Annotated in this window: 47 protein-coding genes and 2 pseudogenes (2 of these 49 running past the window's edge); 14 read left to right on the plus strand and 35 right to left on the minus strand. The window is 37.0% G+C overall.

Going from position 1 to position 57,671, the window contains the following annotated elements:
- Positions 1 to 1,955, plus strand: the end of a protein-coding gene (locus tag IPJ83_05085) for a T9SS type A sorting domain-containing protein (GenBank protein MBK7879916.1). 20,728 nt of this gene lie to the left of the window's left edge; the window shows 1,955 of its 22,683 coding nt (coding positions 20,729-22,683); its start codon lies beyond the left edge, outside the window; the stop codon is at positions 1,953 to 1,955.
- Positions 1,956 to 2,094: 139 nt separating this feature from the next.
- On the opposite strand, the gene IPJ83_05090 is transcribed toward IPJ83_05085, so the two are convergent.
- The gene (locus IPJ83_05090; GenBank protein ID MBK7879917.1) at positions 2,095 to 3,276 is read right to left on the minus strand and encodes an aspartate aminotransferase family protein; all 1,182 of its coding nucleotides are present in this window, start codon (positions 3,274 to 3,276) and stop codon (positions 2,095 to 2,097) included.
- A 112-nt stretch (positions 3,277 to 3,388) separates the two neighbouring features.
- Between IPJ83_05090 and IPJ83_05095 the strand changes: the two genes are divergently transcribed.
- From IPJ83_05095 to tmk, 3 genes are all read left to right on the plus strand, one after another.
- Positions 3,389 to 4,573, plus strand: a complete 1,185-nt coding sequence (locus IPJ83_05095; GenBank protein ID MBK7879918.1) for a DUF255 domain-containing protein — start codon at positions 3,389 to 3,391, stop codon at positions 4,571 to 4,573.
- A gap of 160 nt (positions 4,574 to 4,733) precedes the next feature.
- A complete protein-coding gene (locus IPJ83_05100; protein ID MBK7879919.1) occupies positions 4,734 to 6,314 on the plus strand; it encodes a peptide chain release factor 3 in 1,581 nt (526 codons plus the stop codon).
- Between the two features lie 73 nt (positions 6,315 to 6,387).
- Positions 6,388 to 7,008 carry a dTMP kinase gene (gene tmk / locus IPJ83_05105; GenBank protein MBK7879920.1) on the plus strand — a complete coding sequence of 207 codons (621 nt, stop codon included), beginning with the start codon at positions 6,388 to 6,390 and terminating at the stop codon, positions 7,006 to 7,008.
- 143 nt (positions 7,009 to 7,151) lie between these two features.
- Here the strand turns inward: tmk and IPJ83_05110 are convergent, their stop codons facing one another.
- The gene (locus IPJ83_05110) at positions 7,152 to 8,525 is read right to left on the minus strand and encodes an FAD-dependent oxidoreductase (protein MBK7879921.1); all 1,374 of its coding nucleotides are present in this window, start codon (positions 8,523 to 8,525) and stop codon (positions 7,152 to 7,154) included.
- A gap of 180 nt (positions 8,526 to 8,705) precedes the next feature.
- On the opposite strand from IPJ83_05110, the gene IPJ83_05115 reads away from it, so the two are divergent.
- The 4 genes from IPJ83_05115 (at position 8,706) to IPJ83_05130 (ending at position 12,965) form a co-directional block, all read left to right on the plus strand.
- Positions 8,706 to 9,218 carry a hypothetical protein gene (locus IPJ83_05115; GenBank protein MBK7879922.1) on the plus strand — a complete coding sequence of 171 codons (513 nt, stop codon included), beginning with the start codon at positions 8,706 to 8,708 and terminating at the stop codon, positions 9,216 to 9,218.
- Positions 9,219 to 9,259: 41 nt separating this feature from the next.
- Positions 9,260 to 10,816: a T9SS type A sorting domain-containing protein gene (locus IPJ83_05120; protein ID MBK7879923.1), complete on the plus strand. Its 1,557-nt coding sequence runs from the start codon at positions 9,260 to 9,262 to the stop codon at positions 10,814 to 10,816.
- Positions 10,817 to 10,915: 99 nt separating this feature from the next.
- A complete protein-coding gene (locus IPJ83_05125; GenBank protein ID MBK7879924.1) occupies positions 10,916 to 11,416 on the plus strand; it encodes a DUF1761 domain-containing protein in 501 nt (166 codons plus the stop codon).
- Between the two features lie 85 nt (positions 11,417 to 11,501).
- On the plus strand, positions 11,502 to 12,965 hold the full coding sequence (locus tag IPJ83_05130) for a T9SS type A sorting domain-containing protein (protein ID MBK7879925.1): 1,464 nt from the start codon (positions 11,502 to 11,504) through the stop codon (positions 12,963 to 12,965).
- 1 nt (position 12,966) lies between these two features.
- Here the strand turns inward: IPJ83_05130 and IPJ83_05135 are convergent, their stop codons facing one another.
- A complete protein-coding gene (locus tag IPJ83_05135; GenBank protein ID MBK7879926.1) occupies positions 12,967 to 14,196 on the minus strand; it encodes an MFS transporter in 1,230 nt (409 codons plus the stop codon).
- Between the two features lie 93 nt (positions 14,197 to 14,289).
- Between IPJ83_05135 and IPJ83_05140 the strand changes: the two genes are divergently transcribed.
- A complete protein-coding gene (locus IPJ83_05140) occupies positions 14,290 to 14,937 on the plus strand; it encodes a hypothetical protein (protein MBK7879927.1) in 648 nt (215 codons plus the stop codon).
- Positions 14,938 to 14,957: 20 nt separating this feature from the next.
- Positions 14,958 to 15,839 carry a hypothetical protein gene (locus IPJ83_05145; protein MBK7879928.1) on the plus strand — a complete coding sequence of 294 codons (882 nt, stop codon included), beginning with the start codon at positions 14,958 to 14,960 and terminating at the stop codon, positions 15,837 to 15,839.
- 41 nt (positions 15,840 to 15,880) lie between these two features.
- On the opposite strand, the gene IPJ83_05150 is transcribed toward IPJ83_05145, so the two are convergent.
- Positions 15,881 to 16,384, minus strand: coding sequence for a DUF1572 family protein (locus IPJ83_05150; GenBank protein MBK7879929.1), 504 nt, complete (start codon positions 16,382 to 16,384; stop codon positions 15,881 to 15,883).
- An 18-nt stretch (positions 16,385 to 16,402) separates the two neighbouring features.
- On the minus strand, positions 16,403 to 16,621 hold the full coding sequence (locus IPJ83_05155) for a hypothetical protein (protein ID MBK7879930.1): 219 nt from the start codon (positions 16,619 to 16,621) through the stop codon (positions 16,403 to 16,405).
- 83 nt (positions 16,622 to 16,704) lie between these two features.
- On the opposite strand from IPJ83_05155, the gene IPJ83_05160 reads away from it, so the two are divergent.
- On the plus strand, positions 16,705 to 20,133 hold the full coding sequence (locus IPJ83_05160) for a T9SS type A sorting domain-containing protein (protein ID MBK7879931.1): 3,429 nt from the start codon (positions 16,705 to 16,707) through the stop codon (positions 20,131 to 20,133).
- A gap of 142 nt (positions 20,134 to 20,275) precedes the next feature.
- Here the strand turns inward: IPJ83_05160 and IPJ83_05165 are convergent, their stop codons facing one another.
- The 3 genes from IPJ83_05165 to IPJ83_05175 all read right to left on the minus strand — a co-directional run bounded on the left by IPJ83_05165 (position 20,276) and on the right by IPJ83_05175 (position 23,731).
- The gene (locus tag IPJ83_05165; protein ID MBK7879932.1) at positions 20,276 to 20,590 is read right to left on the minus strand and encodes a hypothetical protein; all 315 of its coding nucleotides are present in this window, start codon (positions 20,588 to 20,590) and stop codon (positions 20,276 to 20,278) included.
- A gap of 2,218 nt (positions 20,591 to 22,808) precedes the next feature.
- Positions 22,809 to 22,967: a hypothetical protein gene (locus tag IPJ83_05170; protein MBK7879933.1), complete on the minus strand. Its 159-nt coding sequence runs from the start codon at positions 22,965 to 22,967 to the stop codon at positions 22,809 to 22,811.
- Between the two features lie 50 nt (positions 22,968 to 23,017).
- A complete protein-coding gene (locus IPJ83_05175) occupies positions 23,018 to 23,731 on the minus strand; it encodes a glycosyltransferase family 25 protein (protein MBK7879934.1) in 714 nt (237 codons plus the stop codon).
- Positions 23,732 to 24,137: 406 nt separating this feature from the next.
- Here IPJ83_05175 and IPJ83_05180 point away from each other — a divergent pair, with 406 nt between their 5' ends.
- Positions 24,138 to 27,893, plus strand: coding sequence for a gliding motility-associated C-terminal domain-containing protein (locus IPJ83_05180; GenBank protein MBK7879935.1), 3,756 nt, complete (start codon positions 24,138 to 24,140; stop codon positions 27,891 to 27,893).
- Positions 27,894 to 28,233: 340 nt separating this feature from the next.
- Entirely contained in the window at positions 28,234 to 28,824 is a 591-nt protein-coding gene (locus IPJ83_05185) for a 2OG-Fe(II) oxygenase (protein ID MBK7879936.1), read from the plus strand.
- Between the two features lie 22 nt (positions 28,825 to 28,846).
- On the opposite strand, the gene IPJ83_05190 is transcribed toward IPJ83_05185, so the two are convergent.
- The 3 genes from IPJ83_05190 to IPJ83_05200 form a co-directional block, all read right to left on the minus strand.
- A complete protein-coding gene (locus tag IPJ83_05190) occupies positions 28,847 to 29,977 on the minus strand; it encodes a DUF2911 domain-containing protein (protein ID MBK7879937.1) in 1,131 nt (376 codons plus the stop codon).
- A gap of 304 nt (positions 29,978 to 30,281) precedes the next feature.
- Entirely contained in the window at positions 30,282 to 32,018 is a 1,737-nt protein-coding gene (locus tag IPJ83_05195) for a T9SS type A sorting domain-containing protein (protein MBK7879938.1), read from the minus strand.
- Positions 32,019 to 32,340: 322 nt separating this feature from the next.
- Positions 32,341 to 33,306, minus strand: coding sequence for a D-2-hydroxyacid dehydrogenase family protein (locus IPJ83_05200; protein MBK7879939.1), 966 nt, complete (start codon positions 33,304 to 33,306; stop codon positions 32,341 to 32,343).
- 289 nt (positions 33,307 to 33,595) lie between these two features.
- Between IPJ83_05200 and IPJ83_05205 the strand changes: the two genes are divergently transcribed.
- Positions 33,596 to 34,828: an alpha/beta hydrolase gene (locus tag IPJ83_05205; GenBank protein ID MBK7879940.1), complete on the plus strand. Its 1,233-nt coding sequence runs from the start codon at positions 33,596 to 33,598 to the stop codon at positions 34,826 to 34,828.
- 33 nt (positions 34,829 to 34,861) lie between these two features.
- Here the strand turns inward: IPJ83_05205 and IPJ83_05210 are convergent, their stop codons facing one another.
- The 24 genes and pseudogenes from IPJ83_05210 to ggt form a co-directional block, all read right to left on the minus strand.
- Positions 34,862 to 35,473, minus strand: a complete 612-nt coding sequence (locus IPJ83_05210) for an acetolactate decarboxylase (GenBank protein ID MBK7879941.1) — start codon at positions 35,471 to 35,473, stop codon at positions 34,862 to 34,864.
- 133 nt (positions 35,474 to 35,606) lie between these two features.
- Positions 35,607 to 36,500: a cation transporter gene (locus tag IPJ83_05215; GenBank protein ID MBK7879942.1), complete on the minus strand. Its 894-nt coding sequence runs from the start codon at positions 36,498 to 36,500 to the stop codon at positions 35,607 to 35,609.
- A 142-nt stretch (positions 36,501 to 36,642) separates the two neighbouring features.
- Positions 36,643 to 36,957 carry a chaperone modulator CbpM gene (locus tag IPJ83_05220; protein ID MBK7879943.1) on the minus strand — a complete coding sequence of 105 codons (315 nt, stop codon included), beginning with the start codon at positions 36,955 to 36,957 and terminating at the stop codon, positions 36,643 to 36,645.
- Positions 36,947 to 37,843, minus strand: coding sequence for a DnaJ domain-containing protein (locus IPJ83_05225; GenBank protein ID MBK7879944.1), 897 nt, complete (start codon positions 37,841 to 37,843; stop codon positions 36,947 to 36,949). The genes IPJ83_05220 and IPJ83_05225 overlap by 11 nt, the downstream gene beginning before the upstream one ends.
- 57 nt (positions 37,844 to 37,900) lie before the next feature.
- On the minus strand, positions 37,901 to 39,124 hold the full coding sequence (locus tag IPJ83_05230; protein MBK7879945.1) for a DEAD/DEAH box helicase: 1,224 nt from the start codon (positions 39,122 to 39,124) through the stop codon (positions 37,901 to 37,903).
- Positions 39,125 to 39,599: 475 nt separating this feature from the next.
- The gene (locus IPJ83_05235) at positions 39,600 to 40,022 is read right to left on the minus strand and encodes a hypothetical protein (GenBank protein ID MBK7879946.1); all 423 of its coding nucleotides are present in this window, start codon (positions 40,020 to 40,022) and stop codon (positions 39,600 to 39,602) included.
- Positions 40,023 to 40,189: 167 nt separating this feature from the next.
- Positions 40,190 to 42,596: pseudogene (locus IPJ83_05240) on the minus strand (TonB-dependent receptor).
- An 80-nt stretch (positions 42,597 to 42,676) separates the two neighbouring features.
- On the minus strand, positions 42,677 to 43,030 hold the full coding sequence (locus IPJ83_05245) for a hypothetical protein (protein ID MBK7879947.1): 354 nt from the start codon (positions 43,028 to 43,030) through the stop codon (positions 42,677 to 42,679).
- Positions 43,031 to 43,297: 267 nt separating this feature from the next.
- The gene (locus IPJ83_05250) at positions 43,298 to 44,281 is read right to left on the minus strand and encodes an MBL fold metallo-hydrolase (protein MBK7879948.1); all 984 of its coding nucleotides are present in this window, start codon (positions 44,279 to 44,281) and stop codon (positions 43,298 to 43,300) included.
- Between the two features lie 114 nt (positions 44,282 to 44,395).
- Complete coding sequence (locus IPJ83_05255) at positions 44,396 to 45,202, minus strand: CHAD domain-containing protein (protein ID MBK7879949.1); 807 nt, start codon at positions 45,200 to 45,202, stop codon at positions 44,396 to 44,398.
- Between the two features lie 162 nt (positions 45,203 to 45,364).
- On the minus strand, positions 45,365 to 45,712 hold the full coding sequence (locus IPJ83_05260; GenBank protein ID MBK7879950.1) for a hypothetical protein: 348 nt from the start codon (positions 45,710 to 45,712) through the stop codon (positions 45,365 to 45,367).
- A gap of 283 nt (positions 45,713 to 45,995) precedes the next feature.
- A complete protein-coding gene (locus IPJ83_05265) occupies positions 45,996 to 46,559 on the minus strand; it encodes a hypothetical protein (GenBank protein MBK7879951.1) in 564 nt (187 codons plus the stop codon).
- A gap of 169 nt (positions 46,560 to 46,728) precedes the next feature.
- Positions 46,729 to 47,700: a peptidoglycan DD-metalloendopeptidase family protein gene (locus tag IPJ83_05270; GenBank protein MBK7879952.1), complete on the minus strand. Its 972-nt coding sequence runs from the start codon at positions 47,698 to 47,700 to the stop codon at positions 46,729 to 46,731.
- Positions 47,701 to 47,880: 180 nt separating this feature from the next.
- Positions 47,881 to 48,462 (minus strand): TIGR00730 family Rossman fold protein, encoded by a 582-nt coding sequence (locus IPJ83_05275; protein ID MBK7879953.1) that lies wholly within the window; start codon positions 48,460 to 48,462, stop codon positions 47,881 to 47,883.
- Between the two features lie 129 nt (positions 48,463 to 48,591).
- Positions 48,592 to 49,397 (minus strand): annotated as a pseudogene (locus IPJ83_05280) (ZIP family metal transporter).
- Positions 49,398 to 49,584: 187 nt separating this feature from the next.
- The gene (locus IPJ83_05285; GenBank protein ID MBK7879954.1) at positions 49,585 to 50,811 is read right to left on the minus strand and encodes a DUF2490 domain-containing protein; all 1,227 of its coding nucleotides are present in this window, start codon (positions 50,809 to 50,811) and stop codon (positions 49,585 to 49,587) included.
- 195 nt (positions 50,812 to 51,006) lie between these two features.
- Positions 51,007 to 51,672 (minus strand): DUF2238 domain-containing protein, encoded by a 666-nt coding sequence (locus IPJ83_05290; protein ID MBK7879955.1) that lies wholly within the window; start codon positions 51,670 to 51,672, stop codon positions 51,007 to 51,009.
- Between the two features lie 258 nt (positions 51,673 to 51,930).
- Entirely contained in the window at positions 51,931 to 52,479 is a 549-nt protein-coding gene (locus IPJ83_05295; GenBank protein ID MBK7879956.1) for a dihydrofolate reductase, read from the minus strand.
- Between the two features lie 79 nt (positions 52,480 to 52,558).
- Positions 52,559 to 52,735: a hypothetical protein gene (locus IPJ83_05300; GenBank protein ID MBK7879957.1), complete on the minus strand. Its 177-nt coding sequence runs from the start codon at positions 52,733 to 52,735 to the stop codon at positions 52,559 to 52,561.
- Positions 52,735 to 53,325, minus strand: coding sequence for a transposase (locus IPJ83_05305; protein ID MBK7879958.1), 591 nt, complete (start codon positions 53,323 to 53,325; stop codon positions 52,735 to 52,737). Before IPJ83_05305 ends, IPJ83_05300 begins: the two co-directional genes overlap by 1 nt.
- 140 nt (positions 53,326 to 53,465) lie before the next feature.
- On the minus strand, positions 53,466 to 53,936 hold the full coding sequence (locus IPJ83_05310) for a nuclear transport factor 2 family protein (GenBank protein MBK7879959.1): 471 nt from the start codon (positions 53,934 to 53,936) through the stop codon (positions 53,466 to 53,468).
- Between the two features lie 290 nt (positions 53,937 to 54,226).
- Positions 54,227 to 55,849: a T9SS type A sorting domain-containing protein gene (locus IPJ83_05315; GenBank protein MBK7879960.1), complete on the minus strand. Its 1,623-nt coding sequence runs from the start codon at positions 55,847 to 55,849 to the stop codon at positions 54,227 to 54,229.
- A 243-nt stretch (positions 55,850 to 56,092) separates the two neighbouring features.
- Positions 56,093 to 56,734, minus strand: a complete 642-nt coding sequence (locus IPJ83_05320; GenBank protein ID MBK7879961.1) for a hypothetical protein — start codon at positions 56,732 to 56,734, stop codon at positions 56,093 to 56,095.
- Between the two features lie 124 nt (positions 56,735 to 56,858).
- A protein-coding gene (gene ggt / locus IPJ83_05325) for a gamma-glutamyltransferase (GenBank protein ID MBK7879962.1) crosses the window boundary here: on the minus strand, positions 56,859 to 57,671 show its end. It continues 876 nt past the right edge of the window; 813 of the gene's 1,689 nt are visible here — the last part of the coding sequence; the start codon falls outside the window, past its right edge; the stop codon is at positions 56,859 to 56,861.

The following is a 57,671-nucleotide window of genomic DNA, read 5'->3' on the forward strand; positions in this document are numbered from 1 at the left end:
ATCTTGCGGGTAGATCTCTACCTTCCTGTACTAATTTTGAAGTATATGTTCAAGCTCAAAGGAAGAGTAATGGAAGTGCCACAACCTTGTTGATGGATTACAGCACCAATGGTACAACATGGAATAATTTCAGCTCAACACCATTGACCATTGGCAATTGGGTGGAATGTGTAGCAGGTATACCGGGAGTGGCCAATCCGAATAATCTATACATCAGAGTAAGGTATAGTGGTGGATCCAATAATGAGACGAAGGAATTATTTATCGATAACTTCCAGGTCAGGATCAGCAAGCAATATGAAGCGTGTGCATTTGATGATGGACCTGACAAGACCGGATATCCATCAAACATTAATCATCCATGTGATGCTGATCCATCCTTTACTTACAAGGATTCCCTCGAGGCAGGAGATTGTGTTTCAAAGGTATTCAGGACCTGGATTGTTACAGACAATTGCGGTAATTCTTCCAGTGGAACAGGAAAGCAGGTTATCACTGTCAAAGATTCTACCGGACCTGTGATCACTTGTCCATCTTCAAATGTTCAAGTGAGAAAGGCGGATTCAACAAAATGTTACTACACTGTGGTCAATTCAGAATTTGATGCTACAGCTTATGATTTGTGTCAGGATTCTGCGGTAACCATTACCAACGACCTCAATAATTCTTCTACTTTGAACGGCTATCAGTTTAAGGTTGGTAAGGATACCATAAAATGGACGGCTACGGATGCTTGTGGCAATACCTCTGTTTGTTTTGTAAAAGTAGATATTTACGAAATTGAACCACCGGAAGCGAGATGTAAGGAGAATACGATTGTTCTCGATTCCACGGGAATAAAAACCATAACGGTAGATACTATAGATAACAATTCAACAGATAATTGTGGCATCCAAACCAGGTTTTTGAACAGATACACCTACACTTGTGATGATATTCCATTCAGAATTGTGACCCTCACAGTGATAGATTCCAGTGGACTCAGTGATACCTGTACGGCAAAACTTTACATCATAGACAATGTGAAGCCAAAGATTGTGTGTAAAAATTTAAGTTTTGCACTTCCTCAATCAAAGACAAAAACCATAACCGCTTTGGATGTTTTGCTGAGCAATACAGACAACTGTGGAATTCTTACGAGGGTGGTGGTGCCAAACACTTTCAATTGCGACAGTCCGAAGAATACTACGGTTACCGTTACCGTTACCGATGTGAATGGAAATTCTTCAACTTGTACTTCAATAGTCACCATCACAAATGATTCCGATAACGATGGAATTTATGATCCTTGTGACAATTGTATCAACGATCCAAATCCTAATCAGATGGATAGTGATTGTGATAAGGTGGGAGACGCATGTGATGTTTGTCCAAACGGTGATGATTCTGTAGACAACAATGGCGATGGTTTACCGGATTGTAAATATCCTCCAACCTTTGCCAATATTCTAAGTTCATGGAAATGTGGTAATATTCCGCAAAGAGTATATGTTGCTTCTATAGGAACCAATGGACAGTGTACTAGAAAGTGTGTTTTGTATACAACTTACCTCAAGGATAAAGGACCAAAATTGCATTTGGGACCTTGTAAATCCTGTGGCGAAGGATTTACCGATAATGGCGGTGGCGACGAAGTGATCGAATATATCTACGAAGAACAGGAGGATCCACAGGTATCTGTCTCCAAACCTAATGGAGAATATGATTTTATTCTGGTGCCGAATCCAAATGAAGGAGAGTTCGAAATTCAATTTGACCAACCAATTGATCAGGGTACGGTAAAAGTGATCAATATGCTTGGCCAAGAAGTTTGGAATTTTGAAATAAAGGAACTAACCCATTTGATTAAAGTGAGTGAGCAGTCCTTTAAATTCCATACTTCTGGAATGTATCGGGTCATGTTATTGTCTAATAATGGAAAGAAAATTCACAATCTTATGATTATTTCTAAGTAGTGTTGTGAAAAAAAAGTGTTGAAATAAAATGGGTGCAAAAATTCTTTTGCACCCATTTTTATTTTGAGGTAATGTACTTATTTTTAGTTGGTGGCTTTTTCAATAAGGTATTCCACTGCAATAATGAGTTTGCACTCTTCTATATCATCTCAAGTATTTCGCATAGTTCTTTACATGCCTTGTGGAGAATTTCATCTGTGGTGTTTAAAGGCGGAGCGATTCGCACAGCATGAGGACAAAAAAGAAAACTTTCAACAAGAATATTCCTTTGGTAAGCCAATCTGATAAATTGCATCACTAATTTTTCGTTCTCCAACTCCACGGCAATTAAGAGTCCTGAAAATCTGATGGATTTAATTTTAGGATGTGTAAAATATTCCCGGATAAGATTTGATTTTCTTAGGACTTCCTGCTCTGTGTTATTTTTTAAAATAATTTTTAGAGCCTGCAATCCGGCAGCACAGGAAAGAGGATGGCCTCCAAAAGTGGTAAGATGTCCTAATGCAGGTTTTTGAGAGAATTCAAGCAGTAATTTTTGTGAAGAAATTACTGCAGAAAGTGGTAGTCCCCCTCCTAAAGCTTTTCCACAAATAAGTACGTCAGGAGTGATGCCATAATTTTGAAAGGCAAATAGTTTTCCTGTGCGGCACATCCCAGTTTGAATTTCATCAAAAACCAACAACACATTTTCTTCTGTGCATTTTTTTCTCAAGGACAGCAGATAATCAGGATCCAGGACCAAGACTCCTGCTTCAGCCTGAACGACTTCTGTGATTACCAAAGAGGTGTTTTGGTCGATGAGCTCTAAATCTTCTATGTAGTTAGGTCTGATAAATTTAATATTTGGAATAAGAGGTCTGAATGGCCTGCTATGAGTCTCGTCACTTCTAAGCGACTCTGCCCCAAGTGTGCTTCCATGGTATGCGTTTTTACTGGCAACGATGTCACTTCGGGAATTGAATTTTCTGCATAATTTGATCGCTGCATCCACTGCTTCAGAACCAGAATTCAAGAAATAGACAGCATTAAGTTCGCAAGGCAATAATTGACTCAATAGGTTTGCCAATCCCACCTGGGGTGTTTGGATATGTTCGCCATATACATTGCTGTGCAGGTACTTTTCGGATTGCTCTTGGATGGCGTGAACAATTTCTGGGTGGCTATGTCCAAGATTGCTTACGCTGAAACCGCTTACAAAATCAAGGTAAGGCTCTCCGTTTTTTGAATAAAGAAAAGAACCAAGCGCATGGTCGATTTCAAATGCCTGTGGAATTTCACTGGTCTGGGCAATCCTCTCAAAAAATTGGCGGCGTAAATACATTATCTTGGGTTGAAACCAAATTCCGCTTTTTGGGTTTTATTCATAACGGAAATGATAAATATTTCAATATTTGCGTAAAATTATCCGTTTTGAATCATTAAACAGCAGATAAATGTATAAATCATTAGTACTTAGCCTTAGTTTATTTTTCACTTTACAACAAGCAGCGCTTTTCGGACAGGAAAGTAAAGGGGGCATGGAATTCTTTCATGGAACTTTTAGCGAAGCATTGGAAAAAGCCAATGTTGAAGGTAAAATTATTTTTATGGATGCTTTTACAACCTGGTGTGGACCATGCAGAAGAATGGCATCCAGCACTTTTCCGGATAGTGAAGTAGGTGGTTTTTACAATGCAAATTTCATCAACCTTAAAGTGGATATGGAGAAGGGGGAAGGGCCTGATTTGGCCATTCGTTATTCGGTAAATTCATATCCAACATTGCTTTATATAGATGGATCAGGAAAGATCATACACAAGGGTGTTGGTATGAGAGGGCCTGAACAGTTTATTGAACTTGGGAGGGAAGCTTTGAAAAAGAATGACCGTTCCGGTGAATTTGCAAAGAAATACGAAGCCGGTGACCGGGACCCTAAGACTGTGCTGGAATACATCAAGTCTTTAAATATGGTTGGTAAATCAAGTTTAAAAATCACCAACGAATATTTGGCCACACAAAAAAATCTTAAATCAAAGGAAAACTTGGAAATAATTTTGGAAGGAACCACCGAAGCAGATTCAAGAATTTTTGATTTATTGATTCAAAATAAGGAAGACATCATTAAGCTTAAAAAGAAGGAAGTATTTGAAGCAAAAGTTTACCAGGCTTGTTTTAGGACCTATTCAAAGGCACTTGAATTTCGAAATGAAACATTACTTAAAGAAGCTCAGTCTAAGATTAAAAACAATCCCAATAAAGCCCAGGATTTTATATTCCAGACCAATATGGAGTATTACGGCAAGACAGGTGATGCCAAGCAATACCTGAGCTCCGCAAAATCGTATGTAAAGAAGTCGGTAAAAAATGATGCCCTAAAACTTGCAGCTACTGCACAAAATGCCATCAACTACTTCAGGACCGATAAAGATGTGGTTGATTTTGCTGAAGGACTTGCAAAAAAAGCCATGGAAAATGGTGGATTGACCAATCAATACTACCTCTATGGTAGTATCCTCAAAATGCAGGGAAAGCATCAGGAAGCCATCAAAACACTCAGGAAAGGTTTGGAACTCGCCAAAGAAAGAATGGAGGCACCATTTCAATTTGAACAGATGCTGCGGGAACTAGAAACAAAATAAGTGTACAAATATTTCGATTCAAGCGTTTTATGATTTAAATCGTAGACTTTCAAAATTTGTTACTTTAGACTGTACAGGCATCTCATTCTTGTAAATAAATCAATTAATTCTAGGCATTTGGAATTTCATTTCCGGATTAAAGTCTAATTTTGCGCCCCTTATGAGTGTCTTGGAAGAAATCAACAAACGCAGAACTTTTGGTATTGTATCCCACCCGGATGCCGGAAAAACCACTTTGACCGAAAAGCTACTTTTGTTTGGTGGAGCTATTCAAATTGCAGGTGCAGTTAAATCCAATAAAATAAAAAAACATGCCACTTCCGATTTTATGGAAATCGAGAGACAAAGAGGTATTTCTGTGGCAACTTCAGTGATGGCATTTCCTTATCGTGATCTGCAAATTAATATTTTGGATACCCCTGGTCACAAGGATTTCGCAGAAGATACTTTCAGAACCTTAACAGCTGTGGACAGTGTAATTGTGGTGATTGATGTAGCGAAAGGAGTGGAGGAGCAGACGGAGAAACTCGTTCAGGTATGTCGTATGCGTAAGACACCCATTATCGTGTTCATTAATAAACTCGATAGAGAAGGTAAGGATGCTTTTGATTTGTTGGATGAAGTGGAAACCAAATTAAATTTAAGGGTTACACCTCTTTCCTGGCCAATCGGTATGGGTCAGCGATTTCAAGGGGTCTATAGTTTATATGAGAAGAAAATTATTCATTTTAGACCACATGGAAAGCAGGAAGGAGAAGATGCTGTGGTGATAGAGGATATTCATGATCCAAAGTTGTCCTCCATCATTGGGGAAAGACCACACCAGCAACTTACGGAAGATCTTGAAACAGTTCTTGGGGTTTATCCGGAATTTAACCGTCAGGATTATCTGGACGGAAAGGTTTGTCCGGTATTTTATGGAAGCGCGGTGAATAATTTTGGGGTAAGAGAACTTCTGGATTGTTTCGTGGAAATTGCTCCAACACCTCTGCCTCGTGAAACGGAAGAGAGAATAGTGCATCCTGAAGAAGAATCCATGAGTGGTTTCGTGTTTAAAATTCATGCCAACATGGATCCCAAACATCGGGACAGGATCGCTTTTTTTAGAATTTGTTCCGGGGTTTTTAAAAGGAATACCAATTTTTATCATGTACGTCTTGGCAGATCCCTTAAATTTTCAAACCCTACATCTTTCATGGCTGCCCGCAAAGAGGTCGTGGATGAAGCCTATCCGGGTGATGTAGTTGGACTTTATGACAGCGGTAATTTTAAAATAGGAGATTCACTAACAGAAGGAGAGAAGTTACACTTTAAGGGAATACCGAGGTTTTCTCCGGAGATTTTTAGGTTTGTCAACAACGCCGATCCATCCAAATTCAAGCAGTTTGCAAAAGGACTGGAGCAACTCATGGACGAAGGTGTTGCACAGATGTTTACCAAGGAAGATTCGCAGCGCAAGATTATTGGTGTGGTGGGTGCTTTACAGTTTGATGTGATCCAGTATCGCCTGGAAAACGAATACAATGCTGCCTGCTCCTATGATCCGATCAATTTACACAAAGCCTGCTGGGTGCAGTGTGACGATCCAAAGAAAATGGAAGATTTTATCCAAAGGAGGAAAAAAGACATTGCAAAGGATAAGGAAGGGAAAGTTGTTTTTTTAGCGGAATCCGCCTGGACACTCAAACTTGTTCAGGATAATTTTCCGGATATTAAATTCCACATGACCAGCGAATTTTAAAATTTGTTCATTGTAGATATAATTTGATTTAATTTGCACGATGATAAGTTTAAATGGAATCTGATCAGATAAAATGGCAAAACCTGTTTTCATTGCATTTGAAGGAATTGATGGTAGTGGTAAAAGCACACAAGCAAAATTGTTGCGCGAAGCACTAGACAAATCCGGACAGAAGGTTTTGCTCACGGCAGAACCAACCAATCAAACAATAGGCTCCCTAATCCGTGCAGCGTTCAGTGGAAGAATGGAGGCCGATCATCGCACGATAGCCGGTTTATTTGTTGCAGACCGACTGGATCATATCCTGCATTCTGAGTATGGAATGCTTCCCATGCAACAGAATGGTTATCACATTATTTGTGATCGTTATTATTTTTCGTCTTATGCCTATCAGGGCGTTCATATGTCCATGGATTGGGTAATAAAGGCTAATGCGCTGAGTGCAGACTTGCTTCGGCCGGATCTAAATGTTTTTATAGATGTTTCTCCCGAGCTGGCAATGGAAAGAATTCATGCTTCGCGACCAGATAGAGAGATGTATGAAACGTTAGACAATCTGAGAAAAGTAAGAGATCAATATTTTAAAGCATTTGATTTACTTAAAGAAACGGAAACTGTTGTGGTGATCAATGGAGATGAGGAAATAGAAAAGATTCACTCAGAAGTGAAGAAAACGATTTTAAAATACTTTTAGAAGTAATAAGGTCATTTCCGAAGGACTATTTTTCATCGGCATTTATTTCAAACTCAAACTTGCTGTTGAATAATTGCACTATTCTGAAGTAGCATTTGTATCCATTTCTAAGTAGTAATCAGATCTGATAATTATACATATAATTATTTTCCCAATATTTTTTCAGCAGCATCTTTTCCACTTTGTAAAGCTCCTTCCATAAACCCCTGCCATTCTGCCAAATGTTCTCCGGCAAATAAAGTATTCTGGAAGGGTTCACTCAGTACAGGCATTACATCAAACCATTGCTTCACACCATACAAAGCATAAGCACCATAAGAAGAAGGCTCATTTCCCCAATAAAACTTTAAGTCTTCTTTTAGATATTTACCTACATCACCGAATGCAGGTTTAAGGGCATCTAGAATTATAGATTTGCGTTGTTCCGAACTTATCGAATTCAGGGATTCAGCTTTATCTCCTGTGGCATAACAAATCAAAGTTCCTCCAGGAACATTTTGGTTCTTTGTGGCGTGATAAAAATAGTGAGCGGGTGTGTCTGTTACCATGTCAAAATTTTCTTGCTTCCAAAACTTTTCAGAAAAGACCATGGGAAATTTTCCAATTCGGGCATATTGGAGCTCTGCTAAAGCATCCACCATAATTTCTGGCAATTGTGGGGCCCATTGGATTTTTCTTAAGGAGAAAGTGGGAACGGCACAAATCAGTTTGTCTGCCTCAAATGTGCTACCATTTTCACAATGTAATTGCACTCCATTCTTATTTTGAATGATGTTGTTAACTTTGTGACTTAGTAGAATATTTTCTATGCCGATGGATTTACTTAAGGCCTCTGTTAATTGAGAATTTCCACCTTTTATTTTCAAATCCATTTCATTCTTTTCACTACTTTCAGCATATTCGGCGTAGGCAGCATATGCGGACACATGTCTGATACTTTCACCAAAATCTGTACTGTCCATTAATTCTCTAAGCATTAAATCCCTGTCATCAAATTTTTTATCTGATAGGAATCTCCACCAATCTGTCCGATCCAGTTTCTTCTTTTGTTTTTCCGGCATATTCTTCCATATGGTCTTCTTGGCTGCCCAGAAAGTATTAAAGGCAGGACTAAGAGACCATTTTCCATCTTTAAAATATTGACCATTAAAAGTTAGATGGGTTTCAAATTGATTGTTTTCAAGAATCAGATTAAATTTTTTACAAAGTCCTATAATTAATTCATGAGATTGACCTACCCATTCTGCACCTAATTCAATGACCTGATCCGGCGCAGAGGATGGATGATGTGAAAAAACACGCCCCCCTATTCTGTTTTTTGCTTCCAGAATGGTAACTTTTGTGCCTCTTTCCTTAAGGGTATGTGCAGCCATCAAGCCAGCAAAGCCGGCACCAATAATGCACACTGACTTTACTTTTTTAGAGGAGTTAAAATTTGGAGCCGGGAGATTGCTTCCTATATCCTTCCAGGCTGCAGTTCCAATTGCCGATTGAATGATAAATGTTCTTCTTTTCATTTTATATGTTTGTTCACAGAAGTAAAGATAAAAAAAGTATTTCACCCTAAAACCTATATCATCATTGAACAAACAGAGCTTGACTAAGCTTTTTATTATTTAAATTCGCTCTTTCGATAAAATTTTGGGAATTATACAAAAGTTATTAAACCTTATACCTAAAACAGGGTCTTACCTGATATGAATTTATTCAAATTACTTATTTTGTTTTGGTCTGTGTTGTGGTTCAATGATATTTTGTCAGCACAGAGTCAATACAAGGTGTATTTTTTTCTCCTGGAGGAATGTAAAATTACTCAGGCTTATGTAAAGGAAATTAATCGTTTGAAAAAGGAGTATGAATGTGACAGCATTGAATTTAAAGCTTTCTTTCCAAGCCCTTCCTCTGAAATTGATTTAGTTGAAAAGTTCATGAAGGAATATCAGTTGGATTTAAAATATCAAATGGATGTATTACAGGTGACTTCATCTAAATACGATGTCACTGTAATGCCGGAAGTGGTCTTGTATGATGAGTTCAAGATGAAAGTCCTATACCAAGGACGTATCGACAATTTGTTTGCTAAAATTGGTAAACGAAGATCCAGGGCCACCACGCATGAATTGAATGATTGTCTGGAATCCATACGTCATGGAAAATTGATCCATCCATTTAGAACCGATGCGATTGGTTGTTTTTTAACACGGCTTTAATTCAAGGACAATAACATATCTTTGATCATTAATTTCAAACCATGAAATACAGGTACAGTTTTCTTTTTCTATTTGCCTTTTGTTATGTTGGTAATGCGCAGACTTTTTCCGAACAGGTAGCTGCAATTATCTATACCCATTGCAGCAATTGCCACAGACCTGGAGAAATAGGCCCATTCCCTTTGACAAATTATGAAGAAGTCAAGGACAGAGCATTTACCATTAAGCACGTTACAGAATCCAGATATATGCCACCCTGGAAGCCGGATCCAAAATATCGTAACTTCCAGCATGAGAATTACCTTACAGATGCGGAAATCAATATTTTGGGTAAATGGGTGGATGCAGGAATGCCACAGGGAGATCCTTCAAAGGAACCCCGGTTTCCAAACTTTCCATCAGGATCCCAAATAGGTACCCCTGATCTTGTAGTCTCCTTTGCTCAAAAATACGTGCACAAAGGAGATGGCCGAGACGAATACAAGTATTTCGTTTTGCCCACCAATCTTACAGAAGACAAAGAGCTGATAGCGCTTGAAATGAGACCTGGCAACAATAAAATTGTACACCACACCTTGTTTTGGGCAGATAACACAGGAGCTGCCAGGGCGGAAGATGCCAAGTCTCCTGAATACGGATATACCGGGGGATCTGCTAATGCTTTAAGGGGAGAGCAATTGCCGGGATATGTTCCAGGCCAAAAACCAAATCTATATACCAACGGGATGTCTCAGATGGTTCCAAAGGGATCAGATTTGGTTTTACAAATGCATTATGCACCAACCGCCGTTGATCAATCAGACAGTTCGGTAGTGAATCTTTTCTTTGCCAAGCAACCTAGCAAAAGAACAGTTTATAATAAAATCATGCTTCCTCCTGATCTGATCAACGGACCCTTCATCATTCCAGCCAATACTGTAAAACAGTTTCATGGTGTTTACAAAGTACCACTCAATGTAAGTTTGGTAGGAATCTGGCCGCATTGTCATATGTTGGGTAAGGATTGGGAAGTGTATGCCAAACTCCCAAATGGCAGTCAAATTCCTTTAATCAAAATCAGTGACTGGGATTTTAACTGGCAAGGTGGGTATTATTTTCAAAAGCTTATCGTGATTCCTGCAGGCAGTGAAATTCATGCATTTGCAACTTATGATAATACTTCTGACAACCCGGTAAATCCAAATTCGCCACCAAAATCAATCACTTGGGGTGAAGGAACATCCGATGAAATGTACTACCTCCCCATTAGTTTTGTATTGTTTCAGCCCGGAGATGAAAATGTAAGTCTCGGTAACGATGACCTAGCCGGAAAAGGGATTTTGAACAGAGATATACAAAATCAGTTAATGCCGATTTACCCTAATCCTTCCAAGGCGGAAATAAACATTCCATTTGTATTGAATGCAGACCAACCGGTTCAGTTGGACCTGATCGATCTGATGGGACAAAAAGTATCCAACCTTGTGGAAAAAAGAAATTATATGCAAGGTCAGCATGCACTGAAAGTTAAAATACCTGAAATTGGCAATGGTGTTTATTTTGTAATGTTAAGGACCAATTCAGGTACATTAAGTCAAAAATTGGTCATACAACGCTAATATTCTTTTGGGATGCTAGCCAAAAAATAACCGGGCATTTGTTTTTTTTGTTAGTTTTGGAGGTTAATTTTTTTCAAACAAAATAAAACAAAACAAATTATGAATTGGATTGCTATTCTCGTTGCAGCTTTGGTGCCCATGGCTGTAGGTTTCGTTTGGTATCATAAAAAAGTGATGGGCGATGCCTGGATGAGGGAAACAGGTCTCACTGAAGAGAAAATTAATGGCGCAAATATGCCTATGATCTATGGGCTTTCATTGCTTTTTGCCATAATGCTGGCGATGGCCACGCCTATTCTTTGTATTCATCAAATGGGTGTAGAAAGTGCATTGCTCAATGCAGTGAATGATCCTGCCCGTGCCGACGCCGCTAAAATGATCGTGGATAAGTTTAAAACTGGAGGAGAGTATGCCAATGAGTTCCGAACTTTCAAGCATGGTGCATTGCATGGTATTTTATCCGGAATCTTTTTAATTTTTCCGATCATTGCGACCAATGGTTTTTTTGAAAGAAAATCCTTTAAACTTACCATGATGAATACGGCTTATTGGACTATAGTTTTAGCCATTATGTGCGGGATTGTTAGTGGTTGGCAATAATTTTAATTAATCAAATCATATTACAGGAAGGAATTTATCTTTATTGGTAAATTCCTTCTTTTATTATTACAAAAATCATCCAAAAATGAGTTGTAAAATTTTGAAATGCTGTTTCTTCTTAGTCATCATGTTTTTGGAAATTTTTCAGGTAGAAGCACAAAAGTGGATAGAGACAAAATACAAGATTTCTACAACTCAGGATTTAGTTTATGCAGAAGTTTTGGATTTTGCAGGAAATAGAAGAAGCCTCAAACTTGACTTAAGTCTGCCAACAGACGATCAACCACCTGCTTGTGGTAGACCCTTACTTATCCTTATCCATGGCGGGGCATTCCTTGCAGGATCAAAAAGCGATGGGTTGTTGGCCAATGGAAGACAAGATTTTGCAAAAAGAGGTTATGTTACCGCCTCAATGGATTACAGATTGGGCATGTTTAATACGGATAAGCAGGTGCATTGTAATGTGACCCAATTGTTCAATGCTCCTTGGGATTGTTTGAATGTAACAGATACCTTGGAATGGTACCGGGCATTTTTCAGAGCAGTACAAGATGGAAATAAGGCAATAGATTTTTTACTTTCCCGTCCCGAATTAAATATTGACAAAAGGAATGTTTTTATTTTGGGCGAAAGTGCAGGTGCCATTACGGCATTGGGCGTTGGGTTTATGGATAGGCAGGAAGAAATACTTTCTCCGTATCATAAACAAAATGATGTTGCCGCACCTAATCTGATATATCAGGATTTATGCATCCGGCAAACTGGATATGATACAGGTATTGCGTTTATGAATCTTAGCAGACCGGACCTGGTTTCAGATTACAATCCTGCAAGAACAAGAAATTTTAAAATCAAAGGTGTTGCAGCATTTTATGGTGCAATGTTTTACGATATGTTTGAGCAAAGAAGTTCCGATGTAGATCTTCCGAGTTTATATCTTTTTCATCAACCCAATGATTTGGTGGTTTCCATAGGCTATAAAAAATTATTGCAAGATCTGGCTTCATGCTTTTCCAATCTTGGCGGCTGTCAGGACATTATCTCAAGACCGCTTGCCATGGGGTCTGACTTGTTGAATGACCGATACAAGCAGATTTTATCCGGTCTCCAGACAAAGGCTGACTTGGTTTATGATCGGACATCAAACAATGGAGATTGTTTGTATCAGGTATTGAATCCTAATTCAGGTGGCGGTCATACCGTGGACAATTATATTTTAAGAACCCAAACAGTTGCTGGTTTATTTGCAAAAAGAATCGATGAGTCGATTCCCTGTATAGTAGGTGTTGAGCAGCCTGGTCAAAAAAATACATTGATTCATATTTTTCCAAATCCAGTAAATGGAACACTTCATCTGTCTACCGAAAGTAACATCCAAAAGTGTGCCGTTTTTACTTTGGAGGGTAAGAAATTATTGTTCTTCAACAGTACGGAAATTAATCCCACGAAACAAATTAATCTTGCTGGTTTATCCCCGGGAGTTTACCTTTTGAATTTATGGTCGGAAGATCAAATGTTTATCCAAAAAATTATCGTGTCTTCCAGGTAAATTAGTTGGATGCCACATTTAGTCTGTCACGGTCCTTTATATAAAACATCAGACTCATAGCTAGAAAAGTAACCCCAGCAAGACTGTACCACATGACTTCAAAACTGTACCGATCAATCAGTTGAGTGCCTATGATTGGTGCAATAATCAACGCAACCGCCCAGGCCATGGAATACAGACCCATATAGCGCCCCATGGATTGAGGATTCGCACGACGCATGCAAAAACTTGCCATAAACGGCATGGCCAAAATTTCACTAAGGGTAATGAGTATAATAGACACAACGAGTACCCACATCCCTTTCCAAATATTCATCATGATAAAAGCTACAATCAATACTGCGCAACCGATTTTTATATAGGTAAAATTCCTCAATTTGTTTTCCAGTAAATAGATTACCGACATTTCGATTAAAGCAACACCCAGTCCATTCATTGCCATGAGCAAACCGATGGTTTTAGGACTAAGTCCATAGACATTTTTATAATACAAAGGAAGACTGGTGAAAAATTGAAAAAATGATGTTGCATACAGTAAACAAACCAAAAGAAACAACAAATAAAAATAATCTTTCCAAGGAGAAAGTACGGGTTCATCATTTCTGACATTGGTTTTCTTCGACAGACCATTCTTTCGTTCCACCCTTCTTGCCTTTCCAATAAAGACAATGATAAATATTCCTGCCGCAATACAAGTCAATCCATCCACCCAGAATATTGCTTTAAAGTTAACCACGGCCAACAATCCGCCAATAATTGGTGCGACTGAAAATCCAAGGTTCATGGCTAATCTATTTAGTCCGATGCTTCGGGTATAATTTGATTCATCCGTAAAGCTGCTCATGGCTGTAATGTTGGCCGGTCTGAAGGCATCACCTGTAGCAGTAAATAGAAATATAAGCAAACAAACTACGTAAAAGTTGGAGGTAAAACTTACCATAAAAAGCACTGCTCCGGATGTAATAATGGTACTGACCAAAACTTTATAATAACCAATTTTATCTACCAGGAATCCTCCTAATAATGAACCTGTAAGGCTTCCTATTCCAAGCATGGCCATGACAATTCCAGTCTGTTGGATAGAGAATTGCAATTCCTGGCTGAGGTAAACACTTAAAAACAACATGACGATACTGCCACACCGATTGATAAACATGGCAGTGGCTAAAATCCAGACATTTTTATGGATTCCAGAGTAAGAATTAAGGACAAATTCTTTGATTTTGACCATACTTAAATTAAGGAATTAGAATAATAAACCTTCTTTACAGTAATATGTTTTCATTTTATAATGTTTACATTTACGAATTATAGAGATATGTTCATGTTTTTAAGAAATTTTGCGTTATTAACTGGTCTTTTTCTGGTGGTTTCCTGCACAAATGAGGTGGAAGTGGAAGGACCTGAGATTTGCTATGAGCAGGAGGTTTTACCTATTCTTGTATCCAATTGCACACAAAGTGAATGCCACAATCCGATAGATCGGGAGAAAGATTTGGATTTGAGTAACTTTAATGACATAAAAAGTTTAGTTAAATCTGGAGATTACAATGCTAGTAAATTGTTCTCCGTGATGGTCATTCCTTTCGGATCTTCAAGAATGCCGCCCTCACCTTATGAAGCATTGTCGGATGAACAGTTACGGACAGTAGCCTTGTGGATCGAACAAGGGGCAAAGAACAATTCATGTATTCCTACAGTATGTGACACCACCAATGTATTTTATTCCGGAACCATCGCACCATTGTTGAAATTTTATTGTACGGGTTGTCACAGTGGCTCAAATCCTCAGGGAAATCTTGACTTGACCACATATACCCATGTCAAAGAAGTGGTAGATGACAATTCTTTACTTGGTACCATCGAATGGATGAATGGCTTCAACAAAATGCCTAAAAATGGAAGTAAATTAACCAATTGCAACATTCTTAAAATTAAGAAATGGATTGCAGTAGGAGCACCTAATAATTAATTTAAAGCGACCATCAGATCATGAAAAATCTACTACTGATATTTATACTATCTCTAAAAATTATGTCTGCTCAGGAAACTGATTTGTTGAGCGAATTGGGAGAAGACAACACAAGGACATATGTAACCAATGCGTTTAAGTCACCGAGAGTCATCAGTTCGCATAGTATGGAGATGTTGCCTGTTGGCGCATTAGACTTTAGAATTCTTCATCGGTTCGGCCAGGTAAATCAGGGTTTTGATGAATTTTTTGGTTTGGATAATGCGACCATGAGGATGAGTTTTGATTATGGGATAACCAAAAATTTTACCGCCGGTATTGGTCGATCTACATTCAAGAAAGAGTTGGATGGATTTCTTAAATACCGAATCGTTCAACAATCAAAAGGACATCGTTCTTTTCCAATTTCCATTCTTTGGGCAAGCGGGATGATGTATAATGGATTAAAAAATCCTTATCAGGAATCCACGACAGAAGATAAATTCTATAAGCGGGTTTCCTATTTTCACCAATTGATCATAGGTAGAAAATTCAGTGAATCATTTAGTTTACAAATCAGTCCAATGCTTATTCATCGGAATCTTGTAGATAATTTATTGGAGGAAAACAATACACCGGCAATTAATCTTGGCGGTCGTTATAAAGTAACTAAGCGTGTTGCAGTAGTGTGGGATTACACTTACGCTTTCGGCCAATTTTTAACCAATTATCACACCCAGCCATTGTCCATTGGCGTAGATATTGAAACTGGTGGTCACGTATTCCAACTCCATTTTTCCAATGCCACAGGAATGAATGAACGTGCTTATATCAGTGAAAAAAATGGGGATTGGTTTGCGGGGGATATACAATTTGGTTTTAACCTCTCCAGAGTTTTTCAGATTGCAAAACAAAAAATCTAAACTCATTAACTATTTAGCTAATTGACTCATTAGCTAATTAACTAATTCCCTAATTCCATCCCCTGGTAGAAACCAAGATCTTTGTTTTTTATGATTTTGCACAGCAGTGCAATTTGGCCGGTATGATAAGAGAAGTGTTCTATTACGTGACTGATGATTTCATAACCGGAAAGATCAAAACATTGAATGTGAAATATCTCAAACAAATTTTCCTCTTGTAAATTGTCTACAATCTCTGTTGCTTGTTGGGTAGTTTGTTCAAGGAGAGAATGGAGGTATTCATGAGTGAATGGTCCATTATTTGAGAATTCTTTACTCCGTTCCCTTATGTCATTTCCCTTACCCAATCCTGTAATGATGTATTGTCTCATGTTACCACTTAAATGTAAAATCAGATTTGCGCTGCTGTTGGTATTCGCATTTGGTCTCCATGTCAGTTCATGTGTATCCAATTCGTTTATACATTGAAGAATTCTTTTTTTCGATTCTGTATTTATTCTAAGATTAAATTCAGATTTAATTAAGGGGAGGATCTTTGACGCCATGAACATTTTTTTATAGGACTACTGATAACATTTACCTGATTTATAATGCATAATTCCCGCACACTCTGCACTACAAGCATTGGCATAAGTTTTTTGATTGCAACCACAAACCGGTTTGTAATCCATAGTACAAATACAATCCTGCTTTGGGGATTCGGTACAATTACTTTTAAATGACTGGTTGGAAAAACACCCTGTGCTGCAAACGAAAATTAAAAGCCCGTTATTCCATTTCATTTTTTTGGTATGTTTCAGTTTCATCTATTTGCAGGCAGTTGTAATAAATCAGCTAAATTTACACTTTAAAACAAATTTTACTTATGCGTTATTTTACAGCATTGATATTTTTGGTTATATTTTTTCAAAATGTGCTTGCTCAAGACAGTATAATCGTTCAGACGCTTACCCGGGACAGTGCCGGACGCCGTGGAGTTTATGAATTCCCGGATGATGCCAATCAATCTTTTCGAAAAATATGGATGGTCTATAATATGCGTTGCAAGGGCGCAAAGGTTGGAGTAAGCGGTGTTGGATGCGGTGAGTGGGATTACAGCTGCAATACTTTTATTACCGACAGCAGCAGGGTAGATAGTTCTTTGGCGACCAATCCGAGTTATGTTATATCCGGATTCAGCGGATCGCCTTTTGAATATAGAAATGAACCAGTATATACCTATTATCAGTATGTCCAAAAAGAAGCCCGTTATACCTCTTCTTCTAATGAAAAAAAATATCCAAGTGGGGCAGGGGGGCAGCGGGAAAGCTTCAATGCTGCGGGAGGTACCTTCAGAGGTCAATATCTATTCACTGCTCAGGAACTCATTGGTTTTGGACTAAAGGCAGGCAATATTTCTGCAATGGAACTTGCGGTGCTTGCCCAGGGTGCTAAGTTGCCAAATTTTAGAATCCGAATGAAAGCAACGGGAGACAATGAAATTTCTTCCACCAACCCTCATACTGAGGGCTGGTCAGAAGTCTATTACCGGGATGTTGAGACGAATACAACAGGAACCAAGCGTTTTCAATTTTACACCCCGATTAATTGGAATGGCACATCCAATGTAATGGTAGATGTAAGTTTTTCAAAATTCAATAAGGCAGCAGAACCTGAATTCAGTTTTAATGAATTGTCTGGAGACAAACAAGCTGTAATCGCTCAACAAGCAGAGCAAAGTCTGGTCTTTGATGGGGTAAGTGGTCAAGTTCAGGGGGGGAAATTAAGTCAAATAAAGAATGAAATTACCATCGGTTTCTGGTCTTATGGAACCGCTCATTACCAACCTGTCAACAACAGTATCCTTGAAGTCAACAATAAAAACGATGAAAGAGAAATAAATATTCATCTTCCTTGGAGCAATGGAGGTATTTATTTTGATTGTGGTAATGAAAATGGATCTTATGACCGTATTGAAAAAGCAGCCGGCGTAAATGATTACGAGCGACAATGGGTGCATTGGACTTTTACAAAGAATGCAACTACCGGGATAATGAATATCTATCGCAATGGAAGTTTGTGGTTAAGCGGAAGTGGGAAAACGAAACCCATCGATTGCGATATTATGAAATTGGGAGAAGCTGTGGCTTCAAACAATACCTACTTCGGTAGAATTCGTGAATTTAGTATTTGGAATAAAGAACTGGATTCATTGACCATTCAGTCATGGAAGAATAGATCTTTGAACGACAAACATCCATTCTACCACAATCTGTTGTTTTACTTTTCCATGCAAAATGGGGGGGGCAATCAAATCGTTGACCAGGCACCAATGCCTCAATCAGCTGATCTTTCGGTTGCATTGGACAGACATCAGGAAAGAGGAGATAAAATGGTAATGAATTTTGTAAATTCTAAATTAAGACCGAATTTTAGTTTTATTCAAGGTACTTATAATGGATTTGTTGTCGATGATTTTACTGTCCTGGATTCCATTATCAATGGACCAAAAAAAGTTCAGGATTATAAAGTGGTCAATAATAATCTGGTGCTGGATTCTACATATTATTTGAATCAGGCCGGTGATCTTTTCATCTATCGCGAAGATGGAGAAGTTGCGGATGCAATCTATCTGGATCCGGATGGGGCATTGGCCATTACGACACTAAAGTACTATAGAAAAAGACCTGCCAAATATGAGTTGCTCTCGCTGGTAACGCCTTATGGTAACAATCTTGATTTGGGCAAGGATGGCAAAACTTTTGTATTTGATGTTACAGACTTTACGCCTATACTCAGAGGACGAAAATATTTAAGTATGGAGTTGGGTGGAGAGTTTCAGGAAGAGATTGATCTAAAGTTTATTTTTATCAAGGGAACACCGGAAAGAAAAGTCCTTGATGTAGCCAATGTTTGGCCATTTGATCGAGGTTATTTTAATGAAATTTACGACAACACTAAATTTGAACCTAGGAAAACAAAATTAAGAAACGATGCAAAGTATTTTAATATTCGTTCTTCCGTTACTGGTCATGAACAAAATGGAGAGTTTACCTCAAAAAAACATTTTGTCAGCGTAAACGGATCTGCAACCAAGAAATTCCAGTTTGATGTGTGGAAGGAATGCGGCTCTAATCCTATTTATCCTCAAGGAGGAACATGGATATTTGATCGCGCTGGTTGGTGTCCAGGAGCGCCCACAGAATTGTTTAGATTTGATTTAACACCTTTTGCCACACCTGGAGCCGATATGACCTTAGATTATGGGATCGAATTGCCTGCATTGTCTCAGGCGAATTATCTGGTGTCTACTCAATTGGTAAGCTATGGTCCATATTCCTTTAAGAACGATGCATCATTGGAGGAGATCAAAAGACCAAATGCAGGAAGAGTTGAATTTGATCGGTTAAATCCTTCTTGTAATTCACCATTAATTAAAGTTAGAAATTCAGGAGAAAACACATTAAGTGCATTGACGATTAAATATGGTCGCAGAGGAGGTAGTCAACTGACTTATCGTTGGACTGGAAGCATCATGCCATCAGAAGAAAAAGACATTGAGCTTCCTCTTGATGTGGATGGCTTCTGGAATTCAGGGACGGATACAAGTCTGATTTTTGAAGTTTTGTTAAGTAATCCAAATGATCAAATGGATGATCATGTACTGAATAATTACCTCTCTGTTCCGTATAAAAATGTGGACAAGTATGGCAGCAATTTGCATTTGGAATTTAAGACCAACAATGTAGCGATTGACAACAGCTATCGCATTGTAAACAACAAAGGCCAAAATGTATTGACAAGAAATGGATTGGCTGCAAATGTTATATACAGAGATGAATTGGCACTGCCGGCAGGTTGTTACACTTTAATCGTAAATGATGTCGCAAATGATGGATTATCCTTTTGGTTTTATCCTAATAATGGTTCTGGTTTTGCCAGATTATCCAGAAAATTAACAAATAACTATGCGCCATTAAAAAATTTCAATCCAGATTTTGGTGCGGGATTTCAGTATGACTTTGTGGTAGATCCGGTGTTGTCCGTAAACAATGAATGGCAACCACAACTTCTAAGTATTACCCCGAATCCTACTTTGGATATTCTGAATGTGGAATATAAGGATGAAAATACTGAACCCGTTTATTTTCAATTGCTTAATTTCAATGGGCATACGCTGAAGAAAGAAATCAGGAATGGAGGGCCAGGCTTAGTTTCTGTTCGTTGGTCATTAAGTGAGTTGCCGGCCGGCATTTACTTTGTAAAAATTAATCAAAAGGAAAAAACAGTAACACGAAAAATTATAAAGCAATAATTATACATATCCTTCATTTTTGTGGGAGCAAATTCGATTTATATAAAAAGCTAGTGGAATAAATTCACCCTGCTTGTTTTCGGATTTATAGTATCAATGTAGTATGTTCCACTGGGTAATTGATCGTGTTATCCGGATGGAATTATTCTCTTGGCTCCGGACCATAGAATGTGATTACATTTTCTCCTATTATGAAAGAACCTCCGGAAGAAATTTTATCCAGCACAATTTGTTCTCCTATGAAATTCAAAACCTTTTTTCTTTGAGCCAATGGGAGGCCTGTGCGCGCAGTCCATTGATCCGGTGTAGGGATATCTAAAATAACGAGTGCTTTTCCGCCTGCAAACTCCCACCACATGTCAAACCTTGCATGACTGCTTTCGTAATAAATCGTACCACCGCGGCCCATTTCTACGTAACGAAGTTTAGGTTTTCCATCCGGAAAAATTCTTTCCATAATTGCATTATTGGATTTGAAATTTCGGTCAATAACTTTTTTTATTTCCGCAATAAATTCCTTTGACACATTCAGCCAATGGGCTATTTCATGGGCATTTTCTTTGTTCAGCAAATGTTTCCTCACCAGATCCCGCAGCAGTTCTGTTCGGGTGGCTTCCAATAATTGGGTTCTAGTTTTTTCAAAATACTCTTCAGCCATTTTTTGACCATCTTGTTCCGCCTGGTATCTAAAATCCTGTGCCGCCTGAAGTTCATCTACAGCTGATTTTCTGATTTTTTCGGCATCCGCATTTATGGTGTCAAGATGCTTGACTGCTTTTTTATAAGCCTTTTCCAATTCTTTTGAAAAATCATCCTGATTCATGTGTTCATGATTTTAAATTCTCCTTTGTCAATGAAAATATAGGCACAAAGGATTATAAATTTTCCAAAGTTCATCCAATTTTTGCAATTTGCGCGATTTGAAATATTCAAACAATTTTGCCCTTTCAAAAAAAAAAAAAAAATTTAATTGGTCATGATTTGGGGATTCATTATTTAATTTACATTGAATAAGCCAGTTAAAAAATATCATGCCATTATCATTAATATGGAAATTTTTATAGAACTGGAACGGCTGCCCTATTCCAACAAAAGGAGAGGCCAATTTGAATTAGGGGGGGAGTCGCCAGATTAAGCCTTGTAACTTACCAAGCCATCCTTTATTTCAGGATCATCCTCGAGCAGTAATGATCTTTGTTCAACGAAGGCTATTTTTGACCATCTTAAATAAGTCCCTGGTTCGTTTCCTCCATGATACCTGCGTTTGCCAATCTGAAAGACATTTAAAACCAGAAAAAAGGAGCAAAAACCCAAGTAATTTAACACCCCTGGGATGCAGTCATAGGAAAACCGCGCCTGCCATCTTTGCATTTAAAAAAGGAACAGCGGTGTTTAACAGCCAGCGGGTGCATTCAACAGAGGTCGTAAAAAAAGAGAAAAAGTTTGGAATCTGGGGGAAAAAAAACGCCGGTTGCTATAAGAGCAAGCTATTAGAATACAGGCCCTAAAGGGTATTTGCCAAATACCATGTCATGCTTAGTAAAGCAATTTTGGCATTAACATAATAAAGAAGGAATATGTGCAATGCCCAAATTCCAATTAATGTAATTAGAAGGCCCATAACCCAAGTGGAAAGCCACGGGTCGTCTTTAACTTTGTACACTTGATACAAAGCACTTGCCAGTTACCGCTTGTAAATTTACTTCCAATCTCGCGTCCTATCAAAAAGTTCTGGTAGGTAAAAACCAAACTGCAAATGCAAACGCCCTCTTGGTTGTGGAAGAAAATGATATTATATAAATAAATAATATTAAAAAGATCCCATATTTAAAGGTCATAAGATAATTTTCTGTTTTGTTTTAGCTAAGTTAAAAGTATTATTTAACATTTTAAGAAATACAATAATTTATTTTGTAGGCTTAATAATTAACTGTATCCACCGCTCAAAATCCCAATTGCTTAACCAAAAAAACACTCATCATAAGTATAGATCATTTGAGACAAAAGGGCAAATTATGTCAAACCGGTTCCTCCAATTTGAATTCTGCCAATGGCAACAAGAGGCTAAGTATTCCACTTCGAACCAGGCACCAACCCATCCACCGCGAAAACAGGAGATAATAGAAAAGATAGTGTAGGCCTCTTCGGCCTTGGATTTAATTATGGCAATTTGACATCCCACTAAAATCAAATAAATAGGAGTATAGAGAAGACCATTGTTTGGGGAAAACCAAATACAGATCATTTTTGGATGAAGCCATTGCCTCCTTTTGATAGAATAACTTAAAAGTTCACCAAATGCATCCCAATTAATTGAGGATAATCACAAAGGAAGAAGGAATCAACCCTTAAGCTTAACTAGCATCCCCAGTCCACCAGGTAGGGAAAGAAAAAGCACATTAGTTGGCCTTACTAAAACAATCAAGGCTGCTATGATACCAAAAATAATATATGAAAACACATTTGAACGCCTCATAAAATCAGTAGTAAAAATTAAATATAGAAAGGCAGCAAAAAGGCCAAAGGAATAAAAAGATAGCCATATAAAGATTGTACACCGCCAAATGACATCATGTGATGATCGTGATCTCGAAGGGCGAAGACCGGTTACAGAGCTTGTTTATAAGCATCCCCAATGGTGAACTGTCGTTATCAAGAAACCCACCGTTTTGGTATCAAGGCAGTGGCATACCATAGCCGGTAAAAAACGATCCGGCTCGCCCAGCGACTGTAGTAACGGTTTTGCTGTGTCTGTTAAAACTCAGAAATACAAATAAGCTTAATGCAGATATTGTTAATACAAAAAGTCCTATTTCTTTCCTGTTATTTAACATGGATTCGATTTAAGTGATCATAAAATTTAAATATTGTGCTTTTATGGATTCTATCTTATGGAATAAATTGCTTTTTTGTACCACTTTTGGATTTTAAAGGAAATAATTCTAAAGTAATTCGCTGGTTTGTCATCAATCAATGATTTTATGCTTCCGGATAAACTGCCCTGGCAAGCAATGGAAGGATGTGCCCACCAAATATTGAGGATATTTTTTTCAGAGCAAAGGTTATGAAACCAATCAATAGGTAAAGAACATTTGTGTTGATTAATTTCATTCAGCATATTCATTGCTGCTTTCAGATCAATTAGATAGGCACCCGCCATTCTACCCATTTTTTTGGGATATAAGAATTGATCACGGTTTCGCTCACTTCCTTTAACGTATTTCAAATTGGAATCTTCCAGTGAAATTAGATAATTTGAATTATTATTCCTTTCTATTTCAATATATATCTTTCCTAAGACGTCCTCAAAGTTAGCATCTAATTCTATATCATCTTCAAGTACCAGAGCATGTCTTATATTGTTTTCTATCATGGTCTCATAAGCCAGAATATGTTTGTAGGCACAAGAGGTACCATTGCTGATTTGTCTCATACCACCAGTAAAATATTTGTCCAATATTTTTTCATTAAGTTGGTCCTTGTCGCCATCCAGAATAAATTGATACGATAAATTTCTCCCTGAGATTTGTTGCAACATGTGCCGCTCCCGTTCAATGGCTGTACTTACATGGATGATAAATGTATTTGTATTCGACATTAATTGGTTTGCAGTTGATTTTAAAATTGGGTTCTAAAATACTTCAACTAAGATAAATTTTAGCAAGAATTTAATTTTGGGTTATCCTTTAAAAACCGCCCAGTCATTAAAGCGCGATTTTTCTAAATAGTTATTTTTAATATGACAAATATACATTTATTGCTTTATTAAATAAATATTTCGTGCATCAAAAGTGGAATTTAGAGTCAGCTGCTGAGAGAGGCTTGTATTCTCAAAGATGAATATTCGAATTTGGTATACTGAAAATGCAATCTAAATTCTGATCTTTTATATAAAAAATTTGTCATTGATTTAATTTAAATTGGGTAATTTTAATGTTTAATTCAGTCAATGTCCTCGTATTAAACCAGTGACTTGTGGGTAATAAATGGATTATAAGAGTTTAATGAGATATAGATTCTTTCTTTTTGCAATTGGTTTAGAATGCTTGCTGGGCCATGTTTTAGTCTTTGGCGGAGACCTGAAATTGGAAGCATCCAAATCTAGTTTTGGATTAAAGAGTTTAGTTAAGTGCCCCCATTTGCGATTGTCAAGTTCTGAATGTTTGAAATTCAATAGTTTTAGTCCCCAAAAGGATACTCACTTAATACTTTCAAATCATTTAAAATTTAATCACAATAGTTTTACCTCTTACTCATATGATACGAATTTTTTATTAAGTCCTAAATATTTGTTAGCGGTTGACAAAATTCAGTCCTTAAATGGCTTAACAAATGAATATCAAGTATTGTCACAGGAGCAAAGTTCACTGGACTGCAAAAAAATCAAATGGGTAAACTGGAGTAAAAAGTCAGATTACGAGTATAAAGGTACAGCTGGGTTTCAATCCGTTAGTCTTCAAATGGACCCAAAGACGGGTCTTCAAAATCCAATTCTAAATTCCTTAACACTCGCAAGTAATACCTTTACCCCTAAACAAATAAATGGGATTCCAACACCCTGGATGCCCGGTAATCTTAATACTCCTATTCTGAAGCACAGATTGCAAATTGATAATGTAGGTAAGCCAGAGGAACTTATTTTATTGTTGGGCTCTTTTCCAAATGCTAATTTTTTTACAGTTAAGGGGCCAGGAAAGTTAAAAATATTTGATATCAACAACATTCAACTTAATGTTTCAAATGTAGTTATACTTCTTCAGGATCCAATTCAAGGGAATATATTGGCGCCAACAACTATTACCAATTCTGGTATGGAAATATTATTTGAAGTTTTTCAACCTGGGACAACCCATGGAGATATTATATTATTGAGCAATTTTCCAAAGAATTCATATTATTTTGAAATTGAGCATTATAACGAACTTAGTCGTTCTGATGATGGGATATTTATACATCTGGGCTTTCCAGATTGTTGTACTTCGACATTTAATAGAATCGATACAACCGCTTGTGACAAACTATTCATAAATGGTAAAGAGTTTTCAAGTTCTGGATCATATTTTGATACCATTTCACTTGGCAATTGTGATAGTGTGGTGAATTATGTCATTAAAATTATTGAAAAACCTAAAATCTCATTAGGACCTGACACTTCGTTTTGTGAAGGAGATACATTAGTTTTAAACTCTGGTTCAAATATAAGTGTATGGAGTGATGGAACAATTGGTAAGAGTATATTAGTATCGAAAGCTGGCATATATTGGGCAGAAATTGTGAATTCGTGTGGTAAATTTAGAGATACAATAACAATAAGTATTCTTCCAAAACTTAATTTAGATTTAGGCCCTGACATTCATTTATGTCCTAATGAAACAGACACCGTCTGGTCGAATTCTCCTAAAACTATATGGCATGATGGTTCGTCTGGTTCATATTATGTGGCAAATAAGGAAGGCCCCATAATCGCAAAAATAATTGGTCCGTGTGATGTATTAATAGATAGTATTTTTGTAAGTGTTTCTTCTAAGCCTGAATTAATGTTGCCCAAAGACACTTTTCTTTGCGATGGAAGAGCAATCATTTTGAATTCACCTTATGATTCAACTGTTTGGAGTGATGGAACTTATGGGCGCGAAATTGTAGTCACTAAGCCGGGTATTTATTGGGCATCGTATAGTTCTCTTTGCGGTGTAATTTCTGATTCCACTCTGGTTAGTGCAATATCTTGTTTGGACAGTTGTACAATTCAGTGCAATAATATTGAATGGATGAGCTGGACAAGTAAATCATCTTTTGAGTATATTGGTAATTCGAGTAGAGGTTTTGTTACCTTGGAAACTGACCCCAATATGGGAAACATCCATCCTTTTTTCACAAATTATACATTAAGCAATGCTGGGTTCACACCAAAATTATTGATGTCAATACCTACTCCATGGATGCCTGGAAATATAAGTATTCCACATCTAACCCACAAGATAACTCTTGATGGAAATTATGAAAGGAAAGACATAGTGTTATTATTAGGAGAATTTCCAAATTCGAAACTATACTCAAAGCCACAATATGGTAGACTAAGAATTTATGACCGGTCAGGAAGACTATTAGATGTGGCAAATATTTGTATTTTATTTAAGGATAACGGTCTCCTCCACGAAGAAATAAATGTCGCTTATGGCGACCGAGAAATGTTGTTTTACGTTGGTAGCTCCGGAGTAAGTGATGGAGGTATTTTAGTTTTAGGAAATTTTCCGGATTCAACTTATACCATGCAGATAGAACATTATAATGAACGAAGCTCAATAGATGATGGAATCTTAATTAACCTCGGATTTCCTGATTGTTGCAAGAATGCGTACAGCATCATAGATACAACTGTTTGTGAAAATATTACGATTGGGGGAAAAACGTATAATGTTTCTGGTTCGTATTTGGACACAATCAGAATGGGAAACTGTTATAACATTACACAATTTGATGTAACTGTATTGAGTTTACCTCAATTGTCCTTAGGACCTGATACGGCCATTTGTGAAGGGGAAACTTTAGTACTCAGGTCAATGGAGACTTCAACAAAATGGAGTGATGGCTCTTCAGGTAAAGAACTGAATATAGATAAACCTGGTAATTATTGGGCTGAAATCAATTCTCCTTGTGGCATTGTAAGGGATACTATTGTGATATCATTTCTGAATTTGCCGACCTTGGAAATAGGCCCTGACATTAAATTATGCCCGAATCAGGTGGACACCATTTGGACAAATGAACCTTCTACGGTTTGGCAGGATGGATCTGTGGGGCCTTATTTTGTCATTAAAACAGATGGAGTGGTTAGGGCAGTACTTAAAGGTGTTTGTGGAGATGTTACGGATTCAATATTAGTGAATTATTATCCAAATTCTACAATTGATTTGGGTCCTGATACAACAATTTGTCAAGGCTCTACGATTATTTTGCATTCAAATTCTGCAAATACGGTATGGTTTGATAATTCCATTGGAAATACTAAGCAAGTCTCAAAAGGTGGTAATTATTGGGCGAGTATATTATCTCCTTGTGGAATTACTTCAGATTCAATAAAAGTTGAGGAACTGAAATTGTTTAATAAACCTTATTTGCCAAATGATACCTTTCTGTGTCAAGGATTTAAATTGAATTTAAGCTGGCCTGGTATAGATGAATTGTGGAATGGTGAATTTCTCAACAGTATCACAATAGATACTCCGGGTATTTATTGGTATGCCTTTAAAGATATCTGTAATGACTTAAGGGATACCATGGAAGTATTTTATGATTCAATACCAATTCAATTTCCGGGAGAAAATTTAGTTTTTTGTGGGCCTCAATCCTTTTATTTTTCTACAGGTAATCCAAAAACCATTTGGTCAGATGGACGTGTAGGTTCTGATATAAATATTGAAACAAGTGGGATCTATTATTATTTAATTGAGAACAGTTGTGGTATTTTTAGCGATTCAATACATCTGGAATTTATAGAAGACAAAAGTTTATTCATTCCTAATGTTTTTTCTCCAAATGGGGATCAGGTAAATGATGTATTTCCAGGTCTGCAATTTACTAATGATTTTGAAGTTGAAATTTATGATCGTTGGGGGTCACAAATATTTAAATCTAATAATATTCATTGGGATGGGACATGCAATAACAAACTTGTTTTGCCAGGAGTCTACGCTTACATTATTCGAAGTAAGGCTTGTGATAAGCAGCTTAAATATGGTACAGTAACCTTATTAAGATAGGTTATTTTATACTCCTAAATGTGGATTTGGTAGAACGGAGTTTACATAGGTATTAGTCAAAATTCATTCTTTACATAAATTACATCTATTTTTTTTGAAAATTATATATCTTCAATTTTTTCGAATCATTTTTATTATTGCAATTCATTTGATAGTGACAAACATTTTGGATTAAGTTTGGGAAATTTACAATTCTGGGTAAAAAGAAATTGATGTTTGACAATGACCCCTCCAAATTTATTTGGACTTAACTGACTTCTGAATCATTATGTAGTTTGTGCTCAATGTTGACTACCTTGAGCGTTGCAATGGTAATTCTTCCATTGAATTCCAATCTTTAATGGAGAATGAATTCGATGTCCTTATCAATAGTTTTTTGTCAGATCGCATTGGGATTGATGAACATTTTCTTAGCGTCCAATTAGCAGCTCAGCTAAAGGAAAATTTACGCACACTCGATATAGATAGACAATTTGTTCCAGCAGGAGTAGGGAACAAGGACATCTATATTAAGGATTCTTTAATTCGTGGAGATCGTATTAGCTGGCTTAATCCTGAAAATAATTTTCCTCATGAGCAGGATTTTTTCAAACTGATGGATCGCTTTGTATGTTATCTGAACTCCACCTGTTATGCGGGAATCAAAGCTTATGAATTTCATTATGCTATATATGATTCAGGCAGTTTTTATAAAAAGCATTTAGATCAATTCAAGTCTGACCAAAGCCGAAGTTTTTCTATGATAATGTATTTAAATTCTGATTGGGAGAAACGGGATGGAGGGGAATTGGTCATTTATCAGGTAGACAATATTCAGACGATCTCTCCCATGAATGGTAAATGTGTGTTTTTCAGAAGTTACCAATTAGAGCATGAAGTTTTAATTACCAACAAGACCCGAATCAGTGTAACCGGTTGGTTTAAAACTTAGTTCATCATTTCTTTACAAGGATTTATTTCAATGCTTGCCCGCTTTCCAGGGTTTTAATGGCATCTTCTAAAACCTTTTTGTTTTCTGCATTGGGTGCTTGCTTAAGGGCTGACTTAGCATGTTCCAGAGCTTTGGTTAATTCGCCCATAGCAGAATATCCGCGCATCATACCTACGTTAGTTGGCCAGGCGCCTTTATGTTTTTTATAATTTTTTTCAAAAGCAAACATGGCTTCGACGGTTTTATTCTCTCTAAGAAGTTGTCTGCCGTAAGCATGCAATTCCAAAGGACTTGCAAGGTCAATCGCTTCGGCAATTATTTTATCTGCCTCATTTTTCTGACCTAATTTGGAAAGAATTCCTGCTTTCGTCGATAAAGCCTTGAAGGAGTTGATGCCACCCAGATTTGGATCTACGGCAGTATTGATCCACTGTAGTGCTTGATCTAGATGGATATTGTTTTGGTAACACCAGAAAGCACCAGCTTCAAGACTTGGAGGGTCAAAACCCATGGCGCCACTCAACTGTGTTTGAATGGAATGAAGTGTTTGTTGAATGAGATCGATTTCTACCAAAAATGGAATTCGCCATTTTTCCCATTCCACTGCCATTTCAACACTGTGATCTGTTTGTTTGGAAAAAGTGTATTCAAGTCTTTCCTTACTTTCTTTTTGATTTTTTTGTTGAATCACAGTGACCCTCAACACATCAAGGTCTTTATTGTAAAAATAACTACCCCAACCGGCTGTGTTTTTATTGAAAATGAGGACACAGGAATCAGCGTAGAGAGCAATGAAAAATCCATAAGTACCTGCGGATAATTTTTTGCCATTTATGCTGACCTCATTCGAAAAGGAAATAGTGGTGCTTTCGTCAGCGCCCGCTCTCCAGGGAGATTCTACATTGGATCCAAATCCAAGCACACTATAACCGTAGTATGCTACAGAAGTTCCCCATATATTTCCTTCCCTACCCTTAACACCCGGCGCATTCCAGTTTACTTCTATTTCAGTATCGCCAATGGTTCTTCCTGCCTTGCATTTAAAATTAACCCCTGCATCTGGTAATTTAAGCATCTGGGCATGAGATGATGAAATGATAAAAAAAGCAAATACCAGAAAGTAACCAAAAGTGCAGTTAGGTTTAATAGACATATTGATGATTTAACACATTAAATAAAATGGTTTGTTGGATAAAGATATCCCTAATTCAATTTAGTTCTTAAAAAATTCGATGGGGACATGAATTTAACGGATTAATTAAAGAAATGCATGGATTAATTCTTAAAATAATATGTCCATATCCTGTTAAACTTTCATCTTTAAGATAGATTACTTTTAAAAATATTTCCTTTGTAATCTCACAATATCCCATAGCTTATAATTTTATTTGAATACTGAAAAAATTTAACTCTCATATTATTAATGAAGTGATCATTTCTGCACTTTCATGGGTGATTCAATAGACACAAATTAGGCCATTTTTAATAGAAGTTCCAAGGTTATTTTGAATTTGATAGGAATATATACCATTCGGCAATTTTTCTTTACATATAGAAAATTCAGGATTTTGAAATCTTTCCACATGCATAAGCTTCCCCAAATGGTCATAAATACTTAGCATAAAGATTTCATGATTCATATTTGTAACCTTAAAGTTGGTGCAATGGTTAAATGGGTTTGGGGATACGGAAACAAGAATTGATTTTCCAATGGAGTGCAAAGTATTGTTTATAATACTACCGGACTTTTGAATGATAAATACGCCAAATCCTGGAAATTGAGAAACCGGTTTCTTTATTGACCCAATTGCTTGTGCAGCTGAATGACCTATCATTGGGACGTCAATAAGGTCATTTCCATTGTATATGTAATTTAGGGTGTCTGAATATAAGTCAGTGACATTGATTACGGCAATTCGTTCACCAGATTTAAACCCGATATTCGAAATATCAATTTTTACCGATGGAGAATTTTTCCAATTATAAATCACTAAATGTGCTCTTCCAGTTTCGTATTTGTTCATTCTAATAAAATATTGTAATCCGGTAGTCGGCAAAGTTTCTGAATAATCATTTTCGGGGAAGTCATCAGTAGTAAAACCCCATAGGTAATAACCTTTGGTAGGATGAATTCCTCCTAATATTTTATTTCCTTTTACTGATGTAGTGCCCAGCAATTTAACACCGGTTCCACCAATTCTTGTCTGACAAGTCAGAATATTACTATCAAGGGTCATGTCCACAGTTCCATAATTTAGTCCAAATGCGTTTACAGGTGGCCGAGGCATGTTAGTGCCGGAAAAAGTAAAATTATGCTTGACCACAAGATTTTTGCAGGGCGCGTTTGGGTTATTAGGAACTATATAAAAATTGTGCGTTCGCGTATCACCATTTTTATTTTCCGAACAAGAACCCCCGTTGAATAATATGTTTCCCTGAATGTCATAATTATCGATGGTCCTCCCTGTTGACCAAGCTCTGACATTATAACCGAAACTGCTAAAAAAAATATTATCAAGCAATTTGATCGTACCCGATGTATCATTCTGGGTATAGATTCCATGTCCATGACCTGAACCTGCGATATCCCAACCGTTGTTGTAAATTACACAGCCATATAGTTCTGCATTTTTTGAACCAATCCAAATATCAATACCATCTGCACCATCATGCAATATCATATTTATAAATTTGATGCCGGGAGCAGAGCATGAAATATTTCCACGATTGGGATGTCCGGGATCATTGGTGTATTCTCTTGGAGCAGTACTGGAGCTCATAACTTCCAATCCCCAAAACCACGTATAGCTACAATTTGAGCCTAAATTTAAAATTATTCCATTTGACTTTCCATCCAGGGTAACCCTCTCATTTTGGTAATTTCTAAAAATGATAGGTTGTGATTCTGAACCATTAGTATGGCAGGTGTAGCATATACCATTAACGCCTCCGGTGGAATCTGGCCCTAGATATCTTCCTCCCATAATCCACACAGTGTCCCCTGGCTGTAATTGCGTTGGGTGATCTAAAGCTTTTTGCAATTCCCAGGGAGAAGCAAAACTGCCATCGCCATTTTTAGTTGCATTGTATGATACATAGAAACTTGCTCCTTCTAACTTGGATATAGAGATTAGGAAAACTGGAAATAAAAGAAGGAGGTTGAATGCAACATATGTATTTAATAATTTAATCATCTTTACCAGGTATCACCTTTTTGAATAAGGGTCAAATTTTTAATGAAATCACTATTTAATCAATGATTCATGTTCAAATGTAATGAATATTGGCTTACCTTAAAAAGATATTGGAAATAATTAATTGTAAGATCTATAAAAGGTTTGCAATGAATTTCATCATTCCGAATGAGTGATATTTTTAGTATTAAAATTTGCAGAAGATAGAAATAATTGTTAAGGTATGCTATGTTAATGATTTATTTTTGGAACTGTAAAAATATTTCATATTAATAGATTAAATTTATCTGTAAGATATTTGAGTTAACAAGCTATAATTATTTTATAGAAATACCTCCGGATTTAAAATATTAGAATTATTTCCAATGATAAACTCCAGCACATTTTCAAATGCTTGCGAAAAATACAATTCAAATGATTTCTTTTCTGCATAACCCAAATGAGGGGTGCAGAGCACGTTGGGGAAATGCAGCAATGGAAAATCAAGATCGTAGATAGGTTCATTTTCATAAACGTCTAATGCTACAGAACCGGGCCTTCCTGATTGTATAGCGGCTAGCAATGCACCCTTTTCAATTAATTCAGCCCGACTGGTATTGACTAAAAGTGAATCCGGTTTCATAAGGTCTAAATCTCTTCGGTGAACAATTCCCTCCGTGGATTCAGTGAGTCTCAAATGAAGTGAAAGGATATCAGATTGTGCAAAGAATTCTTCTTTACTTGCGGCTGCTGTGAATCCATCCTGAATGGCAGAATTTCGGGATTCCAAGCTGCCCCAAACAATCACGTTCATATCAAATGCACGTGCGTAAGCAGCGATTTTTTTACCAATTTTCCCATATCCCCAAATTCCAAGGGTCTGTCCATATAGTGTACGTCCCAAATTGGTTTGCCAAAGACCTTTGTTCATACCTTGCATTGCTTGAGGTATTTGTCTCCAGGCATTCATGATCAACGCCCAGCACAATTCAGCAGGCGCTGTTGGAGAACCTTTTCCTTCGACTACTGCAACTTTGTATTTTGTGCAGGCTTGAAGATCTATGTGTCGTGAAATTTTTCCCGTTTGACTGATAAGTTTTAGATTGGGCAGTTTGGAGAGCAGTGATTCGGCAATTTTTGTCCGCTCGCGGATCAATACGAGAACTTCAGCTTCCGCACATTGCTCTGCAAGGTCTGATGAGTTGCTGTAATGTGAAATTATATTCGAAAGATCGTGGTCCTTTAAGATTTTGCGACATTCTAGTTGATGAAGTACATTCTGATAGTCATCTGGAATAATAATTTTCATGGCTGGTTCTGGTTTCAAGATCTTTATAGTTCTTTCTAATGACGAAAATAACCAGACTTTTATTTTTAATCTTTGTTTACATGGATTTTTTAGGATAATTATAAAACAGTAGGCAAGGGATTTAATAAATTTAGGTCATAAAAGATTATATATGGCTGATGGCAATCGTTTTGTAAATGTTAAAAAATGATTTAATTATTTTGCGAATCTTTGAGTACAACATATAGGTTTTATACTTAATTACTGGAGTGTTAGAGGTTCAAATTTTGATGACGTATAAGTAAGCATCATGAAAATATTATCATTTTTTCTTTTATTATTTTTGATAGACATAGTGTCCGTACAACGAGGTATTTTGATGGCGCAAACGGACACCATCCCTGATTTTAGAAATGAGCATTACGGACCTGATGTGTTGCAAAATTTTAATCTGTGGTTAAGCCAAACCGGAAACGGTCCAAGGCCCTTGGTTATTTTTTTTCATGGAGGCGCATTCAGAGCGGGTGATAAGGGGATAGAAGGAAGACAGGTTGAAGTAATGCGATCATTTTTATCAAGGGGTATTTCTTTCGTGTCGTCCAATTACAGACTCTCACATACCACAAGACTGGATTCCATTCTCATGGATGGTGAGCGATTGATTCGATTTTTAAAACTAAATGCGCAGCAGTACAACATAGATCCTTCCAAAATTGGAGTGTATGGTAGTTCTGCTGGTGCCTGTATGGCACTATGGATTGCAGTAACCGGGAAAGATGGAGATTCGTTGGCAATTGATCCATTGTTTCGACAATCCACACATGTGCAGGTTGCGGCGCACATTAGCGCTCCTGCCACTTTGGACCTTGCACAATGGGCGAATATTGTCCATCTGGACAGCAACTGGTTTGATACCTTTGGATTTGTCGATGACCTTGCATTTTACAAGATCAGCAATCGGGACATGTATTGGCAACCAGAGATAATTGTATTGAGGCAGCATTTAGATTTACCAAGGTATATTGACAACGGGGATCCTCCGGTATTTTATTACAACCAAAATCCGAATCAAGTTCCAAGGGTAAGAGGAGATGTGACACACCATGTATTGCATGCCTATTATTTGGATTCTGTCTCAAAGGAAAGATCTCACCAAACTGTTTTCAACAAAAATCCAAATGCTGATTTTGCATATAGTGAAATGACTGATTTTTTCTGTACATACTTGAATTGTGCAGCATTAAATGCGAATGAAATGATCCCATCTGATGTCAGCATATATTCCTACACATCTATGCAAGAGGTGGTAATTGCAGTTCACGCATCGGTCCATACGGAAGCACTTCAGTTTTCAATAATTGATCTTTTGGGAAAGGAACTTAAGATTGGAAAAGAATCGCTGCAATTTAAATTCGAAGAAAAAACCAATTATGTTTTGCTTAATCTTAGTTCAATCAATCCTCTGAATCAAATTGCATTTATTCGCATTCAAGATGATGGAAATATTTTCAGTTTGCCTTTGCCTGTTTTCAGGAATAATTAAATGGGATATACATAATTTTATTTGGATATAAATTTATGGTTGTATAAAAAACTTTATTCGCTGAGGATTAAAAGAAACACTTTCCAAATGCCCCATCATTTTAAGATCGCAGGTTATTAAATGAAGGTGCATGTTTGTGTCATGGTGGGTAAAGATTGTTTGGTGATTTCGGGAATAAAATCCTATAATGTGGACTTCTGAGTTGCTTAGTCGGTAATGTACTATACCCTGATGTGCATCTTCGGGGGATCGGACCTTACTTCCTTCTGGTAGGTGCACAACATGCATTTGGGCAGAATCAATACTTCCTGATAATTTAAACAAAAAAGGCATTTTCCTATCAGAGCAAATAGAATCCAGATAATATTCTAAGTCAATTAAATTTCTAACTGGAGCTGGCAATTCAATAGAGTGCCAATTTGTAATATTAGCATAGGCAAAAAATGGCGCTGAAACAGAATGGACTCCTTCCACTTTTATCTCTTGTTTATCGTTCACTGTGGATAAGTAGCTTACACCATCCAGTATCAATACTTCTCCACGCAAATAAGCCAATGGGCCAAACCCAAACAGGTGATGTTTATTTCTAATAGTGTCTGTATTGATTTTACCAAATAATTCTCCTTTCCACATGACATCTTTCATCTGACCCACTATGTGGACCGGTGAATTCTCTTGTGCTAAAACAGGATGAATAACTACAAGCAATACAAGGCTTACAAATGACACTAAAAGACTGTTGGTCCTTTCTAAAACAACCATTTGTAGCATAACTTTTTTATATATCCGTTTCCTGACAATTTTCTTCCAAGACTTCAAACTCTAATGTGCTGTGCTGAATATAGTGCTCCTCCAATTCGGCTTTCAACGCTCTTTTGATTTCGGGAATATTGGTCATATCATTTATCTGGATATGAGCAGTTAAGGCATTTTCATTGGTGCTGATACCCCAGATATGTATATGATGAACATTTACTACGCCATCAACACCCATTAGATGCAATTTTATTTCATCGGTATCCAAAGAGGCAGGAACCCCGTCTAATATAGCAATTGCACTGTCTTTAAACAGACTCCATGTGCTGAACAATACAACTACTGAAATCCCCAGGGCTATAATACCATCCAGAGCATACCATTGTGTGTAATAAATAGTTATCCCACTTGCTACTACCCCCAATGACACTAAAGCGTCTACCATGAGGTGCCAGTATGCGGCTTTTATGTTGAGATCTTTTTTTTGATTTTTTCTAAAAAATAATGCGGATACGGTATTGATGAATACACCCACCAAAGCCACCCACATAATCACCTTGCCGCTCACCGGATTTGGATGCATAATCTTGTGGACTCCTTCCCATGCAATTACCCCAATTGCAAATGCAAGTAAAATGGAGTTGATGAAGGAGGTGATGATGGATCCTTTTTTATATCCATAGGAGAATAATTTAGTAGGCTTTATTTTTTGCAAACGAAAAGCAAGGAAAGCAAGCAATAATCCTGAAATGTCCCCCACATTGTGCGCTGCATCAGATAAAAGCGCTGTGGAGTCATTTTTTAGGCCATAAACTATTTCTATAACTACATATGCGGCATTCAACAGGATCCCGGTTGTGAAGGACTGATTTATATCATGAGGTGAGGGCGGGGTATGTGTGTGTTTATGCAGCATTTTTATTTATTCAAAGGAAAGTATTTTTTCCAAGATAGAAAAAATGAATTTTCAAGAGAATTATTTTTTAAATTGGAAAGGGAAGGATTATGGTGATCATAGATTTAAAAAGTCATTCCAAAAGACATATTCAAAATTTCGTTTAACTTTTGAGATCATATTCATCCTGTTCATAAATGCTAAGTTTTTTTTTCGCCAAAACCAATTCATTTTGCAAATTATCAATTTGGTGCAATAAATTATTGATGACATCAATTCCTTCCATATTGATTCCTAATTCATATTTCAGTCTGATCATTTTTTCAACATATTGCAAATCATCAGGGGATAAATACTTAGTATTGTCCATTACGACCAATTGGATAAGTCCATATTCTTCTAATGAATCAATAAAATTCAATTCAACTTCATAATGGACGCAAACCTGATCAATAAGTACCAATTGGTTATTTTCCATGGGATCTTATTTTTTTTAATTCATTAAATAGCTCTTTTTCTTTTTCAGAAAGTCCAGTAGGGAGTTTTACATTATAACTAATGTATAAATCTCCAAACTGATTCTCTGCCTTATAAACAGGAAACCCTTTTCCTTTCAGTTTGACTTTAGTACCGGATTGGGTTTCTGGAGCGACTTTAAGCTTTACTGTGCTGTCCAGAGTATCTACAAGGATTTCTCCACCCAGAAGTGCGGTATATAAATCCAGATCTACACTGGTATATAAATTGCTTCCTTCTCTTTTAAATTTAGTATTGTTCACAATTGTAAATCTTATATACAAATCACCATTTGGCCCACCGTTAATTCCGGGAGATCCATGACCACTTACTTTTATCACCTGTCCATCTTCGATACCCGCAGGAAAAGTCATACGGATATTTTTACCATTTACCGTAAAGGTTTGTTGCTGGGTGTGCAATACATCTCTAATATTCAGATTTAATTCTGCATTCACATCTTCTCCCCTGAATTTGACTTGCCTAGATCCTCCCGATCTTCCGCCAAACATCGATTCAAAAAACTCTGAAAAGTCTCCTGAATTTTCGCCACCTCCAAAACTATATCCTCCGGTGGAGCGCTGAGATCTTTGTTGTTGGTTCATTTTTTCGATCTCATCTGCATGCTGCCAGTCTTTTCCATACTTATCGTACTTCTTCCGGTTTTCAGGGTTGCTGAGTACTTCATTAGCCTCGTTGATCTCCTTAAATTTTTTCTCCGCCTCTTTATTGTTGGGATTAAGGTCCGGATGATATTTACGGGCCAACTTCCGATAGGATTTTTTGATTTCCGTCTCGGTAGCAGTTTTGGGAATTTCAAGAATTTTATAATAATCTATGAATTGCATATTTATGCAGGATTAAGTACCTGCAAAGATAGGACATTAGGATGAAGGAAGATGGTCTTAACGTCGGGTATCGTTTGTACTTTTCCCTCGTGGCTTAAACCTTCTGTTTGGTGGGCGGTTGGAAGAATCTTTAGGCTTGTATTCCGGTACAGCTCCTAGTTCTTCCGGAACCGGTTCTTTAGGGACAGAATTACCAAGCATACTTTCTATCCCTGCAAAAGCAGCCTGCTCTTTTTTGGACACAATGGTGATGGCGATCCCATCCGCTTCTGCACGGGCTGTTCTGCCAATCCGGTGAACATAGTCCTCTGCATCGTTTGGTACATCGTAGTTAATCACCAGATCAATGGTATCAATATCTATTCCGCGGCTTAAGATATCGGTAGCAACAAGAATGGAAATCTTTTCACTGGTAAAATCGGAGAGTGTTTGTTCTCTTTGTTTTTGATCCAGATCGCTGTGTATCTCTGCAACGTTGAATCTTGCTCTACCCAATTCTCTGGCCAACTCTTTAACACTGGATTTGCGGCTACAGAAAACCAAAATATGTTTGCACTTTGTATTTTTTATAAGGTGTTTTACCAATCTTAATTTTTGTTCTTCAAAAACAATATATGCTTTTTGTATAATCTTTTCTGGTGGTTTAGAAATGGCAATATTCACTTCTACAGGGTCAATCAAGATTTTCTTTGCCAATTGACGAATACGTTCGGGCATAGTTGCCGAGAACAAAAGAGTTTGTCTTTTTGTCGGCAGGAAATTAATGATTTTCGTCAGGTCATCTTGAAAACCCATGTCCAACATTCGGTCTGCTTCATCCAGCACCAGACATTGCACACCCTTAAGATCAAAGTAGTCCATGTTCATGTGTGCGATTAATCTCCCTGGGGTACAAACGACAATGTCCGCACCCATCTGAAGTGCTTTTTTTTCGGCAACAAAATTTTGTCCATCATTGCCCCCATAAATTGCGATAAAGCTTAACTCCGTAAAATAAGTAAACCCTTCAATGTGCTGCGAAATCTGCTTTGCCAATTCACGAGTTGGCACAATGATCAATGCGCTTACTTTGTGTTCATGTTTGTGGTCAATGTAGCGATTGATTAAAGGAAGTAAGAAGGCCGCCGTTTTTCCGGTACCCGTTTGTGCAGAAGCAATCAGATCTCTGTTGGCCAAAATGGAAGGAATAACCAATTCCTGAACAGGGGTCGCATTTTCATAACCTGAGGCTTCAATTCCCTGATATAAAAGTGGATGAAAATTAAATTCTTTAAATGTCAAAATGGTCAGTAATTAAATGTAATAATGGGGTAACTCATCGGAGTTGGTATACAAAAGTACATAATTTGGAGGATAGGCGTCTGAATTGTTTTTAAAATGACTCATTGGCTGTCCAAGTGAGCTATTCTTTTGAATATGATATTTTAATGGAAAAGCAATTATTTGAGGATTTTTTAATTCATATAAATCCTAATTGTCTTTGAAAATATTTCTACAGTGGTCTGCTGCTCTTAGAATGTTTGAAATTGATTTTAAAGGCTTATATCTAAACTAATTCCCTGTATATAATTCTCTGTTTTTTTATAAATATATAGCAGACTAAAATATTAAAATTTGCACACTTATTTGTGATACATAATATAGGTTTATACTTATGTAAAAATAATTTTACCAAAAATTTATTTCTCAAAAAATCTGAAAATTATGTTCATTTGAATCAAATTTCCTAGACCTCCGACAATGTCAATCTTGTATCTCAAATCAATGGACTTTTTTTAATGGCTAGTTTGCCACCTAAATAAGCCATTGGTAGGTAGGCTCCAATCAGGTCAAGCAAGGTGAACCATATTGGGGAAGGAAGCATAAATACCATGGAGATGCCACCAGCTAGAAAAAGCACCCCAATGGCAAGTGCCAAATTCATTTTATGACTAAGTGCAATTATTGCTGTAACAAATGCCCCGGCCAAAGTTCCCAATGCATGCGCCAAAAATGGCATGATAAAATGCTTTGGCTGCATCAGGTGCATGGAAGCTTTTAATCCAGCCTCTGTAGTAAGATCTGCTCCTTCAGGTGGAGGAATAATAGAACTGCTCAGCATAATAATTCCCATATTTACCATGCTTCCCAGGATGGCACCTGCAAGTACAGCTAAAATGTTTCTGATCATTGGATTCATCGTTGTGGTTTTAATAATTCAATTAAGAATAAAATATTTTGAAATTTCCAATCCATTCCGGAGAAGCAATTGGAATAAATTGAATCCGAAATTACTCTTTTTTGTAAAAAATTTGTTTCGGATTCAAAATTTATTTTGTGTTAAGTCAAAAACAGCAATGAATATCGTCAGAAACTGGCTTTAAGGGACAGTACCACATTACGGCCCGGCGCAACAATTCCCGAACTATATGGTCTGTACCTTTGGTCGGTAATATTTTCTACTCCTGCACTTACAGACAAGTTTTCATGGATTCGGCACATGGCTTTGAAATTAAGGGTGTACCATCCTGGAGACCAAGGCTTGCCATTATTGTCGATGGCATAAATTTCCGTTTTAGTCTGTTCCTCCAGTGGCAAATCTTCAAATTTCCTTTCTGCGCTATAGATGGTATATAATTGAACCATCAGATTTTGAGTGGAATAACTTATACGGGAGACGCCATAAGTTGGCGGTGCATGACGTATAGGACTTTTTGTTCCATTGTCTGTTTCTTCTTCCCCTTTTTGAAAGTTGATGTCTGTAAAAAAACGAAACCTAGGTGCAAGTTTAATTTCTAATCCTGCCTGAATTCCATAAACAGTTGCTATAGCCGCATTTTGAATAGATTCAACCTGACTTAACGTGCCGTCATACACAACACTGTCCTGACCATTTAAAGTGGAGTTTCGCCTTACCAATGCGTCCTGCAGGAAAGTATAGTATGCAGTGATATCAATTTTTAATATTTCCCCAAATACTTTGGCAACGCCAATTTCTCCATTATATGCATATTCTGCTTTTAGATCGGGATTTGGAATAATCACTCTGCCTGGAGAAGAGTCAAATACTTTTCCTGCATCATCCACATTTGGTGAACGAAATCCGGTGGAAGCATTTACACTGAACACCCATTTCTCTGTTGGTCGAAACACCATCCCAAGACTTCCGGTCAAGGCGCCCTGATCGATATTTGCTTTAGTAAAAGGAAAGGCATAAAAACTGGTGTCAAAATCAGCATTCAGTTGGTATTGGTTATACCGCAGTCCTCCCTGAATCAGAATTTTGTCCGTTATCTTGTATTGATCATTAAGGTAGGCGGCAAATGAATTCCACTTCGCTTGAGGATATCTAGAAGGACCGGTAATTTTAATTCCTGTGGAAATGTCTTCATCTATCCCGGAAGACATTACTTTGTTGTGCACAAATTCCAAACCATAGTATAATTTATTTTTCAGCCCAATGGATTTATTAAAATCTAAATTGACAGAATAAGCATTCACTTTTTCGATTCTCAGATGACGATTTTTATTGTTGATGTCGCGATCGATGCGACTTTCTTCAAAGTATTGATATGCTGTTCGCAGGGTCATTTGATCATATACCCGATTGCTCCTGTAATGCGCAACACTGGCATTATTCATCAACCATTTCTGCGGGCCGTAATACCACTCACCGTACCTCGGGAGTCCTTTTCGATAGCGAATATGGCGGTCATATCTGGAATATTCTGAGGTTTCTGAATAATGCAATCCATATTGAAAGTCCCAATGTTCATTTGGGTTGAATTGAATTTTTTGCATCATATTTATCTGTGAATAACCGGAAGGACGTTGAGTCCTGGGATCGTCGTTGGTGATTATTCTGTCTACACTGTCGATTCGCTGCACATAAAATGGCCTAAGGTATTCAGATGGCCCTTTGCTTCCCATCCGCAGATCACCAAAATTATTGCTTGTGAAACTGCTTACAGAGGCCCATTTTTTCCATCCAATTTTCAAATCGAAATGTCCGGGTTTTTTCTTGGTTGGCAGATGAATATCTGGTACTTAAATTACCACTTACCAGACCTTTTTCATCCAGTGCGAGTTGAGGTCTCAGGGTATGGAAACTCATTACGCCACCTATGGCATCACTTCCATAAATTACCGATCCGGGACCGAATAATACCTCTGTTTTTTCTGTTGCAAATGGATCCAAAGAGATGACATTCTGCAAGTTTCCACTTCGAAAAATTGCAGTATTCATGCGTACACCATCCACTACATAAAGCAATCTGTTGGTTGAAAATCCCCTGATCATGGGACTTCCACCACCTTGTTGGCTTTTTTGAATAAACACTTTTCCGGAAATGCCAAGGAGATCTGCAGCAGTTTGAGGATTTTGTAAACTGACTTCTTTGGCAGTGATAGCGGTTATTTTTTCCGGAGCATCTTTTGAGTTTTGATTCCATTTTGTTGCGGATACCACAATTTCATCCATGGATATGCTGGAATAAACTAAGCTTAAGATAAAACCCAAATTTTGTAGCTCGGCAAATGATCTGATTTCTTTTTTGTAGCCGGGCCCTCTGATTTCAATTTTCTCTGCACCTTTGAAGGAAGAAATATCCGCCTGTCCATGAATATTGCTTATCGCAAATGCTTTCGTCTTATCACTGTAGAGGGTTACAGCTTCTAAGGGCTGATTGGTTTCTAAATCTTTAATAAATATAGTTTGACTATATCCAAAACAATACAAACTATAAAATACACTTAAGAGAATTAATTTTTTCATATTAATATTTCAGATTAAACAAATAAGAATCATCTGACCTAAAGAAGGCAGATGGAATCATGAGTATATAAATTATTTGTCTAAAATACTTTAGGGGGAGGGGACGGAATGGAGCTAAAGAAATTTATCACATCGGATGGATATTTTGGAAAAATCAATTCCTGGTAAAATACATTTGCCAAAGGAATATGGATATTTTCTGGTAAGGATAGGGATTTGTAAAAATCAATTATTCGTTTGTGTTCCTTATTTTCTTTTAACGGATTTGCCATCACTGAAGCCAACAACTGATTTAATTTTTTATTCAATAATGTTTCCTCATGATCTACCCAGCAAAAATAATACAAACTGTCACCGTGTATCTCTGTTTCTATGACATCATACATTTGATGCATATATTCGAATTCATGGGCGTGTTCCCATTTCAATTTCAACTTGCTGTCTAATTTTGAAAAGACCAGAAGCTTGAGTTCGGTTTTGTGTAATCCGGAAATAATTCGCTGCTTTATTTCTTTTTGGCAATGGATTTCTGGTATGTCAACCAGCAGTAATAACCGGTAAATGGCAGTATGATGCTGGTCAATAGAATGAATACCAATGTTTTTTTCAAAGCCTGCAATTATCGCAACAAATGTAAGTTTTTTTAAAAATATAAAATGGGTTTACGTGAACTGGGAATCCAATTTGGTAGGGGAGGGAGATTAATAAGATACGGCTTCCCCAAGTCCGGCATACAAATAATCACGGCCAAAATAATCCTGTAAAATTTTAAACGCCAGGTGGCCGGTGCAATGAGCTGGGGCAACTTTGTGGACCTGCAAATCATTCTTGATAAGTGAAGCAAGCTTGATGGTTTGTTCTCTATTGAACGGAATCATGTGAAATCCACCATACACCAATTCAATTTTATCGCCGGTAAATTCTTTGGTTTGTTTGATAATGTTCTCGATGCCTGAATGAGAACATCCTGCTATCAGCACTTGGCCCTTTGAAGTCTTGATAGAAAGAGAGAGTTCTGGTAGATTCGTGTTTTTACATGCGTCCCCATGCTGATCAAACTGACCTTCCACAAAACTTTTGCCGGGATAACAAGAAAAATAACCCATGTAAGGGGAATTCGTGGCAATGATTTGAAGACCCGGGAGGATTTCTTTTGAACTTTTTATGAATTCAATATTCGCCTTCCAAAATCGGCCGGATTGGTTAATGGAGAATTTTGTAGGACCACCATTGAAATACCGTAAGTGTTCAGGAAGAGAATCCTTCACCATAGGCTCTTGTCCTGTTGCGTCAAATGGCACGGGCGCTCCCCAAAAGATATCATAAGGGAAATAGATTTTAACTTTCGGATTTATTTTTAATAAATAATCCAGCCCATTAAGGTGATCAAAGTGACCATGTGAAACAATTACGATGTCTACTTTTTTTAAATCGATGCCCAGTTGTTTGGTATTGTTCTTAAAAATATCCGCATTACTGCCTGCATCAAACAAAATGGTCTTTCCCTGATATTTTGTAATGCATGAAAACCCAAAATCCTTTGTCAATAATGCATTTTTTCCAAAGGCATCATACAGGTTTACAAGGATTCCTTCCCGGATCTTAAGTTGTTGAGAAAATAGCGGAATCTGAATACATACAAGCAGAATCGACAGAATCCAAAGTGGGTTACTAATTTGTTTCATACGCTTTTAATAAAGCTGGTACATTACAAAGTTAGACATTCAAAATGAAAAATGCAAGTGAATTTGTATCCTATTTTTTAGGACTCAATTAAATTGAAATGGTGGAATGAATATTTAATTTGGATCAGCCTCGGGTTGGGCTGGCTTCAATTTTTGAATAGATGACTTTATTTGTTCGTTAAGCTCTTTGCTTCTTGTAGAAATTTGGTCCATCACTTTATTCAACTGATTGAGTTCTCGTTTGGAAATTTGATAGACTTTAATTATTTTGTTAAGATGTTTAAGCATGGTTTGAGTATCGTGCCATTGGCCGATCAATTCCGGTAAGTTTGAGTAAAGAGGTAATATGCCTTCCTTGTCAGTTTGATCTATTAATTTTAAATTGTAGGAATAAGTTTTAATTAATTTTCTCAATTTGTGAAGGTCAGCTATGTCCTCCACCCCAAGAGCCGCTAATTTATTGATCTGTTGACTTTTCTTGCGCAGGTACTTTTCAACTTTTTGTTCATCAATTTTCTTAATGGACTTTTTTAATTCATTAATAGTTTTTTTCTGTTTTTCAATCAGGGAACCTTTAATCAATTCAGAAAATGCTGCATGGTGCTTTGCTTTTTGTTCCTTTAATATTAATTTGTAGGCTGTAAAATTGCTCGGTGAATAGTGTTTTTTCATCTGACTTTCCTCCAACTGTAGTTCTCTGATTTTACCTGCACTTTCAAATATTTTATGAAATGGTTTTAGTGCTTTGTTGGGTTTAAATTTCTTATCAAAATGACCAATGAGGTCTATGAGTGCGCGAAGTTTTTTGATCTCTATCCTGAGCTGGTGATAGTAGGTCTGGGTATTTGTTTTTTGAGCCTTTGAAAATAGAAGTCCAATGGCCGAGGAATGCTTGTCGAGGTATTTCTTGATCTTTTCCATGGAAACAAATATAAGAAATATTTATATCTCAGATTCAGTATCCTGTATTAATGGTAGAATGGAATGTCGGTTAAATTGGGCTTTCCCGGACTCATTGGGTTAAAAGGCGCTCTAAATTCTTAAAGGGACCAGCCTATTGGTCTGAAATTGCCTTAAACTTGCTTATTTGGCATATTGCATGGTCAACCCGGTGTCTCCGGTGATCTTTACCTTAGCTCTTGCGGTATCTCCGGAGGTGTTGCGGATGATAAGAGCACAATTTTTACGGCCGGACACTTTGACTGTTTGATTGGGATATACCTTGGTTATGGAAGGCTGTTCAACTTGTAAGGAGGTTTGTTGGACTTCCAGAGGATTTTTTGAATTGTTTGTCAGCTTTAATTTAAAAGGCGCATGTTCATTTTTTCCAAGAATGAAACTGTCTTCAGGATTGATGTAAAGATTGGATTTTATGTGTGCACACGATTTTAGGATCAACATCAGACATAGAACGTTTACTATTTTTAGCATAAGCTAATTTTAATTGGCATTAAATATTTGGATCCGAAAATATAGTAACCGATGTAGCAAACAATCATTTGGGTTTTTAGTTGCCAAGAAAGATAGCAATTATTTGCGTTTAATTGTAGAATAATGCAAAGTGGCTAAAAAATATTTAGCAGATAATTGAATTCCATAAAGCATTATTAATCGGGTTTACGTGAAAAATGAATCATTTAACAATTAAGGATTGTCTTTTGATTAGGTAATGGAATATTGTAGTTCAAAACACATTTTGTTCAAATAATCAGGATTACTTGATGGAGGATAAATGGAGTTCACTTTTTTTATGCACTAAGTCATCCCTTAATGATAAATATATTGAAGATCCATTGTATTGGTTTGCCTCAATACAAATTCTATCACCATATTCATTATACAAGATTAACATTTGGCAAGTTTTCGAATCTAGATGGAATGGATCTTCACATTTGGATATATATTTATTAAATATTTCACGTGCATACAAATAATCTAAGATCTCTTTTACCGGTTTCGAATATATTTCAATTTTTTTTATTTTAAAATTAATGGGAATTTCATTTGACATATCTTGACTACTTTTAATTATTCGAGAAACGCAAAGCTGTTGCGTTTCAAGTTCTGGCATAGTGTATAAGTGTATTATTTTAAATTGAACATAAGTGCCGTCATTTAAGAATAAGGTTATAGATGCAGGGCTAAAAATGTAAATTTCTCGATTGCCTTCTTTGCGTTCATTTTCATTAAATAAAAAGGATTCAATTTTACAATTTATTAATGATTGAAGCAATAATATTTCATTTGAGTCAAATTCCTGATGAATAGATATTTTCATATTTTAATTCTAATTTTGAATGAAATTCCATTGACTATAATTTCGATTGTAGGGCCACCAAACGACTTATCAATTGGATAGTACTTTAAAACAAGGCCAGGAATATCCCATACCACGTAAGTTTCATTTTTTTAAAGAATTTTTGACTATGCATGGTTAAGAAAAAAACTTACTTTGACCTTATTTTATCTTTTTGAATGGGGGAGTAGTCTTTCATGGTCTTTCCATTTACAATCAATTCTTCAAAATAACACTTTATACCGATCGCTCGAGTCATGTTCTCTTCATTCTGGATATGAAAATGCAAATGAGCCTCTGAGGAATTTCCTGAATTTCCGCATAACCCAAGCAGTTCACCTTTTTTTACAGTCTGACCTTCTTTTACCCGAATGGAATGCTGTTTGAAATGTGCAAAGAATAAAAATTCATTTTCTCCTGACTTTATGACCACCGTATTTCCGGGAATGTAAATGGGGTTTAATTCACCTGGAGTATTGTCTTTTATACCATCTACAACCATGACCACTTTGCCGGCACAAGGGGCAATCAATTCCTTCCCGAAGGCATAATAATCCTCGTTTTTTTCTCCATCATTTCTAAATGACTTTCCATCTTGATCAGTTATGACCATGTCGAATGCATTTTTTTGTGCAAGGTGTTCGACATGATAGTTTAATTCCTTGGTATCTCCTCCCCAAATTACGGTCCATTCTTCTTTGAATGGCAAACTTAATTTGGTGAAATTTCGTGTGTTGGAAATGGCTGGTTTAGCTTGGTATGGTTTTATGTAGAATCCATTAATTTTGGAATCTTCACTGAGCGTCACATTAAGAAGAAATACCCCCTTATCAAATTTTGTTTCATAGGAAGCGGTACCACCCTGATCAATGTCTATAAATTTACATTCCTGAATTTTTCCGGCCTGAGCATGCAATCCTGCAAAAAATGCTTTGGTTTTCTCTAATGGCAAGGCCTTTTGCATATCAGGAGCTAACATGCTAAAGATAGATTCGAATTGATCATTGTTGTAATTTTGTACAAATGCTTTGAGTACACTCTTGTAATGATCTGGTTCAACTTGCGCAGGGGTAAATGACATCATGAACGTAATTGTAATAAGGACATATAGGACTAACTTCATTGCAATATGATTTATTTATTGTTTTGATTTCCCGACAAACTTAATTCATTTTCCCTTGCTGGCGCAAGTTTTCAACTTGTGCCATGTCGATTACCCTTTGCTGGCGCAAGTTTCCAACTTATGCCATAACGTTTTCCCCTTTGCTGGCGCAAGTTTCCAACTTATGCCATACCAGAAAATTCAAGATCTACTTCTATTTAACCATTTCTCCACCTCTGGAGCAACGTATTCATTCATTTCTTTTAATAAAGCATCAAGATCTTCGTTGATCAATAACATTTTTTGATTCGATTCCTTCAAAAATCCACTGGAGACCATATGTTGGACTAAGTTAATCAAGGTATTGTAATATCCATGGATATTATACAATGCAACAGGTTTTTTATGAAGTCCAAGCTGTCCCCATGTCAGCATTTCGAATAATTCATCCAAGGTGCCATAGCCTCCCGGCAATGCAATTACCCCATCGCAGAGTTCATTCATTTTGTATTTTCTTTCATGCATACTTTTGACAAGAATAAGTTCGCTAAGTCCTTCATGTGCAAGTTCTTTATCAACCAGAAATTCCGGAATTACACCAACAACCTTTCCACCTTCGCTCAATGCTCCGTTGGCAACTGCACCCATGAGTCCGGCATTGGAACCGCCATAGATCATATCAATTTCCAGATGAGCCAATTTCTTGCCTAAATTAAATGCTTGTTCGTAATAATAATCTTTACTTACGCTACTTGATCCACAAAAAACGGCAATGCTTTTCATTTTCATAATTGAATGAATTTGTAAGAATGGTGGTGGATCCCAAATTTTTTAAAATTCTTCAAAGATTTATCCATTGTCGGTATTAAATTGTATGATCTATTGTCTGAGTTTGGGTGAGTTTTCAAAGTCTTACCCCAACGCTACATCCAGCCACATCATGATTGCAAATCCAATCATCGCACCAATGGTTGAAAGGTCTGTTTCGTTTCCTGTTTGTGACTCCGGGATTAATTCTTCTACCACCACAAAAATCATCGCACCGGCTGCAAATGACAAGGCGTATGGAAGCAGCGGAGTAACTGAAATTACCAGATAGGCACCAATAACTCCTGCGATGGGTTCTACTACACCGGACAGCTGGCCATAAAAAAATGATTTTCTTCTGGAGAAGCCCTCCCTCCTCAACGGAATGGATACCGCAGCGCCTTCAGGAAAATTCTGCAACCCAATTCCAATTGCCAACGCTACTGCTCCTGCGAGTACTTCTGCGTCGGGATGAATGGCGAGTGAGCCGAAAGCGACTCCTACAGCAAGTCCTTCGGGAATATTATGGAGCGTGATGGCAAGTATCAACAGCACGCTTCTTTGCCACGATGTTTTAATACCTTCTGCGGCTTCGATCGAATGTCTGTTGTGTAAGTGGGGAGAATGCGATCAATGATCCATATAAATGCTCCCCCTGCTAAAAATCCAACCACGGCAGGTATCCATGCCTGACCGGGATTCTTTGCTTCTTCCATTTCTATTGCAGGATTCAACAAAGACCAAAAACTTGCAGCGATCATTACACCGGCAGCAAAACCCAACATTAAGTTGAGTATATTTTTGTGAATGACTTTAAAGAAAAAAACCAATGAAGCCCCTGCAGCAGTTACCACCCATGTAAAAATAGTGGCAAAAACGCAAGCAGAACCGGGTTGTATCCAAGTAGCCATTCTATGTTCATCCTATGATTAATTTTTTGATGGTTGAGTCAAATTCCATAAAATATTATCCTTTGATGGTCTTGAAAAGATTTATAATTTACATGTAGCGCGGACCAAAATTAGTAAATAGTTCAACATGGCATCACTCAATGAAAACTAATTGCAGGTTGTTAAAATTATATATATTGCAATTCGGTTACCACTTTCCTGCATAACTCAAATGTTCATCCGACTGCTCCCTCAGAAAATCAAATTTTAATTTTATAATCTGACGAATGTGAAGATAATCATGGGCAAGCCAATTGGTCAACATCATTTTGGCAGTCATCTTACCTAATTTTGGATGATGATGTATGTTTTCCCAATTCGGTGACGGAAGTGATTGCAACCAATTAATTGAACTTTCACGTTCAAATACAAATTTATTGATCATGGTTTCATAATCCTGACTTATATAATCTCTCTCCTGAACCCAGGCAGGCGGATTGATGGAAGGTAAAATGGAAGCAGGATTTTCCAGTATATGCTTTGTGCGATATCTGAAATCTTCACGTTCCTCATCATAGAGGTGACAAATAATTTCAAGCAGGCACCATTTGTCTGAGTGCATCTTCCATAGATATAATTCCTTTGAAATTCCACTCAACAGATCTTTGAAAATGTCTTTGTTTTTCGAAAGCTCATATAAGATGTGTGAATTTTCCATTAGTTTGAATTTGGATTTGAATAAGTTGTTAATCGATATTTTTCCGGTATTAAATTTAATCGGCATACTGTTAAATAGTGCGATCTGAAATTGATTTCTATGAGTGTTTTCCAGTATTTGCGACATCATGCCGACCTCTACTCTGATAATCGGGTTAATTACATATCCAAGACCCAGATAAATCCGGTCTCTGTCAAAACTAGGTGAGTTGGTTTTAATAAATATTTCATTACTTGCTGAAAGATAAAGAGTATTTTTTATGAGCGTAGAGTGATTTAAAGGCAATTGAATGGAAAGTGCATAGCGTAAGCGAATGTGGAAATCTCCGGGTATAAATCGTTCTTCTATTCTGTATCGGTGTTGAATGGCGAAGGGTGTGAAGTTTTGTCTGGTTAGGAATTGTTGGTAGATTCGATGTTCCTCAGAACTCAATTTTACATCGGATTTGTCAAAATAGTTTTCTGAGTATACATAGGCATAACCCATTAAAACATTGTTATTGTTTTCTGACAGATTGTACCCAACGCCAGTGCGGATTAAAAACTGCTGAAGATCACCAACAAAATTATAATTTCTGTATTGCACTTCATTCCATACATTCCATTTATTGTTTAATGGCTGATTTCCAAAATAGATCAACCAATTTCCGGTTTTTGAACTTTGGGCAAAAGCCATTTTATTTGATAGAATAATTACAAATATTATAAAAAACCTCATGATTATTTTCATCCGCTTAAAGATTGATTCTTTAAAAAATGTTCAAAATAAAATTTGAGAAATAACAAACTAAATGAGCATTTGTTAAAAAAATCAATTCGAATATCCTGATTTTATTTGTACTTTATCATTTGGCTGAATAAAGGAGACCTATTACCTTTTTAAGGAAGGGATTAGATTTTTAGCTAGGTTTGGTCATGAAGTTAATATTTGTTTTGATTGCTGGGTAGTTTTAAAACGGTGAATCAAAGAGATCAGGCTTGAAGCGAGTATCGCACCTGTAAAGGCATAAAAGACATCTTTCTGTGCATCCCAGACATCACCCTGAGTCCCAAGATAGGCAGCCCCTTGTTCAGTAAAGAATATGTCTGCAACAGCCCATTCTATAAGTTCATAAATACCTCCGATGGAAAGTGAAATTTCAATCGGCGTGATCCAGGAGGCTGATTTGGGATATTTCAGCCATTGTATGAATAATTCTCGAATAGGGTAGGCCAACAAAAAACCAAAACTAAAATGCACAATCCGATCATATTGATTTCTGGAAGTGTGCAATAAATCTTGAAGATAAAACCCAAGAGGATTTTCAGCATAAGTGTATTTTGAACCATATACATGCATACAGAGATAAATGCAAATGAAGAGATATGTCAAGTCACTGAATTGATATTTTTTAAAAGTGCTCATTAAAAAGATGAGCGACAAAATTGTTAAGGTGTTTTCCAAAAACCAATTGTTTAGGTCAGTCGTACCTAGATAGGTGTTGATCCAAACAAGAGCAAAAACAATGATGAACAACCACAACCACTTGTTGGATGAAAATGGTATTCTTTCCTTTGAGGTATCAACAGTGAATTTCATATAAAATATTTAAGCAAATACTCAATAATGGGTTTGTTTTTTAGGATCGGTTGGTTCTTGAGGATGGTAAATATACATATTTTAAGCATATCATTTCATTGCTGGCGCAAGTTTTATCCTTTGCTGGCGCAAGTTTGCAACTTGTGCTATAATCTACCTTTGCTGGCGCAAGTTTTGAAATTGTGACATATAGTATTTTAATAGCAAAACAAAAGACTTAATTATTTAAAACTTAGTATGCTATCAGTTGTACATGATTTATATACTGGTTCGGGTATAATGCAGTTGGACCAATCCTGACTCAAAAGTGATGGACTTATTAAGTTTTAATTTTAGTCCCGTCCCGGAATCCTTAAATAAGCGTTTGCCGCTTCCAAGAAGTACCGGTATGATGGATATGTAGAATTCATCCACCTGATTAATTTGAAGCAATTCATGGATGATTTCGGCACCGCCATCACAATAGATATTTTTGCCCTCCTTCGACTTTAATTTTTCAATCAATGATTGTAAATCCTCATTGTAAAATATTATGTTGCCTTGATCGGGTCTTTTTGTTCTGGTAATAATATAGGATTCTTTATCCTGATGCGGAAAGTTATGTACCAAGGAAATAATTTTATCATAAGTTTTACGTCCGACAATTACAGTATCTACCGTCTTGATGAATTCATGGTAACCATAATCTTCTCCTTCTTTTTCAACCATGGATAGAAATTCGATGTCACCATTTTCTTTTGCAATAAATCCATCTAAACTCATCGCGATGTACACTATTACATTTCTGCCTGAATTATTTTGTTCCATAATATTTAAATTATTTTTCTTTTTTCCTCTGTTGCCGCTCTTACTGGCGCAAGTTTGCAACTTGTGTCATATCTTAACTCTAATTTCTAACTTGTGCCATATCATCATCTTCCCTTTGCTGGCGCAAGTTTGCAACTTGTGCCTCATCAAATAGCTTTTTCCCTTGCTGGCGCAAGTTTGCAACTTGTGCCACATCGCCCTTTGCTGGCGCAAGTTTGCAACTTGTGCCATATCGTTCCAACTTGTGCCATATCATTATCTTCCAATAAAAACATATCCAACTAAATTGGCAGGAACGTCTAGAATTTCAATTTCTATGAGTCCACTTTGACCACAATAGTTGGATGCGCTACTGTATAAATATTGTTCGGCTAGTGAAACAATTCCAGCTTCAACCGGATTGTTATGTAAATAGACAAGCTTTTGAGAAATTACTTTTGGACTAAATATTTCAATTGGATGATTGTCCTGTTGCCAGAATTGAAATTTTTTATTGTTAGAATTATTTCTACCTGCATTAGATAAAATATTTAGCATCCATTCTTTTCTACTTTCATGCGGATTGCTAATAATTGATTCCAATAACTTCTTAGAAGTATATTTTTTTAGGTCGCGTAGAATGTCAGAATGTTTTCCTTTTTCATTACTGGAAAAAATGAGATGAACGTGGTTGGTCATCAGGCACCAGGCATGAATAATCATTCCTTTATTTTTTTGGCAATATTTCAGGCTATCAATAAATATATCTTTGTATTCTTGTCTTGTGAATACATCGACCCAATCAACAGTAGCGAAACTCACAAAATATATTCCTTCAGGGTCTAAGAATTTATACTTCGTACTCATTTGACAAAGATATTATTTTACATTTATATTGTTCTCTGCTGGCGGAAGTTTCCAACTTGTGCCAAATATCATCCTTTGCTGGCGCAAGTTTGCAACTTGTCCCTGATCAAATAGCTTCTTCAGTTAACCTAAAAGAGAACTTATTTAATATCCGGAAGTCTGGTAATATCTTCTATGTGCACAAGGGTTAATTTCCAGGTTTCATCTGGCTGTTTACTCCAAACCAGACTGTAATTGCCCCTTTCTTTAAGGACTGGTCCTCCGGGGGGTGTAAGGTCAAGTGTATAGGTTCCCCCATCGTAGGCGATGGTGGAAGTGGTCTCTCGAATGAGAGAAGTGGTTTTGATGTTACTTAAGACTTTTATTCCTCCGCTGATCCAATTTTGAGCGATTGAGTCAAGGCCATGGTGGATAATAGAGTCATTCATTACGATGGCGTGGGAAGCGATTGTATGGGCAATGGCTGCAGAATCCTTCGCATTCCATCCCGCAAGGAAAAGATTGTTTAATGAATCCAGGTTGACATTTTTACAAAAAGGTCGTCCGCAGTCGAAGGGATCTTGCTTTTGATGGCAGCTGGTCAAAAGTATACCAATACAAAGGATACACACATTTCTCATTTTGATTTGTATTATTTTAGATCATGTAACAATTCGGGGTATTGAGTCCCCCGACACTTCTTTCAAAAATAATACAATGTTTTGATATCTCGCATTAAAATATTCTAACCCAGAATTTTAATAACTATTTTGGGTTTAATGCATGAAAGTAATGAAAAAAAATAATTCCAACAGCTGTGCAATTTAGTTATGCGGCATGTAAAGTGAAGTATTAAAGTTATTAATTCTCTTTTTTATCCGATATTTCCAGGATGACTTTTTAATCAATCTGGCAAACTTCCTTAAGGTTCGATTATAATTTTTTGCGTAGCTTTTTCATAGTCTGTTTCCACTACAAGGAGGCAGCCACCTTCCTTAACTTGGGCATCCATTCTTCTCTCATAACTATGGTCACCAGGAGGCATATTTGGAAATATTTTGGTCTCTATGATTCTACCTTGAATGGAGTAAATTGAAATTTTCACATCGGCGGATTTTTTCAAATGATATTTTAGTATAAAATTTCCATCGTTGGGATTAGGATACGCCATGAGTTTTAAACTCCCATAGCTTTGCTCATTGATTTCATGTATCCTTGTACTTGAATTTCTGATTAATTTCACTTTGAATATCTGGCTGCTGGCTGTGCTTTCCACTCCGTCATTCACCCAGAAAATATTTGCAGCAGAGCTGCTGATTCCTCCATAGAGGTAGCCTAAATCAATTGTGTCGTTGATGATTTCATCTAATTTTATGACCCCATTATCGTACACGGCTATTTTTTCATTAAGGATGAATTCCGAACCTGCGCCCAATAGAGCTGGCATTTCAGTGGGTAGTTTGTATTCTGCCATAACACCCCTGGAATCTCTTGTTACCCTCGCAATTGTTTTTACAAAAGGCACATTATTGTCCTGAACTAAAATCCCTGCACTGTCATAATACTGTGCAATACCTCCAAAAAAAAGAGTGTGCATCTCATTTTTCAATTTAGAATAAATAGGAACATGGGCACAATGGTAATGATTGTAATATTGTGAAAAATCATTGTTCACTTGATAACCTTGACTGTCAATGTTGACGCAATTTAAATAGGGAAGATCGAATCCGGTTTGAAAAACTCCTGAAAAAGCGGTGAGACCCTCTTCTCCATTGGGCAGTATTTGTGCAGTGACGTTGTAATCTCTTCGGTGAAGATTTGCAGCATCAGTGAAAGAAGCCAGAGCCTGGACAACTAGATTGGTTCCGTCATCATCCAATTTAAACTTCCTGATTTGATTGGTGTAATCCTGTGTAAATCCCGGGCCATGTGTAGGTCCCATAGGATTGTATCTGCCAATAAATTTTTGACCTCCTACCAGATAATAGTTGTCGTATATTTTTTCCAAATGCCCTCCCGTAACTTGAAACAATGGATTAGAAATTTGACGAACAAATTGCTTAAACTCAGAATGTTTAATGATTGCATTGATCGTTGCTGGAACATCAATCGCTGTTAGGGTGCCAAAGGTGGTGTGATCACCTTCCATATCGCTGAAGCCATAACCTCCCACGACATAGAGAGTATTCCCCTCCTGATAAAATTCCATGTTGGTGGACTTAAGTTGTTCCTGAATTGCGGATGGTAAAGAACTTATTGAAGATGTCCAGGTCTGAAGATTGACTGGGTCAACCACGATCAACTGTGTATTGTGTCCTGCAAGATCAAATGCAGCAAATGGTTGACGACGGTGAAGACCATCCAATCGTCCCCCTACAATCAACCATTTTCCTTCATGTTGGCCAAAAGCAAAGGACTGAAGTCCTCCTAGCTCTGCAATGTTCACTGGTTCTAAAATTATGTTGAACGGAGCGCTTTGTGTAAATACACTCCCCCAAGTCAGCCACAATAAAACAATAATTAAAAATCGGCATTTTAATTTCATGTAAGACATTTTTATAGGCCGAAGTTATCCACAATAAATTTCAACTTTAGTAACATTTGTTACAATATGATTTTTCTTGTATCCAATATATTAAGGCTGGAACGCAAACATGGAAGAATTGAAAAAAGGAGTTTTATTTACAGAAGGTCAGTTATTTTCAAAATTAAAATGAAAGTTTTTCTTGAAAATGAACATCCATTATTATTGTAATATTTTATTCAGCATTCACCATTTTTAAAATCATTATTTAATTTCCAATGCAGTGATGGTATTTTGCGTTCTTGGTTCAAAGTACCCTACTACTACTTTTCCATTGGCCTGAACAATTTCAGGAGTAATGAAGAATGAAAATTTTTCAAATCGATCATGGTCATCTGTTATCTTGAGTTCGCCTGGAAGATCTCCTGTTGTCACCACATTCGCCTGGCTCAGTATTCCCGTTATTTTATTAAATGATTTAGCTGCGACTTCAGATTCCGCTTCTGACAAAAGGGATTTCCCATCCAATTTTAAGTCAAGCAAGGCGTTTTCGGACTTGGTGGTATATGCAAACGCAACGTATTTACCCGTTGAGTTTATCAGTGTTTGTAAATCAACTGATTTAATTTCTTCCACATTCAGACTATAGGAATTAGAAAAACCCTTCTCCGGAAAATCGATGGTGATGGTAAAAAATGGATAACCGGAGTCTTCCACATTCTTCAGCAATCCCATTGCTTGAATAGTTGGATGGTCTGTTACAGATGGGAGCGATACTTCAGGAAAACTATCTTTTAATACCACCTCTTTAGCAGATGTGTCACTTTTAGAATTGCAGGAAATGAAGATAGTGTTCAAGCAAATAAAGCCCAACAGGAGCAAAAATGAAAAACGCAGTGAAAACATGTTGATAAATTTTAGTGACAATAAATTAAATGGGCAAGTAAGTTTTTAATTGGAGGAATTAAAAATTTTACTTTTCAAATTAGTGTAAAATTGGTCATTAATTTCATTCAAATCTATAACTTCATTAATACCCCACCGCCCCGCCATCAGGACTGGAAGAATCTGCAGCACCTATGTAAATTTTTAAAGCCGGATTATAAGTGATGCCCATTAAGGATCCGAGTATGTCCACTTCTTGCAATTTATGTCCCATTAGTTGAAGTGATTTTCTGGTGTCCGGAGACAAAAGATGTTTTTCATAGTAAATCACGTCGGGTAGCCATTGATGGTGAATTTTCATGGCCTCAATGGCCTGGTCAATTTGCATGTCATAAGAGAGCACATTCAAGATCGTTTGAAATACTGTATTAATGATGGTTCTTCCTCCGGGACTACCAATTAATAGAAACGGTTTGCCATCCTTAGCTACAATAGTGGGTGTCATACTCGAGAGCATTCTTTTTTCAGGTGCAATAATATTTGCAGCAGATCCAATTTGACCTTGTGAGTTGGTAACTCCCGGGACAGGATTAAAATCTCCCATCTCGTTGTTGAAAATAAAGCCAAGTTTATTGGAACCCATTTTTGAGCCATAGCTATCCTCCAGGGTGTAGGTCAGCGATACTGCGTTTCCATCTTTGTCCACCACAGAAAAGTGAGTGGTATTATTTCCATCATAAGTTTGACCAAATGTGGAAGAGTCACTTTTGGAAGCTGAATTCATATCAATTTGTCTGAAACGGTTTTTAGCAAATTCTTTTGAAGTCAATTTTTCAATCGGCATGTTGCTGTTGAAATCCGGATCACCTAAGTGTTGTGCACGATCTGCAAATGTTCGGCGCATCACTTCAGTCAACAAGTGAACATATCCTGTTGAGTTAAATTCAAGCTCTTTCAG

Source organism: Candidatus Vicinibacter proximus (assembly GCA_016713905.1).
Taxonomy (GTDB): domain Bacteria; phylum Bacteroidota; class Bacteroidia; order Chitinophagales; family Saprospiraceae; genus Vicinibacter; species Vicinibacter proximus.

Bases quoted from the DNA above. Each gene is read 5' to 3' on its own strand.
- IPJ83_05090 (MBK7879917.1), bottom strand. From the start codon at position 3,276: ATGTATTTACGCCGCCAATTTTTTGAGAGGATTGCCCAGACCAGTGAA.
- IPJ83_05095 (MBK7879918.1), top strand. From the start codon at position 3,389: ATGTATAAATCATTAGTACTTAGCCTTAGTTTATTTTTCACTTTACAA.
- IPJ83_05100 (MBK7879919.1), top strand. From the start codon at position 4,734: ATGAGTGTCTTGGAAGAAATCAACAAACGCAGAACTTTTGGTATTGTA.
- tmk (MBK7879920.1), top strand. From the start codon at position 6,388: ATGGCAAAACCTGTTTTCATTGCATTTGAAGGAATTGATGGTAGTGGT.
- IPJ83_05110 (MBK7879921.1), bottom strand. From the start codon at position 8,525: ATGAAAAGAAGAACATTTATCATTCAATCGGCAATTGGAACTGCAGCC.
- IPJ83_05115 (MBK7879922.1), top strand. From the start codon at position 8,706: ATGAATTTATTCAAATTACTTATTTTGTTTTGGTCTGTGTTGTGGTTC.
- IPJ83_05120 (MBK7879923.1), top strand. From the start codon at position 9,260: ATGAAATACAGGTACAGTTTTCTTTTTCTATTTGCCTTTTGTTATGTT.
- IPJ83_05125 (MBK7879924.1), top strand. From the start codon at position 10,916: ATGAATTGGATTGCTATTCTCGTTGCAGCTTTGGTGCCCATGGCTGTA.
- IPJ83_05130 (MBK7879925.1), top strand. From the start codon at position 11,502: ATGAGTTGTAAAATTTTGAAATGCTGTTTCTTCTTAGTCATCATGTTT.
- IPJ83_05135 (MBK7879926.1), bottom strand. From the start codon at position 14,196: ATGGTCAAAATCAAAGAATTTGTCCTTAATTCTTACTCTGGAATCCAT.
- IPJ83_05140 (MBK7879927.1), top strand. From the start codon at position 14,290: ATGTTTTTAAGAAATTTTGCGTTATTAACTGGTCTTTTTCTGGTGGTT.
- IPJ83_05145 (MBK7879928.1), top strand. From the start codon at position 14,958: ATGAAAAATCTACTACTGATATTTATACTATCTCTAAAAATTATGTCT.
- IPJ83_05150 (MBK7879929.1), bottom strand. From the start codon at position 16,384: ATGGCGTCAAAGATCCTCCCCTTAATTAAATCTGAATTTAATCTTAGA.
- IPJ83_05155 (MBK7879930.1), bottom strand. From the start codon at position 16,621: ATGAAATGGAATAACGGGCTTTTAATTTTCGTTTGCAGCACAGGGTGT.
- IPJ83_05160 (MBK7879931.1), top strand. From the start codon at position 16,705: ATGCGTTATTTTACAGCATTGATATTTTTGGTTATATTTTTTCAAAAT.
- IPJ83_05165 (MBK7879932.1), bottom strand. From the start codon at position 20,590: ATGGAAAGAATTTTTCCGGATGGAAAACCTAAACTTCGTTACGTAGAA.
- IPJ83_05170 (MBK7879933.1), bottom strand. From the start codon at position 22,967: ATGTTAAATAACAGGAAAGAAATAGGACTTTTTGTATTAACAATATCT.
- IPJ83_05175 (MBK7879934.1), bottom strand. From the start codon at position 23,731: ATGTCGAATACAAATACATTTATCATCCATGTAAGTACAGCCATTGAA.
- IPJ83_05180 (MBK7879935.1), top strand. From the start codon at position 24,138: ATGAGATATAGATTCTTTCTTTTTGCAATTGGTTTAGAATGCTTGCTG.
- IPJ83_05185 (MBK7879936.1), top strand. From the start codon at position 28,234: ATGGAGAATGAATTCGATGTCCTTATCAATAGTTTTTTGTCAGATCGC.
- IPJ83_05190 (MBK7879937.1), bottom strand. From the start codon at position 29,977: ATGTCTATTAAACCTAACTGCACTTTTGGTTACTTTCTGGTATTTGCT.
- IPJ83_05195 (MBK7879938.1), bottom strand. From the start codon at position 32,018: ATGATTAAATTATTAAATACATATGTTGCATTCAACCTCCTTCTTTTA.
- IPJ83_05200 (MBK7879939.1), bottom strand. From the start codon at position 33,306: ATGAAAATTATTATTCCAGATGACTATCAGAATGTACTTCATCAACTA.
- IPJ83_05205 (MBK7879940.1), top strand. From the start codon at position 33,596: ATGAAAATATTATCATTTTTTCTTTTATTATTTTTGATAGACATAGTG.
- IPJ83_05210 (MBK7879941.1), bottom strand. From the start codon at position 35,473: ATGAAAGATGTCATGTGGAAAGGAGAATTATTTGGTAAAATCAATACA.
- IPJ83_05215 (MBK7879942.1), bottom strand. From the start codon at position 36,500: ATGCTGCATAAACACACACATACCCCGCCCTCACCTCATGATATAAAT.
- IPJ83_05220 (MBK7879943.1), bottom strand. From the start codon at position 36,957: ATGGAAAATAACCAATTGGTACTTATTGATCAGGTTTGCGTCCATTAT.
- IPJ83_05225 (MBK7879944.1), bottom strand. From the start codon at position 37,843: ATGCAATTCATAGATTATTATAAAATTCTTGAAATTCCCAAAACTGCT.
- IPJ83_05235 (MBK7879946.1), bottom strand. From the start codon at position 40,022: ATGAATCCAATGATCAGAAACATTTTAGCTGTACTTGCAGGTGCCATC.
- IPJ83_05250 (MBK7879948.1), bottom strand. From the start codon at position 44,281: ATGAAACAAATTAGTAACCCACTTTGGATTCTGTCGATTCTGCTTGTA.
- IPJ83_05255 (MBK7879949.1), bottom strand. From the start codon at position 45,202: ATGGAAAAGATCAAGAAATACCTCGACAAGCATTCCTCGGCCATTGGA.
- IPJ83_05260 (MBK7879950.1), bottom strand. From the start codon at position 45,712: ATGCTAAAAATAGTAAACGTTCTATGTCTGATGTTGATCCTAAAATCG.
- IPJ83_05265 (MBK7879951.1), bottom strand. From the start codon at position 46,559: ATGAAAATATCTATTCATCAGGAATTTGACTCAAATGAAATATTATTG.
- IPJ83_05270 (MBK7879952.1), bottom strand. From the start codon at position 47,700: ATGAAGTTAGTCCTATATGTCCTTATTACAATTACGTTCATGATGTCA.
- IPJ83_05275 (MBK7879953.1), bottom strand. From the start codon at position 48,462: ATGAAAAGCATTGCCGTTTTTTGTGGATCAAGTAGCGTAAGTAAAGAT.
- IPJ83_05285 (MBK7879954.1), bottom strand. From the start codon at position 50,811: ATGAGGTTTTTTATAATATTTGTAATTATTCTATCAAATAAAATGGCT.
- IPJ83_05290 (MBK7879955.1), bottom strand. From the start codon at position 51,672: ATGAAATTCACTGTTGATACCTCAAAGGAAAGAATACCATTTTCATCC.
- IPJ83_05295 (MBK7879956.1), bottom strand. From the start codon at position 52,479: ATGGAACAAAATAATTCAGGCAGAAATGTAATAGTGTACATCGCGATG.
- IPJ83_05300 (MBK7879957.1), bottom strand. From the start codon at position 52,735: ATGATATGGCACAAGTTGGAACGATATGGCACAAGTTGCAAACTTGCG.
- IPJ83_05305 (MBK7879958.1), bottom strand. From the start codon at position 53,325: ATGAGTACGAAGTATAAATTCTTAGACCCTGAAGGAATATATTTTGTG.
- IPJ83_05315 (MBK7879960.1), bottom strand. From the start codon at position 55,849: ATGAAATTAAAATGCCGATTTTTAATTATTGTTTTATTGTGGCTGACT.
- IPJ83_05320 (MBK7879961.1), bottom strand. From the start codon at position 56,734: ATGTTTTCACTGCGTTTTTCATTTTTGCTCCTGTTGGGCTTTATTTGC.